Source organism: Aquiflexum lacus (assembly GCF_015476655.1).
Lineage (GTDB): Bacteria > Bacteroidota > Bacteroidia > Cytophagales > Cyclobacteriaceae > Aquiflexum > Aquiflexum lacus.
On the sequence record NZ_JABFHF010000010.1, the window covers coordinates 57672 to 115342 of the forward strand.

Here is a 57671-nt window from a genome sequence, read left to right on the forward strand (position 1 = left end):
ATGGATTACTTGAAAAGGTAAGTACAAAAAAGAGACCCGGAACCGTCGGCATCTGCGCGGCGATCATGAACAGGTTCCATGTGGAAGCAGTTCCCCACTTACTTTGTGGTGGGTTTACCAAAGAAGAAACTGAAAATGCCCTTATTGATCTCAATTTTATTGGTGTGCAGAATGTACTTGCGCTCAGAGGTGATGCACCAAAAAATGAAGGAAAGTTTGTAGCTGAACCCCAAGGACATGAGTTTACAAAAGATCTCGTGGCCCAAATTTACGGTATGAATCATGGGAAATATCTCCATGAAGAAACTGAAACAGGATTTCATACTGACTTTTGCGTTGGAGTAGGAGGCTATCCCGAGAAGCATTTCGAGGCTCCGAGTTTGAAGTTTGACTTGAAACACCTGAAAGAAAAAATTGATGCCGGTGCAGAGTACATCGTGACCCAGATGTTTTTTGACAACCAAAAATTCTTTGAGTTTGAGAGAAAGGTTAGAGAATTGGGGATAACTGTTCCGATTATTCCAGGACTTAAACCTATCACTACTTTGGGTCAAATTTCCATGCTGCCAAGGACATTCTTTCTAGATCTTCCTGACCCATTAATGGACGAACTTGAAAAATGTAAGACCAATGCAGATGTCAAACAAGTTGGTATAGAATGGGCGATTCAACAAAGTAAGGAGCTTGTTGCCAATGGAACCAAGGTTTTACATTATTATACCATGAGCAAGGCGGATGCGACTTATAGGATTGCGAAGGAGGTGTTTTGATTTAAAATTGGAAAATTGGAAAATTTTAAAATTAATCCGGATCCGAAAACTGGATTCTTGAAATAAATGGGGATTACCCCTGACAAAATATCTATGTTGGTTTAAATCAACAAATGCCCATTTGAATTCACATGTCATTTTTAGGACAATTAATCTTTCGTTCCTACGGAACTTCTGTTCGCTCTTTACCTTCAAATCCCAGGGTTGAAACCCTGGACTTTTGTATCGGACGCTCCCATAGAGCTAGTTTTGACCCCAATCTATAAGCGATAACTTGATGTCATTTCTTTTCTGAAATTTTTCCTAAAAAAAATGGGAAATCAGAATGACCAGGTTGACATTACCTTCGGACTTCATCTTCCGACTTCGGACTTCCAACTTCCCAAGGACACCCATTTTCGCCTTCAATTTGCTCCTTCAAAACCATATTCCTAATTTCAGGCCATGATTAAATTGATAGAATGTCCACGGGACGCTATGCAGGGGCGGAGTGAATTTATAGATACAGCCATTAAAGCTGCTTATATCAATCAACTTTTGCAGGTTGGGTTTGATACCATTGATTTTGGGTCCTTCGTAAGCCCAAAAGCAGTACCACAGATGCGCGATACGGAAGAGGTGTTGTCCCTGCTTGATTTGTTTGAGGCTAAATCCAAGCTTTTGGCTATCGTTGCCAATAGGAGAGGTGCTGAGGATGCACTACATTTTCAAGAGATAGATTATTTGGGTTTTCCGCTTTCGGTATCTGAGACTTTTCAGCAGAGAAATACCAATAAATCCATTAATGAAGCCTTGGATACTGTGGAGGAAATACAGAATCTGTGCGAAGTAAAGGGGAAAACGTTGGTAACCTATTTGAGTATGGGTTTTGGAAATCCATATGGAGATCCATTTTCATCGGATTTGGTTGCCCAATTTGTCCATCACTTGGATGAATTGGGGATTAAAATCATATCATTTGCCGATACCATTGGTTCTGCTACACCTGAGTTAATCTCAGAATTGTATAGTGTCAATGCGAAGGCTTTTCCGAAAGTTGAATTTGGCTTACACTTACATACCAACCCACAATTACTGGAACCAAAAATTGCAGCCGCAGTTAAAGTAGGCTGTAAGAGGTTTGATGGTGCTATAAAAGGATACGGAGGATGTCCTTTTGCTGAGGATGAATTGGTCGGGAATGTTGCTACTGAATCTTTGATCAAGATCTTGGAAAAACATGGTTTCGACCTCAATTTAAATCATATTGAATTTGCAGAGAGTATGAAACTTGCCAATGTGGTTTTTCACTGATCAACCTATGAATACCACCGCTAATAGGATTGTTTTTTTTTACCCTTCGAAATAGAAATATATTGCTCCTTAATAGCGAGTACATGATCAACATTTCCAAAACAGCCAGAAATACAAGGATTCACAGAAGGATACATAAAGTGGTTAGCATCACTTTTGTGTTTTTTTTATTGATCATAGGTATTACAGCAATTCTCCTGGCTTGGAAAAAGGAAATTAGACTAATCCCCAAAACACAAACCACAAAAGTAGAGAACCCGGGAAATTGGATCAGTTTGGAGGAGATGATCATTATAGGTCAAAATTTCATGAGGGACAGTATTGGCAAAAGTGAATTGATTGATAGGGTGGATGTACGTCCTGATAAAGGGATTGCGAAAATTGTTTTTAAAAAGCATTTTACAGAAATCCAGATAGATGGCTTCTCTGGAGACATACTGTCCATCAATCAGCGGAATTCTGATTTGGTAGAAAAAATTCATGATGGTAGTATATTGGATTTTTTAATGGATTCGGATTCAGAAAATTCGAAAATCATTTACAGTACATTGACTTCCATGGGATTGATTTTTCTGTGTATTACAGGGTTTTACCTTTGGTACAATCCTCGAAAAATGAAAAGATTTAAAAAGAAGCCTGAAATGTAATTCATTGTTTTCACCGAAAATTGTCTCAACTTTTTATATTTGTCTTGAAGGTATTGCTGTACTTCAATTCAGGATTAATTTTCAAGTATTCCATCCAACTCCATGGGGTAAATATTTATACATGCATAGATGGATTTGAAACATCAATCTTTTTGTCGGGTGCAAATACAGCGTCGTACAAATTGTGATTAACCCAACACCAATGATTCAAAATGAAATTTTTGATTTCTGGAAATTTTTGGCAGGGATTGGTTTATTCCTTTGGGGAATGCACCAATTGGAAACAGCTATCAAGGAACTTGGAGGCAAATCTTTCAGACATTTACTTCAAAGATTCACAGATACTGCCTGGAAAGGGATACTTGTTGGGACCCTCATCACAGCAATTTTACAGAGTAGTTCCTTAGTTACCTTGATGGTACTGGCATTTTTGGGTGCAGGGGTGATTAATTTGAAAAATGCCATTGGGGTTATTCTGGGAGCCAATTTAGGGACAACCGTTACTGCTTGGATTGTAGCGACCTTAGGTTTTAAGATGAGCGTGGCTGCTTTTTCTATGCCGTTTTTAGGCCTTGGCAGTCTTTTGTTCTTGTTTGCTTCAAGTAGGCCTTTGCTCAGGAATATTGGAGCTTTTTCAGTAGGATTCGGATTGTTGTTTTTGGGGTTGGATTTTATGAAAACCGCCATAGAAGCAGTAGCGGATCAAATTGATCTGAGTGAATTTCATGCCTATGGTCTTTGGATTTATCTTGTCATCGGACTTGTTATCACCGCTTTGATTCAATCAAGTTCGGCCATGGTAGTAATCATTTTGAGTGCCATGAGTGCGGGTGTTATCGAACTGACGGAAGGAGCAGTTTTGATTATTGGAGCGAATATTGGAACTACTGTCACTGTGGGAATTGGATCCCTGAACGGACCTGCCGATAAAAAAAGATTGGCATTGGCCCATTTTCTATTTAATGTGATTACAGGGTTACTGGTTTTTTCCGTTATCACACCATTGATTGATTTAACGATGTCTATTTTTTTTATTTCTGATCCGCTAATGGAGTTGGTTTTACTCAATACCATTATTAATCTTATTGGAATTATCTTGTTTTTCCCATTCATTCCAAGACTCGAAATATGGCTCAAAAAGAGGTTTGCTAAATTTGAGCCTAAAGGAATTTCTGTTTATACCAAAAACGTAAGTCCTCAGGTTCCCGAAGCTGCTATTGCTGCTTTGGAAAAAGACATCCACCTTGCATTTGAAAAGACTATTGAATTCATGATCAATGTTTGGAATGTGGGGGAGAGTGATAAAGAAAATATATCTATTTGGAGAAAAATACTGCAACAGCCCTATGACCTTGGAGGGCAATACAAAGAAATCAAATTACTGGAAGATGAACTGACCAAATACCATATTCTGGTTCAAGAAGAAAATCTAAGTATAGTAGAGGCACAAAAGCTAACTTCGCTGATGTTAGCTTTGAGAACAATGGTTTATGGAGCCAAAGATCTTAAAGATGTCATGCACAATATCAATGATATGGAGGATGAGGAAGACAAGCTTGTGAGGGAATTCTACAATGAACTGAAGGGCTTTACTTTTGATTTTTTGAAGAAAATCAGGGAATATATCCTTCAGGAAAAATTTCCTCAAGAGATTCCGGACTGGATCGGTGAAAATGGAAAACATTATAAGAAATTCATTTCAGAATTGTACCAAAAAATCAAAGTTAAACCCATGGAATTTCCGGTATCTACTCTTACCAATGTGATCAAACAAGTAGTTTCCGGTATGGATAATTTGGGAAGTGCAGTGATTCATTGGAAGCACCAGAAAAAGGATGTGATTGATATTGGTTAGTAATTAATCTCTCTCTGGACCATAGATTTTTTTGTAAATGTTGGGTAGTCCAAAGTATTTTAACAAAGCTTTTTGGGTGAGTATCCCTTCAAAAATCCGAAACAATAAGAGCGGAGTGAATCACTCCGCCCATTTAATGAATTTCACTGGCAAAGAAGTGAATAACCATATTATTTAATCCATTTTGACACTTAATACAGGTATATCTGATTTAAATAAAACTGTATCTGTTGTACCGATCTGATAGGTGGATTTGGCTTTTCTGTTATTGGATGCGATACCAATAAATCCAATTTTGTTTTTCTTGGCAAATTCTACTATGCCATTTTCCGGTTCATTGTGGCTGTAAACGTGTTTGTGGATAATTAAGTCTTCCAATCCCTTGGCATAGACATTCATTTTCATTTCAGCTTCTCCGGAATTGATAAAATCGGACGGTGTGCTGACATAGAGAAAATGAACAGAAGTCTGAAAATCCTTCAAGATTGGCTTCATTTTCATAAAGGCGGGTCTTGAATCTTCATTGAATTTGGAAGCAAAAACCATTTTTCGGAGATCATTTCCATTCATAGCCTTTTTTACTGCCAAAACAGGGCAATCTGCATTCCTCAGTACTTTTTGTAGATTGGAGCCCACAAATTTCTCTTGGGTATAACCCATTCCATATGCTCCAATCACAATTAAATTGGCAGCATGCTCATTTGCGACATTTACTATTTCCTGATGGGGAACCCCCACCTCAACAACAGCTTCAACAGGTACGGTATTCAGCTTATGGTCCATGATAAATGCCCTCAGTTTATCCTTAGCCTCAGCCTCCATATCCAGTATAGTTTGGTTTTGATTTTTTTTCTCTCTGGAAAGGTTTTTCCAGTCCAATTCAGTACTCACTACATTAATCAATGTGATACTGCTGTTTGATTTCTGAGCAATTTTCAGCGCACTCAAAAATGCATTATTGGAATAAGAGGAAAAATCAATAGGGACGATTATTCTTTTCATAGCTTAATTGATTTTGTTTACTGATGTTTAAAATTATATAAATATTTCTTTAAAAATCATGATGAAAGTCATTTAATATCCTGATTGTTTTTGGGTAAAATGTTTAGTCGTGTGGGTAACTTTGGTAAACTTAAAAAAACATAATACATCATGACTCTCAAAGGAAAATCGGCAATAATTACAGGCGGAGCAGGTGGGATTGGGATGGCTACTGCCAAAATGTATTTGGACGAAGGCGTCACTGGGGTGCTCCTTATTGATCTGAATGAAGAAGCCCTATTGGAGGCGAAAAAGACATTGAACAACGATAAAGTTCATGTGTTTACCGCAGATGTCAGCAAAGCTGACCAGGTAAAAGCTTATACGGATAAAGCAGCCGAACTCTTCGGTCAGCTTGATATTGTATTTTTGAATGCGGGGTTTGAAGGCGAGGTTAAACCACTCACTGAATACCCTGAAACTATATTTGATAAGGTACTTTCTGTCAATGTCAAGGGAGTTTGGCTTGGAATGAAATATGCATTCCCTTATTTGCAGAAATCGGGAGGAGGATCAATCATCATTACATCCTCTGTAGCAGGGATGAAGGGTACAGCACAGATGGTAGCATATACAGCCAGTAAACACGCTGTAAATGGTGTGATGAGGGTAGCTGCCTTAGAAGGTGCGCCACACCAAATCAGAGTCAATACCATTCATCCTGGGCCAGTCGATAACAGAATGATGCGCTCTTTGGAAGATGGATTTGCCCCAGGTGGTGGCGAGCAGGTTAAAAAAGGATTTGAAGGGATGATTCCATTGGGAAGGTATGCTTCCAACGAAGATATAGCAAATCTCGCTACTTTTTTGGCAGACGAAAAAAGTAAATATATCACCGGAGCCACATATTTAATTGATGGTGGTTTTACAATATAATAGTTGATAGGTTTTGAGTGTTCCAAAAGAGCTGGTTGTTTCTTCCAGCTCTTTTTTTATGTGACTAATATCACTAAATTGACTTTTATAAACCTGCTATTTTTAAAAAATTTAGAAAATGGAATTAGAAGAGCTTAAGGAAAAATTACCGAATCTAACCGATCCCAATCTTTTGGAGGCGATGTTGAAATATGGGACGGTACATGTCTTTCAAGATGGAAAGACTATAACAGAACCAGGACAATTTATCAAAATGGTTCCGGTTATTCTGGAAGGTGCCATCAAAATAATGCGTATGGATGAGGATGGGAAAGAACTTTTTCTTTATTATTTGGAGCCAGGCGAGACTTGTGCCTTGTCTTTGACTTGTTGTTCGGCTTCCAAGCCCAGTGAAATCAAAGCTGTGGCTGAAGAAAAGACGACATTGATAGGTATTCCTATCCAAAAGCATGAAGAATGGACTGATAAATTCAAACAATGGAAGGAGTTTGTCGCCATGACTTATCAGACCAGATTTATGGAGATGCTAGTGGCATTGGATGCAGTAGCATTCAAAAGAATGGATGAAAGACTGATGCGCTACATTGTTACCAAAATGAAGCAGCAAAAAACCAATGAACTTCATACCACCCACCAAGAGATAGCCAATGAATTGGGGACTTCAAGGGAGGTGATATCAAGACTTCTCAAACAGTTAGAAAAGAAAAAATGGATAGAGTTGGGAAGAAATATCATCTATATCAGAGATGACTTTGAGGAATTGATCAGTATTTAGGTCATTACTGGTTGAATATTGTATTTCTTCCTGAGATCATGAACTAATCCTGTCGAAAAATCAAAAACCCAGGCATGTAATTTGATTTTTAGACCATTGTCAACCGCATCTTTATAGATTGAGGTCTGTTTGATATTTTCGATTTGTTCAAGAACATTCAGTTCAACCAGTTTGTCCAACCTCTCATTTTCATTAGCTATTTCCAAAAGCTCCGATTTATGGTGACGGACGACATCTTTGATATTGGCAAGCCAATTGTCAATCAATCCATTGCTTTTATTTTCATAAGCAGCTCTGACTCCCCCACAACCATAATGGCCATATACAATGATATCCCGCACTTTCAAACTTTCGACGGCATATTGCATGACCGAAAGAAAATTGAGGTCAGAGTGAGAAACAACATTGGCAATATTCCTATGAATAAAGAGTTCTCCCAGCCCCGTTCCGAGTACTGTGGCAGGAGAGACTCTACTATCAGAACATCCCAATAGCAATGCTTTTGGCTGTTGTCCTTCTTTGATATCTTGGAAATAGTCCTTATTTCCAGCCAATACTGTCTTTGCCCAATCACGATTATTGGCAAAATACTGTTCAAAATCAAGATTACACATTATTTGAAATTGGTTTGGGTGGCATAGGGAGAATATTTTTCTAGTAGTTCTTCATCAATAGCTTGGTCAAATGAAGATACTGCGGTACTGTCATCGAGGAATATGTGGTCAGCACCTACACACTCTAAAATGGCCCATCGATTCAGCACATCTCTGACAGGGCCTTTGATGCTTGTCATGCAGACATCTATTCCTGATTTTCTCCATGAAAGAATCCATTCATTCAATTCATGTGCTCCAGTACTGTCAATATTTGTAACACTTTCCATGTTGAATACAATCATATTTACTTTTTCATTCTTGTCAATGATCCATTTTTCCAATTTTTCTTTTATAAACTCCACATTCGCAAAATAAATAGGTCCATCGATCCTAACCATTAGGAGGTGATCTTTGATTTCGAGATTTTGAAACCGATTGATGTTCCTGAAAATATTAGTGCCAGGAACCCTGCCCAGTTGAGCCATGTGCGGTCTGGAAGCCCTATAGATTACAACTAACAAGGAAAGAACCATGCCTGATATGATTCCTGTTTCAATCCCTAAGGTCAGCGTTATTATGAATGTTGCTATTAGCATAGAAAAATCAGCCTTGTCTTTGTGCCATAGATGTACGGGCTCCTTGAAATCAATCAAACCTGAAACAGCAACCAAAACTACAGCAGCTAAGATGGCGCTTGGAAGATTATAAAACAATCCAGTGAAAAACAACAAGGTGAGTACGATTAGGATTGCACTGATGATTGAAGCCATAGTAGTTTTTGCACCTGCATCGTTGTTGACAGCAGTTCGTGAAAACCCACCCGTCACTGGATATCCTTTGAAGAAGGCTGCTCCAAAATTGGCCATTCCAAGACCAATCAATTCTTGATTCGAATCCAGTTTGTAGTTTTTATGCTTTGCATGAATGGTCTTAGCCACCGCAAAACTCTCAGCAAATCCAACCAAAGATATCGTCAGCGCTATTGGAAAAAGTGTCTTCCATGTAGCCAGGTCAAAAGAAGGACTTGAAAAAGAAGGTAGCCCACTAGGAACGTCTCCAACGATTTTAACTCCTTGGCCAGTTAAATCAAAACCTGATACCAATGCAATACCCACAATAACTGCAACCAATGGAGCTGGGAAACTTTTATGGATTTTTTTACCGTATTTGATAATTATAATTCCGATCACACCTATCCCGAACGTAATCCAGTGAATATCTCCTATATTCTGGAAAATGGCTACTGCCATTTCCTGGATATGTTCTGAATTGGGAAGGTTAATCCGGAACAGGTGTTTGATCTGACTGAGGCCAATGATAATAGCAGCAGCAGAGGTAAAACCATTGATAACGGGATGAGAAAGAAAATTAACCACAAATCCCAATTTTAAAACCCCCATTCCAAATTGGATCAAACCTACTAAAAAAGCCAAGGTTAAAGCATAAATCAAATATTGTTCTGGAGAACTGGCATTCAGCGTAGCAATTCCGGCTGCAGTCAAGAGAGAAACCATTGCTACCGGCCCCACTGCCAATTGACGTGAAGTCCCAAAAATAGCGTATAGCAATAACGGTACTGTAACTGCGTACAGCCCGTGAATGGGTTCCAATCCAGCAAGCATGGCGTAGGCCATTCCTTGAGGGATCAACATAATACCCACAGTCAACCCAGCAGTTAGGTCACCCTGTAGATCAGTTTTTTGATATTTTGGTAGCCAATCTAAAATGGGAAGGTATCTTTTGGCTATTTCAGGAAATGTATTTTTCATTGAAGGTTTGATATCATAATGTTTATAAATTTCGGATCATGCTAATCTATGATCTGAATCATTCCACAAAATTCATTAATTCTGTTTTTTTTGACAGTGATGTTTGTTACATGATGTTGGTGTTTTTGAAAGAGATTTTTTTTGATTTTGAGAAAAATAAAAAAACCACCCTTTTGAGGTGGTTTTTTATCGGTAATCAGTGGTCAATTAATTTAAGAACTCGTCAAATGTGAGCGATACAAAGTACATTGTTCCTACAGTTGGGTTACCCCAAGCCTGACGATATCCGCTGCTGTTGAAAAGGTTGGATCCACCAATTTTGATGATGGATTTAAGACTTTTCAGTTTATAACTTACCTGTGCATCAAATGTGCTGAATGCCGGCATGACGGAAAGTCCCTGTGTAGAAACCAATGGACCAACAAAAGAAGACTGCCATACAAACTCATCCTGCCATCTCCAAGCCATAGCAAAACCGATGTTTTTGTAACCGATATTTCTGTTAGCAAAAGTGAAGTTGGTCCTGTACTCAGGGGTGTTGAACGACGGCTGGAAACCTCCTAAATCTTCAATATTGGCTAGTTTGTTGAAGGAAACGTTACCGCCGATGGTGTAATTCTTAGGTAACTGATAATCCATGCCTAGAGCCCAACCATACGATTTGATGATTTCCTGACGGTTTACAGGCATGGAGAATACATTTCTTGTATTGGCACTCAAAAGGTTTAAACCAAGAGCAGAAGCAGGCCCGGGTCCTGGATTACGATCCTGAACAAGTACTTGTCCACCGATAAAGTTCTCGAACCTGTTATAGTAATAGTAACCATCAATCATCAACTTATCCCCTGCAATTAAACTTTTGTATCCAATTTCAAAAGATCTAACCACTTCTGGTTTAAATTCCGTCAATTGGTAAGGTTGTTTCAAGTCTTGGTTATTTGCTGCAGCATTTACAGGAACTAGTTGTGGTACTAATGCTGCAATGACAGCAGGCACTTGTTCAGGGGTAATTAAACCTGACTCTACCTGTCCTAGAGCTATTTGTGTTGCCTGATCAATGGATTGGTTAATAATGACCGGGTTTTGTGTATCGGCCAATACAGCACCACCAAACTGGGTTACTGTGGCCAAAGAATAGACAGGGTTGGTATTGAAATTATATCTATCCCTGAATAATGGCAGACCACCGATCAATCTGGCCTGTGGAGTCATCAGATCAATAAACTGATCCTGAGTCGTGGGTATTCTGAAACCTGTCTGGTAAGAAGCTCTGAAATTGTGCTGACCTGCTGTATATACGGCTGATACCCTTGGGGACCATTGCCCTGCAAAATTCTCGTTTTTATCATAACGCACCGAAGCAGTAAGCTTCAGGTTATCGTTGATTAATTTTTTGGAACCTTGAAAGTAACCACCATATTCGTTGATCGTAAATTCATCTCCATTTTCTTGAGTGGCAAACAACGTACCCTCTGAATTTAATGAATAAAGTCTGTAATTGGCACCCATCACAAAATCTGCCCAAGTTACATCCTTAAATGTGTAGGAACCTTCTAAATGATAAAGGTTGGTTTTATCGACAAATCTAGCACCGACTCCTTGTTCATTTCCAGGAATTGGTCTGGACCTCACATCTGCTAAAGCCTGATTGAATTGTGGGGAACCTGGTGCAAATCTCCCCTGATCTGCAAATGCCCTTGCCGCTGAATGGGCAGTATTGGCATCAGCACCTTGACCGGCAGCTTGTGCATAAGCACCTACATATTCACCAAACCATTGCTGACTTGTTTTCCATGCTTCGTTGATGCCTTGTGCTGCAATACCTACCGCATAAGAATCCCCGGATCTTTCCTGCGTGGTATAGGCTCGTACAAACCAATTAGCACCTTTCAATTCCGCTTTATATTGTCCAATATTGAATCCTGTGATGGAATATCTGTCCGCGCCAGTATACACTGTAGTACCTGCGCCATAATTTCCCTGAAAAATGGCTTCCACCCTATCATTTAATCTCCAATGAAGGGCAGCGTTTAATTTTAAGGATTTGGTACCATAGTCAGCCAAATCTCTTTCCAAATAACCGGTTCTTGAAACTGAAGTTTGTGGAATAATCCCTAAAGCGGCCTCAGGTAACAAACCTGCTCCGACTAAGGACTGTGCAACGCTAAACATATTTACACTAGTTTCATCACCGTAAATGTTCACCCCATTGTATCCTGGATTATTTTCTCTTGTTCCTCCGGCAATGGTGGAACCGTTTAACAAAGATTGATCTCTAAAATCATTGGCCTGCCAATCATCAGCTCTCAGGTAATTCACATTGACTTTTAAAGCAAGTTTATCATTGAAGGCGGTTGCATATCTTGCTGCAAAATCATAGAATCCGGTTGTAGGATTGCTTCTTTGACCTTCGTCCATAACTCCGGTTTTAATCTGGGCAGAAAATCCCTGATATTGGAATGGATTTTTACTGTTCATCAAAAGTATTCCATTGATGGCATTTGGGCCGTATAGGGCGGAGGACGCGCCTGGCAGTAATTCCAAGCTTTCAAGATCCAATTCCGATATACCTGCAATATTACCTACTGAAAAGTTAAGACCAGGAGCCTGATTGTCCATTCCATCTATAAGTTGGACTGTCCTAACATTACCATTGGCATTGAACCCTCTTGTATTGAAAGACTTGAAAGTCAGTGATTGGGTACTCATTTCTACCCCTTTCATATTGTTCAATGCATCATAAAAATTCGCCTGAGGAGCTTCTCTAATAGATATAATATCCATCCTTTCTACGGTCACAGCGGATTGAAGGACATTTTCTTCGATTCTCGAGGCCGAAACAATTACTTCTTGTCCAAGGATGGAAGCTTCAGCCAAGCTTACCTGAAGGTTGGTAACATTGGAATCGGTTATTTCAACTTCCTGACTTGAAAACCCTACCATTGAAAAGATCAATGTCAATGGGGGCGCCTCGTTGACACGTAAAGTGAAATTACCATTCAGATCAGAAATGGTACCTACAACTCTACCTTTTACGACAATGTTGACACCGACTAGTGTCTCTTTCGTTCCCACTTCTGTTACTTGCCCGGAAATTGTAGTAGTCTGGGCAAAAACCTCAGTGATGTTGAGGGAAACTGTTACAAGAAGTAGGAATACTCCCTGATAGAAACTTTTTGTAAAATTTTGCATAAGGTATATTGGGTTAATTGTTAATTTGGTAATTGCCAAATATTAAGCTGTTAATTTTGGGGAAATTTAAATTAAAATACCAATTATCAATATCATTACCCAAAAAAATTTTAACAATTATTAAGAGAAAAATGATTTTTGTGGAAACTCACTCATTTTCAAAGGGAAAAATGCAAACTCAGAATTAGGTTTTGGCAAAAATTAATAGGGTTGACCTCTTTTTAAAAATTAAATATTCTACTTCTGGAGGAGGTAGGAAGTTAACAGGAACAGAATTATACTAAATAAAACAGTCAAAAAAACTAAAAAAAAAGACCCTGAGTGGGGTTCAGGGTCGATTTGTTATTTTGAAGTCTTTTTATTTTCCTCATTGACATGCTTGACTAGTTTGTCACAGAGTGATTTTATTTCTTCGGAGATAAATTCATCTCCTGTGCTGTTCAGGATCGTCTGTGCCATTCCACCCAATACATCAATGTAAAATCTTTTCATTTCAACCACAGACATATCTTCTGTCCATAGGTCAATTCTTAGTGTACTTTGATTAAGGTTATCCCAAACATTGAGGCTGATACTTTTAGTGGATTCTGCACCTTCCTCTTCTTTGTCTGAAGCATCCCATTGAATTTTTTTTGGAAGGTTTTTTTCATCGAGCTCAATCGAAAATTTTATTTCTGAGTTTTTCATTTTTGGATTGGTGATTTCTTTATAAAATTAAATTAGACAAACAAGTCAACAAAGATAAAGTTCCGTCATTCGACAAAAGGTATAAAACTGCCCTCAATTCAGATTCATTTCAGGAATGTCCCCTTCAATTACCAATCTCCCTTCTGTTTTTTCTATGATTTCATCCACACTTACCCCTGGTGCCCTTTCCAATAATTTAAACCCCCCTTCGGGAAGGATATCGAGAACAGCAAGGTCAGTTATTATTTTTTTGACACAGCGAATACCTGTTATTGGAAGCGTACATTCCTTCAAGAGTTTGGATTGTCCGTCTTTGCTGCAATGCTGCATGGCTACGATTATATTTTCTGCAGAAGCTACCAAGTCCATTGCACCACCCATTCCTTTTACCATTTTACCTGGAATTTTCCAGTTGGCAATGTCCCCGTTTTCTGAAACTTCCATAGCTCCCAAAATGGTCAACTGCACATGTCCACCCCGGATCATGGCAAAAGATTCGGCAGAATTGAACAACGCAGAACCTTTTGCCATAGTGATAGTCTGTTTGCCGGCATTGATCAAATCCGGATCTATATTTTCTTCAGTAGGGAAGGGGCCTATTCCCAAAAGCCCATTTTCAGATTGGAGTACCACTTCAAGGTGGTCAGGGATATAATTGGCCACCAAAGTCGGAATACCAATTCCCAAGTTGATATACTGTCCGTTTTTGACTTCTTTGGCTATTCTTTGGGCTATTTGGGTTTTGTTGAGCATGGCTTTTGGTATTTAATTTCTTTTAACGGATTGGGGATTTATGGAAATAGGATTGAAATAAGATTTACATTTTTTATTTTTTAGTTTCAATTTTCAGTTACCAGTTACAGTTTACAGTCTCAGTTACCGGTTTCAGTCCACTGCCCACTGCCCACTGTTCACTGAACACTGCCTACTTCCCCGAAACCGTCCTCTGCTCAATTCTCTTTTCATACCCTTCTCCCTGAAAAATTCTTTGAACATAAATTCCGGGGGTATGGATTTGGTTGGGATCAAGTTCACCTGCGGGAACTAGTTCTTCGACTTCTGCGATGGTGATTTTTCCGGCTGCAGCCATCATCGGATTGAAATTTCTTGCAGTACCTTTAAATATTAGGTTTCCAGCAGTATCTCCTTTCCATGCTTTGACAAAGGCAAAGTCAGCTTTGATCCATCTTTCCAATAAATAGAGTTTGCCGTCAAATTCCCTGAGTTCTTTCCCATGCGCTACTTCAGTACCGACACCTGCGGGGGTGAAGAATGCAGGTATTCCAGCACCACCTGCCCTGATTCTTTCTGCCAATGTGCCTTGGGGAAGGAGCTCTACTTCCAATTCTCCGCTGAGCAATTGTCTCTCAAATTCTGCATTTTCGCCAACGTAACTGGATATCATTTTTTTGACCATGTGCTTTTTCAGCATCAGCCCTATCCCAAAATCGTCCACTCCGGCATTGTTAGAAATACAGGTCAGGCCATTCAGGTCTTTTTCCAAAAGTGCCCGGATGGAATTTTCAGGAATGCCAGAGAGGCCAAAACCTCCAAACATCAATACTGAATCAGAAAAGACATCCTTCACAGCTTCTCTTGCATTGGCTATGGTTTTATTGATCATTGAAAAGATTATTTAGGGGTTATACTTGGTTCAATATTCGTTTTGCATCTTCTTTGTCCTTAGCCAACTGATTTTGAAGGGATTCAAGCCCGGAAAACTTAATTTCGGGTCTCAAATAGGATCTGAGGTAAACACTTATTCTTTTATCATACAAGTCTCCATTGAAATCAAACAAATGGACCTCGATAGTCTGACTACTTCCATTTACGGTTGGTCGGTTGCCTATGTTGAGCATTCCATTATAAGTTTCACCTTCGATTTCCACTTTTACCGCATAGGCACCATCACAAGGTATGAGTTTGTAATCATGTGTGATGTGAACATTAGCTGTGGGAAATCCAATCGATCTGCCTAATTGTTGGCCTTTAATGATGATACCATTGAGTTCATAATCCCTGCCAAGGTATTCGTTGGCAATATTCACTTTTCCTTCCTCCAAGGCCTTTCGGATTTTGGTACTTGAAACCCCCACATTGTCCACATCTTCCCTTGAGATTTCCTCCAAGTCAAAATTGTATTGTTCGATATTGGATTTGAGGTATTCAAAACTTCCTTCCCTGTTTTTCCCGAACCTATGGTCATACCCTATGACTAATTTACGGGTTTGAATGCTATCTATCAGGATATTTCTGATAAATTGTTCCGAACTCAGTTCTGAAAATTCTTTTGTAAATGGGATTGTTAATAAATGGTCAATTCCCAGATTTCTGAGAAGCTTGGTTTTTTCTTCAAAAGTAGTCAACAAACGGAGCTTGTGTTCATTGGGATATAGGACCAATCGGGGATGTGGCCAAAATGAAATCAATACAGTCTCACCGTTGATACTATCAGCCAATTGCCTGATTCTGCTCAATATCTTTTGATGCCCGAGATGGACTCCGTCAAAAGTACCACTTGTGACAACAGGGTTTTTTACCTGATCAAAATGTTCTATGCCTTCATAGATTTTCATTCTGTCTATTTTTGATTTTTTCTACCAGATTCATCAATTCAAAAGCATCTTCCAACTTAAATTCTCCTATCCTTGTCCTTGTCAAAGATGACATATATGCTCCGGTTTTCAATATTCCACCCAAATCCCTCGCAAGACTTCTAATATAGGTACCTTTGGAACAAACGATCCTAAAATGAACTTCCGGATTTTCAAATTTGACCACCTCAAATTCTGAGACAGTGACAGGCCTTGGATCCATTTTCACTTCCTCTCCTCTACGAGCCGATTCATATACACGTTTGCCGTCCACTTTTATCGCCGAATGCATAGGCGGAATTTGAAGAATATTACCTGTTAGTTGCTTTATGGCTGATTCCACATCTTCTAAATTTAGATGAGAGGGATCAGCTACTTCGATGATTTCTTTTTCAAGGTCAAAACTTTCCGTGGTTTTTCCCAAAATAAAAACTCCTGTGTATTCTTTTTCTTGAGCCATGTAAGACTCTATAGATTTTGTTTTTTTACCTGCACAGACTATCAAAAGGCCGGTTGCCAAAGGATCTAAAGTACCAGCATGACCGACTTTTTTGATCTTGAGTGCGTTCCTGACTTTTTTGACCACGTCAAAAGAGGTCCATTGATAAGGCTTGTTGATGAGAAAAACTTCTCCGTAAGGTTCTTCCTGCATGTTAAATGTATAATCCAGCAAAGATGGCTATCAGACCAACAATGGTGCAATAGATTGCAAAATAGGTCAATTTACTTTTTCTTACCAGTTGGATCATCCAGGTACATGCAAAAATACCGGCTATAAAAGCAGCTATAAAACCTGCAGAGAGGTACCCGAAACTTGCTTCATTATAAGTCAGTGCACCGTCAAGTATATCTTTTGCAATTTTTCCAATGATCAAAGGGACAACCATCAAAAATGAAAACCTGGCTGCTTTGTTTTTATCTATTCCCAAGAGTACCGAAGTGGAAATTGTAGCTCCTGATCTTGAAATTCCTGGCAACATAGCGACAGCTTGAGCAAGTCCTACCAATAAAGAGTGACCGAAACCTACTGGTTTTCCTGTGTGCTTTGCACGGTCTGCCAAGAATAATAATAAGGCTGTAACCAACAACATGAAGCCAACAAATACAATTTTTCCACCAAAAAACTGCTCCAACTCTTCTTCTAAGAACAATCCGATGAATACGGCAGGAATCATAGATAAAACAATTTTGACCGTAAATTGGCTTTCTTCATTCCATTGAAATTTGAGCAGACCTGTAATCAGTTCAACAACATCTTTCCTAAAGACCACCAATGTGGCCAAGGCAGTTGCAAAATGCAGTACTACTGTGAACATGAGACTTTCTTCGGGGATTTTGTCGTCACCCAAAATAGCAGAACCCAATTCCAAGTGCCCACTGGAGGAAACGGGCAAAAACTCTGTCAATCCCTGAATAATTCCAAGGATGATGGCATCAATGATTTCCATGGAAAATTATTTCTTTTCTGAACGGTAAAAAATTGCATAGAATTCGAAAATGAATCCTGCCAAAGTAATGATAGGGCCTAAGGTAAGTCCCAAAAAGCCAAATCCATGCGGTGCACTGTCCATCCCAATGATGATAAATCCCAAAGTAATGATTCCGATGCCTATCAGCATGAGGATATAGTTTTTTTTGGTAAATGCGAATTGTGGGTTGTTCATATTAGTAAAGTTCGTCCAAAGACATATTTAAATATTTGTTTACTGCCTGTAAAGTGCTGAATACTGAAAGTAGGATACCGATCAAAATCAAAGCTCCAAAAAGGCCATACAATAAGTTATAATTTTGAAGCAATGCAAATCCATCTATGTTGGCCTTGGTGTATTCAATAATGCCAAACAAAAGTATAGAAGCAATCAGGCCTGCAAGTAAGCCAAAAACAAATGCTCTTCCCAAAAATGGTCTTCTGATAAATCCTCTTGTGGCACCTACCAGTTGCATACTTCGGATCAGGAAGCGCTGTGAGAACAATGCCAATCTGATGGTATTGTTGATCAACATGACTACGGTGAAAACCAAAATAAGTATAAACCCTCCCATGACCAACGCTACTTTGAACAGGTTTTGGTTGATGGATTCTACCAAATCAGACATGTAGGTCACCTCAAAAACGCCATCCATTGATTCTATTTCATTGACAATTTCTTCAATCATTTCTGCTGTCTGAAATTCCTCTGCGATGGAGATTGTATAACTATCCCTTAGTGGGTTATCGTCCAGAAATTTGGTAAAATCTTCTCCGGTGCTTTCCAAAAATGATTGGGCTGCTTCTTCTTGGGAGATAAAGGAAATACCTGATTTACCCTCTTTTTGAAGAATGTATGGCTTAGACTCCAATGAAACCCCAATGTTGGTTTTGTCTGTATCTGCAATGTTTTTATTGAGAAAAACCTGTATTTCGATATTTTCCCGAATAATACTTGTCAGGGTTTTTGCCTGAATAACGATCACTCCAAAAAGACCTAAGATAAATAGGGAAAGGGTAGTGCTGAAAAGTACTGAAATAAACTTAAATCTTCCCAGCTTGGTTTTTTTTCTTGGATTTACCCTCATGTTGTGAATTAGAATTGTGTCAAAATTAAACAGCTTGGGTTATTAAACCAATCTTAATCAATGAAATTGACAGGAATGACTTTTTTTTCTGCAATTACAAAGGCATTGTCATTTTTGCCGCATTTCATGGTGTATAATCCGGTAAATCTTCCAAATGCAGGTAAAATGATCTGATTTGGAGTGACAAAGAAGCATGGAAGGGTAAGTTTTTGCCTTCCTGTTCCATAAAGAGATATTCCAGGGTGGATATGTCCACACAAATTGATCCCTTCCAAAGGGATATTTGTCATCGGTTCATGAGATAAAATCAAATTTCCAATAATCAATGGTTCTAGATGGACCTTCCATATATCCGAACGGTAAACTGCCTCAGGAAGTATATCATGGTTTCCTTTGATAAGGTGAAAGTTTGTACCGGGATGATATTCTGCAAAGGTTTCAAGATCATTCCATGCGATATTCAAATCACTGTGGAATAGATCTCCTAAAAAATATAGATGTTCCGGGTTATAGGTTTGTATCAATTTTTGAATGACCATCAAATCCCCAATATGTAATTTTTCAGAAACTGGGATTCCGGCTTTTCTGAAATGTGCTGCCTTTCCAAAATGTGGGTCAGCAATCAAAAGTGAGCGGAGCTTTTCGATATAAACCGCCTTTTCAGGAAGTAGTTGTAATTTAAGTTCCTCCCATTGCAATATATACCCTGCCGCTTTTTTCAAATCATTCATTTGCTTTCAATGTAAATGGCCTCATATCCATTGCTTTAAAATTTTCACCAAACATTTGAGCCAAATTTCGTGTATAATATCTATAATTTCTGTTTAATTAATAGACAAATTAAAACCAAAATGGATATGAAAAGATATATTTTGATTTTCATTTTTATGTTTTTTTCAGGACTAACCATGACGGTATTTTCACAAACTGCTGATGCCATTGTAGGAAAGTGGTACAATACTGAAAAGGACGCGCAAATTGAAATATTTAAAGTAGAGAATAAGTTTTTCGGAAAAATCATTTGGCTCCAAGATCCAAAAGATGATACCGGTAAGCCTAAGGTAGATTTGAACAACTCAGATGTTTCAAAACAGCAAAGACCTATCATAGGATTGAAAATCCTTGATAATTTCAAATTTAATGGAGGTACTTGGGAAGACGGGACTATTTACGACCCGAAAAACGGAAAAACCTATTCCTGCATTATCAAGGAAAAAGACAATAACACCCTGGAAGTTCGGGGATACATAGGTATATCCCTAATCGGAAGAACGGTTGAGTGGACTAAAGCGGAGTAAATAGATTTTAGTTTTAAGATTTATCATAAATCAGGCAAGAAAATAATCAACTCCGAATCCCAACGGGCACAATTTCAAGCACATTCCCAAAAGGATCTTCGAAATAAAAGCTTGTCTGATTGTTACGCCACTCTTGTTCATGGGTAATTGTGATGCCTTTTTCCAATAAAAGGGATTTGGTTTTCAGATAATCTTTTTTGCCTACTTCGAAAGCAACATGCTGCTTGCCAACCGCATAATGGGGGGGGAGGTTTTCTTCTTCTTTGGTGACCTCAGGGATAAAGCATAACAAAACTGATGTGCCACACCTGAAAAAAATATGACGATGCTCCACTTTAGAAATAATAGGCATTTCTAAAATCTCACCATAAAAATTTTCTGCCAAATCAAGGTCAGAAATATATAGACAGGTTTCTTTGATTTGGGTATATTTCATAATAAGATTAGTGGTTATCTGCTTCTTTGCGAGTAACGTAATATTCAATTACAAACAGGTCGCCTGAATGTCTGTTAGGTAGGGAAGACCGAAGTCGGATATCCCCTGTCTGCCGACAGACAGGGATGGGGCGGGCATTTTAGTTTCCCACCGAGAATTATATTGAATTATCATCTTAAGGGCATCAATACATACATTCAATTAAAAATTACTAAATATTATTTCCTTGTCCAATGTGTATGTGGGGTACAGCAATATGTTGTTTTAATGTTATGATTTGTTAGCTTGAACGGCAAACACTTTTAAAACGAGATTATTAATTTCATTTATTTCACTTATATTGTAGTTTGTAAAAAACATGAGATACAAACTTTACCTTTCAGCACTTTCTTTTTTGTCCTTATTGGCTTTATCCTTCTGTAAAGACAAACCACAAGAATCAGGTAATTCTAATAAAAAATTTGTTGTGAGCGACAAAATTAAATCATTTGAGTTGCCTTCCGAAATAGGCCATTTCAATATGCAGTCTTTTCAGGATGAGAGTTCCTTCATTTATTTTTTTGATTATAAGACCAACGGGCTATTGATTTACTCTTTGGAAAATGATCAACTGGAAAAGCACTTGGTTTTTGAAATGGAGGGCCCCAATGGACTTGGTGGAAACGTTCTTGCTTTTTATGCAGAAAGTCCAGAAGAACTATATTTCTCTACGGGTGCCAACACTATTTTAAGGTATGATGGAAAGGGAAACTTTAAGGAAAAACTTTCTTTGGATACCAAATCACTTGAAGAGGATGGTGTTAGTCTGTTTTCGAATATTTTTATCAAAAATGGAAATGATTTTTACTTCGCTGCACTCCCGATGGTTTTTGAATGGACTACAATTAGTCCTGAGGAATTGACCAAAATGCCCAATCTTGTGAAATACAATTTGGATGAGAAACAATTTCTTCCATTGAGCTATTTTCCTGGGGAGTTTGTAGGTACTAATCTCAACAAATCTATTTTTCCGCTTTTGAGTAAAGGTCCCGATGGTTCTCCAGTTATCAATATGAATTTCAGAAATATTTACCATTTTAAGGATGGGGAGATCATTTCAACCATAGCTGCACATTCCAAGTTTCCTCATGAACCACCATTGTCTTCCAGTCCAAATATGTTTGATGATATGTCTGAAATCATGAGAATGATAAGTTATACAGACATTTATACAGAATTGATTTATCTGAAAGAATTAGGTCTAATTGTAAGAGTGGCAAAATATGAAGATATACCTGAAGATGAGTTTGGACCAGAAACCCATATAGCTTCCAAGTGGGGCTTGGTTTTTTTGGATTCGGATTTTAATAAAATAGGGGAATTGGACCTAGAGGAAAACCAATTCAATGGCACCTATATTTTCGGTAATCAGGAAGGGATTTGGATTTCCACAGATCACCCTGATAATCCTGAGCTCTCAGAGGATTTTTTAAAGTTTAGGTTGATTGAGGTAGGGGAGTTATGAATTTTTGACTCAATTATATAACTTTCGAATTCGGAATCTATACACCTGATATTTATGGATATTGGATATTCGTGGATATTGGATTGCAGGATAAGCGATCAAAGGGTTAGCTTGATGCTAGTTTGATCAAATGAAATTTCTTCCGAATGACTGTAGAAAGGCAGGTACCGCATGTAGTTATCACTTTCAAGCCTCTATTTGACCAGGATCTATCGCTCGTTCCATGCCTCCGGCAGGAAATCATACAGTATTTTTACGCTAAATCCTTACTGTATCTTATCAAATATCTCACATCTCTTATCTCCCGTCTCGGCTCTCACATCTTGTTTCTTACCTCTCATTATATTCGTAGAAGGCTATGGTTCTTGATTCTTACGCCTAATCAGATGTGTCTCCCGCACAGCTGTGTGGAGAGACATGACAAGGAGAAGTCTCTTGCATTCTTTTAACTTTTCTGAATACTAATAGCTTAATGGGTGTTTGTTTTTCTTGACTCCCCGATACTCGGGACAGGCTTTGATTCTTGTTTCTAAAATTCTCATCTCGCCTCTTGATTCTTGGTTCTCGTCTCTCGCCTCTACTACCCATTCCCCTCCAAATAAAACCCCTGTAAAATATATTGCAGCTGTCCGTATTCAATCAGGAAAGCATCATGACCGTAGGATGAATGGATTTCATGGTAGGATCCTCTTTGGACATGTTTGGCTATAAACTGAGATTCTTCTTTAAGAAACAATAGGTCGCGGTCCACACCGATAGCCAACACCTTTGAAGGTATTTCTGATAAAGCTTTTTCCATTCCTCCTCTTCCTCTACCAATATCGTGGCTGTCCATGGCTTTGCTCAACACCCAATAGGAAAAGGCATTGAAACGATTTGCCAGTTTATGTCCCTGATACCTCAAGTAGGATGAAATCCGGAAATTATCCAGTTTCTCGTCTTTATCTGATTGTTTCATTGCAAAATTCTCAGGATGCCTATAGGAAAGCATAGCGATTGCTCTGGCTGCTTCCAATCCTTTTTTTCCGGCATCAGGATGATTTTGGCCCCAAGTACTGTCAGCTTCAATGGACATCCTTTGGGTTTCATTGAATCCTATGGTCCAAGGGGAAGTTTTTGGATTGGAGGCAAGGATGATGGTGTTCTTAACTTTGTTTTGAAGTAAATACGCCCATTCCAAAGCTACTTGACCACCTAGAGAGCCACCGATGACAGTGTTGATCTGAGAAATGCCCAAATGTTCCCGCACTTTGTCCAAAGAGGCTGCAAGGTCTCTAGTACTGAGGTTTGGGAAATCGTAGTAGAAAGGTTTACCTGTTTTAGGATTAATGGAAAGCGGATTGGTAGAACCGTAACAGGAACCCAACAGATTGGCGCAAACGATAAAGTATTTGGTGGGATCATAGAATTTGTCTTCTCCTACGATTCCGTTCCACCATTCCTGTACATTGGCATCACCTGTAAGCGCATGGATGACCCAAACCACATTGTCTTTTGAAGTAGTCAAATGCCCTTGCGTGGTATAGGCAATTTCAAATCCTGGGAGTGACTCCCCCGATTCTAATTTAAATTCACCTTCATGCCTGTAGGTTTCCTGCGCCATATCTATAATCAGGTAATTACTTTCTAAATTCATTGTACTTAACTAATGGGTATTGAAACCTGTCAGGTATTGAAGACCTGACAGGTTTTTTTTTAAGTTTTAAGCAATGCTATCAAAAGCCTGCTGTAAATCTGCTTTGATGTCTTCTAAGTGTTCGATTCCAAGGGAAATCCTCAATTGGGTAGGGGTGACACCTGCTGCAATCTGCTCTTTCTCGCTCAGTTGTTGGTGGGTAGTAGCCGATGGTTGTATGATGAGCGTTTTCGCATCGCCAACATTCGCCAAATGAGAAATCAATTTGAGATTATTGATGAAATTGGAAGCACTTTCTTTACTGCCCTTCAATTCAAAACTCAAAACCCCACCAAAACCATTTGGAAGGTATTTCAAAGCCAATGCATGGTAAGGAGAAGATTTTAAGCCAGGGTAATTTACTTTTTGAACCTGAGGATGTTTTTCCAACCATTCGGCGATTGCCAAAGCATTATCTACAGTTCTTTGAACCCGAAGTGAAAGTGTTTCCAAACCCTGTAATAAAAGGAAGGAATTGAATGGACTCAATGCAGGGCCGAAATCCCTCAACCCTTCAACCCTAGCCCTGATGGCAAAAGCGACATTTGGTAATCCTAATGGATTGTTGTCTCCAAATACCTCCCAAAATTTAAGACCATGGTATCCTTCAGATGGTTCAGTGAACTGTGGAAATTTTCCATTTCCCCAATTGTAATTTCCTCCATCTACGATGATTCCACCTATAGAGGTGCCATGTCCACCGATCCATTTGGTGGCTGAAGCGGTCACGATGTTTGCCCCGTGTTTTAATGGTTGGCAAAGATAGCCGCCTGCCCCAAAAGTGTTGTCCACAATCAAAGGGAGATCATGTTTTTTTGCCAATGCAGCAATAGATTCAAAATCAGGAATATTGAATTCAGGATTGCCTATGGTTTCCAAATAAATGGCTTTGGTCTTGTCATCGATGAGTTCTTCAAAATCCTTTGCATGGTTTCCTTTCGCAAATCTTGCTTCGATGCCTATTCTTTTGAAAGCGACTTTAAATTGATTGTAAGTGCCACCATACAAAAAGGAAGTGGACACAAAATTTTCTCCTGCTTGAAGGATATTGTTCAAGGCCAAAAACTGTGCAGCCTGTCCCGAAGCTGTAGCCAAAGCGGCAACGCCACCTTCCAAGGCGGCCATTCTCTGTTCGAAAACATCTGTGGTCGGATTCATGATCCGGGTGTAAATATTCCCAAATTCTTTTAGTGCAAATAAGTTGGCACCGTGTTCGGATGAGTTGAACACATAGGAGGTCGTTTGATAAATGGGTACAGCCCTCGAATTTGTGGTTGGATCGGGTGCCTGTCCGGCATGCAATTGAAGAGTTTCGAATCTGTAATTTGACATAATTGATATGGTTTAATTGTTAAGAGTAAATTGAGGATACAAATTAGTAAATCCCATAGGATAAATAGGGTAGTGGCAAGATTAAATTTTTACCAACGCATATAACTGCCAAACCTACAACATCGGTAAAATGGAGTTGTGAATTGGCGGAAAACTTTGAAACTTGGATTTGATTTTTTCTTATTCATTATGTCTGGAATTTATAGTTCCAAATGGAATTACGCCCATTTGGCAGGAATTGGCACCTTTTCAACGAATCGAATGGTTGCCAGAGGGTCATCGAGCCTGTCTCTCACCTCTTCTGTATAAATCCCAACACTTGATAAAAAGTGAAAGGATGTCACAAATTAAAATCCGAAAGCTTGGATATGCAAGGGATTGGAGGTTTTATTTTCTAAACCAAAGCAGGATTGTGTATTTAGATTTTGTGTTTAAAAAAATTATAGAAAGAAACCTTAGGGTTGTATGTAATTGAGGGCGAAAAAATCATCTGGCGGAGCAGGTATTCAGGCTTTAAAGGTCTAAATGAAGTTGGTTATTGGTAAACCAAGGAAATTATTCCAATTGCCATTTGGAAATAATAGAAGGGGCTTTTTCACTCAGGGACAAACTGCAGGAGTTCGGCCAGTTCTTTATCAGTAAGGTTTTCCTTGTCGGACTTGTCGTAAATGGAGAGTAAGTAAACGGTATCATTGGCCACCACGAAGTTGGTGATTACCCTTGCCCCACCCGATTTGCCCTTGCCTTTAGACTTGATGGCCAATCGTATTTTGTAGCAGTTTCTGCCTATGGCAGTACCCTGATCCGGGTTCTCCTTCAGCACTTTAACCAGTGTTAACAGCTCGAATTTTAGGGAAGGATATTTTTTGACAAGCTTTTTAGCTTGACGCTCAAAAACCTCAATAGACTTTACACTATAGCTCATTGAGGAAATCTTCTGCGTCCCGGGCATGTTTTTTACCTGCCCGGATTTGCTTCATCTCTTCCACAGCTTCCCTGATCTCGCTCATAAGCTGCGCTTTGGCATCGGTAAGCTGTTTGGTTTTTACATACGGAAGTCCTTTGAGCACTTCCAGTAAGTGTAGGGCTTTGCTGTCTTTTATGTCGAGTAGTACCTTCATAATCAAAATGAATTACAAATATACGGGAATTTGTTACCTTAAAAAACTTAAATGTTCTTAACCATTTTGGGAATAAAATCTACTTCTATGTCATATCGTTATTTACAATTTTTTTACCAAAGGGATCATTTACTTAAAACAAGCAACAAATAGGTCACATAGATTAATCAATATTAAGAATTTACTTAATATTGACTTAGTCATAATAAATCCAAACACAAATACAATTCAAAGTGATTGTCAGAATAACCGATGGTATTCTTAACCAAACAGCTGATCCTGTATCCCTACAAATGAATCTTTTCAATCTTCACCGCTGTCCCGGAAGAAGTCACCATCAGCATGCCATCCCGGATGGTTTCATAGTCTAGGTCAATTCCAACAATGGCATTTGCGCCAAAAGCTTTTGCCTGCATTTCCATTTCGGACATTGCCGTAGCCTTGGCTTCACGCAATACGCGTTCGTATGCACCGGACCGCCCGCCCACTATGTCTGTGATGCTGGCAAAAAAATCTTTGAATACATTTGCTCCGATAATGGTCTCACCTGATACTACTCCTAGGTATGCAGTGATTTTGTAGCCTTCTAAACTTGGTGTTGTGCTTACGATCATGGTTTATGGATTTAAAGTGGGAAAATTCATCATTGTTTCAACTTCTTTGATATTTGGGGTGAGATGGCCAATGACCCTTTTGGTTCTCAGGTATCTGTTCATTTCATATTCGTCATAATTAGGACTATCTTGGTCAAAGCTACTGATTCTTACCCTGCCACGTGAGTGGATAAAGGAATTGTCGCCGATCCACATCCCTACATGCACTACCTTTTCTTTTTTGTCTCCGGTTGCTTTTTCACCAAAAAACAACAAATCTCCCACTTCAAGGTTTTCCCAATTTTTATCCTCATCCACTTCTTCACCTTCCCAAATTTGTTGGGATGCATCCCTTGGGATGACCTGACCATTTAGGAAAAATATGGTTTTGGTAAATCCACTGCAATCAACTCCCTTGAAGGAGGTACCGCCCCAAAGATAGGGAACTCCCATCATGGCTTTGGCAGTTTGGATCAGGTTTTCAGGACTGAGTTGTCTGCTTTCGTTCCATGATTCAAATGGCATCAATTGGTTTTTTTTCACAAAACCAACCCTGCCATCGGGAAGTAGTATTTCCTGATGATTAGTTTCAGTCCACTCAAGGGAAATAATATTCCCTGCAACCAAATCACTGATGACTTCCTTTTCATCGCTATCTGCATAGGCAAAACCACTGTAATCTGTAAAGACTGCTTTTGGAAGTTGGTTCCATTCTGATAGTTCTTTCTCATTCATGACATGAATTCCACCCGAATCTACCCAGGAGATATATTGATCCGGCGTTTGTATGAGATACCAAGAGCCTTCTTTTTTCAATACTTTAAGCGGAGTGCCCAATAATGCCTGGGTGGCCAGTTCCGCGGAGTGTTTAGGTGCACTTCTGATATTTGCAACTGAAATAGTCACCACTGCAAATTCCTTTCCCTCTACAGATTGATCAGGCAAAGTTGAAATTTGGTCTTCGTATTTGATATCCAGTTTATCCAATTTTCCTCTGAAGATTTGCAAGGCTTCAGTCTGATCGGTTTCTCCTGAAAGTATACCATTTGACCATTCTATTTCCCAGATGGCAACCCGCTTGTCAGGGGCATATTCGGATTTGAATTCAGAGATCAATTGTTCTACTAGCCCACTTTTTTCATCTTGGCAGGAAAGTAAAACAATTCCTAAAGCCAGTGAAAGAAACTTTGAAATGTACTTGGTCAAGGAATTTTGGTTTTGAGTTGGTAATAAAAAAACCGTGGTAGCTATTACCACGGTTTAAACTTAAATCAGTTTCCATTTTTTTCCAAACCGGGAGATCTTTCCAAGAACTCCTGATAGAGTTTGATATGCCTGTTGCTCATGGGGACACGATAGCCATCAATAAACACATGGCTGATCTGTGTTTTGGTTTCAAAAGGATCTCCTGTCGATACAAACAAGGTAGCATCTTTACCTGTCTCAATTGAGCCTAACCTGTCAGCTACGCCAAATACCTCGGCGGCATTGATGGTTACGGATTTGAGTGCTTCTTCTTTACCCATTCCGTAAGCTGCGGCGAATCCCGCATTAAAAGGGAGATTTCTGGTATTTTCGGCATCATTGCTTCTGATTACTACTTTTACACCTGCTTTGGCCATTTTTCCTGGGTTTGTATAGGCTGCATCATATCTGTCAGATTGACGGGTAGGTATAGAAAGCATGGGACCTGCTACTACGGGAAGTTTGGCTTCTGCGATTTTATCGGCTACTCTCCAACCTTCGGCGACTCCTGTCAGTATGGCTTTTACATTTTTGGATTGAATCCAGTCAATGGCAGCAACAATATCAGAGGCAGCATTGACCTCTACCAACAAGGGCAATTCTCCTGCAATCACTTTGGCAAGTTGTTCCATTTCAGGATAAAACTGAAGTTCTGCATTCGCCTCTTTAAGTTGGTGGTAAGTTATTGCCCTTTCCCAGATTTCATTTAAGGTTTTCTGAGCCTTTTCAGATTCTTTCTTGATATCCTCATCAGATCTTCTATCCCATGTACTTCTTCTTGCAGAAGAGGGGAAATTCAAAACCACACCTTTGAAACCAGCATACATCTGATCAGGTGTGTAACCATTCAGGTTGATCAAAGCAGCAGTTCCAGGGAATAAACCACCTGAAGGAACTGCAAGGGTAGTGGTCACCCCGCTCACTCTTGTGACCGGTATTGCTATTGAATTTGGATTGACTGCGACCAATGCCTGCATATTTGGCGTAACTTGACCAATCTCTGCAAAATCCTGAGTTTCTGGTAAAGAGTTGACTTCAACAAGACCCAATCTGCTTCCACCGTCCATCAAGCCAGGATAGATAAATTGTCCCGTACAATCAATTACTTCTGCATCTCCTGCCAAAAGGTTTTTGCCAACTGCTTCTATTTTGCCATTGACAATCAGCACACTGCCATTTTCGATGATGCCATTGGTGACAGTTTGAATGGTGGCATTTTGCAGGAGAAATTTCCCGTTTCTGGGCTTGATGAATTCTCCGTCAAACTGGGCTTTTGCCATGAATGGAATCATGAGCAGGCAGAATATATAAAGGATGTTTTTTAAATTTTTCATTTTCTTTTTGATTAAATCCTTGGGAAATTAATGGCCATGTTCAAATAGATTTCTCCCAAAATTGGTAAAGAAAAAGTCTACACCGTGCATACACTTATGGTCATGTTCTTTGAGGAATATGGGCTCAATGATATCTGTAGCACTAACCCTAAGTCTCTTGTCATTATCGTCTTCATTGATGTCAAAATATTTTACCCCATCCACAAAGGTCATCTGAGGAATAGCATATACTGAAAGCGGATGTCCTTCAAAGATTACAAGATCTGCCTGTTTGCCTTCTTCAATGGAACCGACTTTGTCAGCGATACCCAATTGCTTGGCCGGATTGATCGTGATCAAAGCCAATGTCTGTTCATCATCCAATTGACCATATCTTTGAGCTTTACCGGCTTCATGATATAAGTGTCTGATCAATTCACCGGAATCAGAATTAATGGAGGTGATCACACCGTTTTCGGTAAGGATGGCAGCATTGTAGGCCGTTGAATAATATACCTCAAACTTGTAAGCCCACCAATCTGCAAAAACCGAAGCTCCCATTGTATAGGCAGCCAATTCCGGCGCAACTTTAAAGCCTTCGTTGACATGGGAAAAAACAATGTTTGTAATTCCAAAATCCCTACAGGTATTGATCAGTGCATATATCTCATCCGCCCGGTAAGAGTGACAGTGAATAATGACTTTTCCATCCAGTATATCCACAAGAGTCTGTAGTCTGGTATCATATTTTGGAGGAACAGGCGTTGCTCCTTTTTGTTTTAAGGCTGCATTGTAGGTATCCCAAGTTTTTTTGTATTGAATGGCTTCATTAAATCCATTCCGGATAACGGCCTCTACACCCATTCTTGATCTGGGTTGATTACCATTTCCCCTACCATGAACTCTAGTCGGGTTTTCACCCAAGGCAAACTTGATGGTTCTTGGTGCTTCTTTCATGAATAGGTCTTCTGGATTTCCTGATCCGTATCGATGTTTCAGGGTAATATTTTGACCTCCAATGGCATTTGCTGAACCATGCATGGCGTGTGAGATGGTAACTCCCCCGGCCAAAGCTCGGTAAAGTCCGATATCATAGGGATCAACTACATCGGCCATTCTTACCTCAGAGGTGATAGGAGCAGTGGCTTCATTAACCGCATCCAAGGCGACATGGGAGTGGGCATCAATAATCCCCGGCATCAGGTATTTTCCTTTTGCATCTATGGTTTGCACATTTGCAGCTGTAAGGTTTTTTCCGATACTTTTAATGACACCATTTTCTACCAATACATCAGTTTCTTCCAAAGTTCCATTGGTGATGGTCAGCACGGTGGCGTTTTTGATCAGCACAGAGCCTTTTGGTGTCTGCGCTTTGGCAAACAGAACAGCCAACATCAAAAAGGATATGAGTATATATTTTAATTTTTTCATCTTATCTATTGATTAACGCGTACTTTGATTTGGTTTTTTTGTGGCATTTAGGGGGTAACTCCCAAAATCTGCCAAGGACATGTTTCCGGAAAACTGATTGTCATTGATATCACCGGATACGGTTACTTCAAGGGACATCCCTCCTGCTGCGACATCAAATGTAAAGGTGAGGTAATTGCCGGAGATACTGATGTTATTCATTTCTGAAGTAGCTGTTCCGCTGCCGGCAGGATTTGCATAGGTGATGGTTCCTTTGTAGGATTCCCCCTCTTTTTTGATTGTCATTATTCCGCCTGAGCTGCCTGCAGGAGTATCTGATGTATATTCCCAATCACCGGCAATGTTGGCTGTTCCGTTTTCTCCATTACCATTGCCATTTGCAGCTTTCTTGGTTTTGATTTCATAATCAAATATATAGCCATCAGCTACCACATGCCTTACTTGTGCATCTTCACTGAGCATTGGTCCTGTAAAAATGACCATGTTGGCCAGTTTTCCCTTTTCTATTGTTCCTGCAAATTTTGAGATTCCAAGGATATTTGCAGGATTGATTGTCAAAGCTGCTAATGCCCCATTTTCGCTAAGACCATTTTCCACCATCATTTTGAGGTTTTTCATAAGGTCTGAACTTTTCCCACCCACTGAGGTGAAACCAAAAGGTATTTCAGCTTTTTCTAATATACCTGCCTGTTTCAAATTATTTTCGTAGGCATCTTGGGCTCTTTTTGTTCTTGCCTTAATCTCATCGGAAAGATCATCCATTTTTGCTTTGGTGATTTTATCATCAGGCAGTTTCATGCTCATTAAGACCTGTGCATTGGCGGCTTTGATTTCATTGACAACCATGTCTGCTTCAGTAACCCCGACCAGAACAAGTCTAAAACCATTTTCTTTTTGTAGCGAAAGTGCTCTCCTTATTTCAAGGTCATTCGAAACTTCAAACATGATCGGAATCCGCTTATCAATTACAGGGTAAAAAGCCTCAAGGGTTTTATTAACCTCAGGTCTGTTCAGACCACTGTTTGAAGCAAAAAGCCTTTGATGCTGAGCTGAATATTCTGCATTTTTATACAGGTCTCTGAATTTAGCCATGATACCCAACTGAGTTCCCGGATAGGAACCTCTACCACCTCCTACTCCTCTGAATTTGGCGCCTAGGGATGTGTTCTGGGCAAGGATATTGGTTGAGGAATTTCCTCCTAAAACCACGATGGCTGCTTTTCCTGGTAACATACCACCATCTGGAATCACTTGGGCAATAGTAAATCCACTTTTTCTCCAATCACTGATCTGATTGTTTTTGAAATCGAAATGATCGAGTACATTCCTCCAAGGAGTTATACCTGCATTTTCGTCAGGAGGATTTGAGGGGTCAAAATTGGATGGTCTTTCCGGATCAGTGGGTTTTGTAACACCTGCACTGCTAGCGCCATCTATAAAACCTGGATAAATGAATAAGGAGTCTCCATCTATCACTTGGGCTTCATTCGGAATACGGACATTTGTACCAACAGCCTCAATCAACCCATTTTTGATCAAAATTGTGGCGCCGGAAACTGTCTTGCCTGGTGCTGTGGTAATGGTAGCATTTTTAATTGCGTAGGTTCCTGTAACTCTTCTTTCCCCTGTGGGATCACTTTGGGCCCAAAGTGGATTGTAAGAAAGAAAAAAGCAGATAAACAATAAGCTACTGAATACTTTTAACTTGGGGTGCATATTCATAGAAATAGTCTAAAATTGATTTATTTAACGAGTTGTAAGCTAGCAAAAGAAAATTTTTCAAAAAAAGTTATTTTTTTTAATAAGCAATATAGGTTAAGAACGGCAAAAAGATTTCTGCATAATGCATTTTAGTCCTTTTGTATTTTTTGATAAAAATTTTAAAATATTTCGGGTCTTAAACACCTTGTTTTTTTACTTTTTTTAAAACTATCTTTATTCCACTAAGTCACCCAAAATTCTTTAAAATGAAAAATGTTTTGATTATCGAAGACGATAAACTGATATCTAGTTTGGTACGGTTTAAGTTGAAAAAAGAAGGCTATAACGTCACGATTACTGAAGATGGAATCGCAGGTATTGATGCTATCAATCTTATGGAAACAGACCTGATTATAACAGATGTTATGATTCCTTTCAAAAATGGGATTGAAATCATCAATCATGCCAAGAAGGTTAGCCCAAAAGTCCCCATTATAGTTCTCAGTTCGTTGGGAGAAGAAGAAGGTACAGTCATGGAAGCGTTCAATCTTGGCGTGTCTGATTTTGTACCAAAACCTTTCAATCCTAATGAACTTGCTATGCGGGTAAGAAGATTGATCAATAATTGATAAATGGTAAAAGAAGCTGGACTAAGAAAAATAGAAAAACTGATATTCACCCTTGTTTTTTTACACCTTTTTTTGTCCGGAAATCTTGTAGCACAGGACAGCAGTATCACTGTTTCTGGTTTGCAATCTGTTTTGGAAAATGTTGATGAAGTTCCTGGTTTGGAGTTTATCGTATATTTCAGAACACCCAATGATACAACTGATCTAACTCTTCTGAATTTAAGTCAGCACGCTGACTCTATTAATTTTTGGTTTTCTGATACCATTCTTCTTTACAATGAAGCTAAAGAATTGAATGCTGATCTGTCCCTCTTGAACAAAGGTTCGGGGTCGATCAATTATTTATTGTTCAAAAGAGAAGTCAGTGAATCCGGTGTAGTGGAATATTTGGATAATCTGATGAGGAATGAACTCTTTGATCCAAAAAGCATTGTCGATAATTCTTTTGGCAATGAAGGTGAACTGGTGTTGCTGGGTACCAATACCCCTTTCCGGCCATTTTATAAATTGAAGGTAAAGATCCTGAGTGATGTCAAGATGCTATTGCTATTGGCTTGTCTGAGCATGTTTCTCATAGCCTCTTTAATTATGGTCTTGGTGATGTTTGTTATCAAATCCAAAAAAAGGCGAAAAGAAGTCCTGACACTGAGGTTTAAGAATTTATGCTACGGACCGATATCAGACCTTCTTTTTGACGATGAGCCGGAGAGGCTGAATCAGTTGAAGAAGGAAGATATGGTTGCACTGTTTCCAAAAGGTCATCTTGATATTGATTTGTTCAAAGATGTGATGATTCAGGAGATTATCAGTCTCAACAAAAACATGAAAGGGGATTTTAAATCCCGTTTAAAACTTATTTACAGGAAACTGGAATTGGACAGGCATTCCATAAAAAAATTATCCTTAAAAAGGTGGGACGCGGTAACAGCCGGGATTGTTGAAATCAACGAAATGGATGTCATTGAGGCAGTACATATAGTAGGAAAATTCACCTCCCACGAAAACTTTTATATCAGGTCCAATGCTGTTGCTACCATGTTGAACATTTCAAATGATATGTCATTGAAGGTTTTGGCGGATCAACGCTATCCTTTGTCCAAGTGGCAACAGATGAAATACTACAGAATTATAAAGTACATCAACAACAAGGGAATCCTCAAATTCCATTTACTTTTTGAATCAGAAAATGAATCTGTCAGGGTTTTTGGGATAAAATTGGTCAGACACCTTGGTTTAGTAGACAAGCTTTCGATACTTCAGCAAATGTATGGGACAGCTTCTATCAATGAGAAAATAGAAATTTTGAAATGCTATGACAACTTTAATCATGTCGATGGTTTGGAAGATGTCTATAAAGACCTTAATACTTCTGACAAGGCACTTTTTTTGAATATTGTTAAAGTATTGAAAAATTTAGGCTCTGAAGTATCCCAAATTATTTTGATGGAATGGTTTAAGAAAACCAAGGATTTTGAATGCCGACTGAAAATATTGGATGCGGTAAATTCCCTTAATCCTGATTTGATTGCAATACTCGATGAAACAAAGGGTGACGATCAAGTCAAACAGATTTTAGCACACCTTAAAGACCCTATTCTCAGTCATGTATAGTATTTTATTCAACATATTGATTGAAATAATGGGTATACTCTTTTTGGTGTATAGCTTCGCCATTATTTCCATTTACCTAGTGATGGCGGCTTTGTCTGCTCTTGAGATGAGAGACCACCTCAGGAAAAATAAATTTGCTGATTATAATGATGTCATCACCAGTCCTATTTCTCCCGGTATTTCCATTATAGCGCCAGCCTTTAATGAGGGAAAAAACATCGTTCAGAATGCCAAAAGTCTCTTGACGCTTCATTACAGCAGGTATGAAGTGATTATCGTAAATGATGGCTCAAAAGATGACAGCTTGGAGCGAATGGTAGAAAGTTTTGATTTGGTAAAAACGGATTACGCTTACAATTATCAGATTGAATGTAAAAATATCAGAGGTGTATATAAATCTACCAACAGGTCTTTTTCGAAACTAACCTTTGTCGATAAAGAAAATGGCGGGAAAGCAGATGCTTTAAATGCAGGTATCAATGTGGCACAGAACGAGATTTTGGCCTGTATTGATGTCGATTGTATTCTTTCAAGTGATTCTTTGACTAGAATGGTCCGTCCTTTTATGGAGGAGACCAATAGAAAAGTGATTGCTGTGGGTGGAGTCATCGGCGTGGCCAATAACTGTGATGTAAAGGATGGAACAGTTACCAAGTACCGGGTTCCTGATACTTTGCTTGGAAGGTTTCAGGTGATAGAATATTTCAGGGCTTTCTTGATGGGCAGAATGGCATGGACAAGGATCAATGGTCTGATGTTGATATCAGGAGCATTTGGTTTTTTTAAAAGAGATTTGGTTTTGAAGGTCGGAGGATATTTTCCCAAGACAGTAGGAGAGGATATGGAACTTGTAGTCAGGATGAGGCGATATATGAATGAAGAAGGAATTGCACATAAAGTTGGTTTTGTTCCGGATCCCTTGTGCTGGACTGAGGTTCCTGAAACTAAAGGTGTCCTTTCCAAACAAAGAAATAGGTGGATGAGGGGAACTATAGAGACCTTACAGCTTCACCAAAATATCAGTATGAATCCCAAACATGGTGTCTTGGGTATGATATCTTACCCTTTCTGGTCAATTTTTGAAAAGTGGGCACCGATTCTTGAGTTTATGGGGATTATCTATACCATGGTAATGGTCTTCACAGGAGATATAAGTGCATTGTATTTTATAGCGCTATTTGTTCTTATTTACTGTTTTTCCATTCTGATTTCCTCATTCAGTATTTTGTACGAAGAGGTTGCTTATAATAATTACAAGGATAAAACAGACCTGAAGAAATTGATCAAAACTATTATTTTGGAGCCATTTCTGATTCACCCGCGATTGGTTTGGTGGGGATTGAAAGGACATTGGCACTTTATCAAAGGAAAAGGTGGCTGGGGCGAAATGATCAGGACAGGCTTCAAAAAAGCCACTGATAAGCAAAAGGTAAGTTCTGTGACCCCATAACGAAACGTGAAGATGAACCGACAGATAATTTTATTTTCCCTTTTTTTGCTGGTATTTCAGGGGTATTTACCTACATCTTTAATTGCCCAAGAAAGCTTTGATCCAGATGAATTATATTTTGAAGCAAGGAAATTGATTTTAGACGGAAAAAGAGAAGAAGGAAGAGAAATCCTGAGAAAAGTACTCTCCAAATATCCCGGTTATGCAGATGTGCTGGTTTTGATGGGAAGGTCTTTTAGTTGGGATGGACAGTATGATTCTGCAGGCAGGTATTATGAAAGGGCCTTGTTGGCAAGTCCTGAATATGAGGATGTATATGTAGCTTACATCGATAATTTATTTTGGAGTGGAAATTACGATAAGGCTTCTGAGGTTCTTGATACCGGCTTAGAAAAAATTGGTGCGACCTCTACAGCGCTGAAATACCGAAAGTCAAGATTATATTATTATCGAGAGTCTTACAAGGAGGCACTTGAGCTTGCCAATGAGGTTTTTGCCAAAGCTCCAAAAACTGAGGGGATTTTAGGATATATACAAACATTGAGACGACTTACCCGAATCAATGCAGTCGGTACAACCTATGACTATGATTCCTTTGCAGGTTCTATCAGTCCTTGGAACACCTATTCAATTTATGGCAGGACAAGGACCGATCTGACCGGTTCCCTGATTGCTAGGGTCACCCACTCCCAGCGGTTTGATGATAGAGGTACTCAGTTTGAGTTGGATGCATATCCTTCTCTGGGTAAAAATTCCTATGGCTATTTCAATGTCGGTTTTTCGGAAGCCTTTTTCTTTCCCAAATTCAGGTTTGGAACCAGTGTGTTTTGGAATTTACCAAAAGCTTATGAAGTAGAAGCGGGATATAGATATCTTCAATTTTCGGAAGTTACCCATATCATTACCTCTTCTTTTGGGAAATACATCAGCAATTGGTGGATCAATCTAAGACTGAATTTCATTCCTGGAACGGAAGGTTCATCGAGTAGCGGCAACCTGCAGGTTAGGTACTATTTCAGTGGTCCTGAGGATTTTTTCAGTTTACAAGCCTCAACAGGTGTTTCACCGGATGAGGAGAACAGAGACTTTCAATCCCAATTGTTGAATTCTTACAGGATTAGAGCAGGTTACCAACATCTGTGGACTTCAAGATGGATGGGATTTGGTTTTGTGGGATATTCCAGAGATGAGATTTCCAAAACCAATTTCAGAAATAACCTCAACATTTCAGTAGGTACCGAATTTAGATTCTGATGAAAAAATTCTGGTCAAAATATTTCCCTGCAGAATTAAGGCTTTTGTCTTTTTGGTTTTTTTTGGCGCTATTGTTTTTTGTAGTGACCCCGATTTTGAGTTTCGGGATCTGGTACCTGACTCCGTCCAGTCCATTTGGGGTATTGTTGGTCAATAAAACTGTTCCCAACCAGGCGTATCAAGAGCATCAATCGGTTCATTGGCTGCTCAATCACTTTAAATATACCAAGCTGAACGGCGGCTTTTATGATAAATCAAAAGACTATTTCGGATTTTTTCCTGGCAATACTTTAGAAGAATCAAGTATCAATGATCTCTCGTCTTTATCATCAAGTGAAATAGATAATCTGCTAAATAAGAATGAATTGATATATTATGCAGATACTTATGGGGTGTATGAAAATGACTTCAATGGACCGATATTGGAAAGTCCCTCCAAGAAGATTTATGGAGGAATGGATCAATCTGATATGAAATTGTTGAAAGCAGCATTTGCAAAAGAAGTTGATATCATTGCCGAGTTCAATACCATTGCAAGTCCAACGGGAAAGGCGGTAAGGATGGAATTTGAAAATCTTGCTGAAATTAAGTGGACGGGATGGATTACAAGGTATTTCGATGAATTAGATACCTTGCTGAACAATGATTTACCGAGATGGCTGATTAAAGGATATGTCAATCAACATGATGGTGTATGGGGATTGGCTGGTCCGGGAATGGTTTTTGTCCATGAAAACGGTTCCTTGGAAATATTACAGTTTGGAAAGGATTTTTTGAATAATGTCCCCAATATTATTTCCACTTCCAAAAACCAAAAAAAATACGAGATACCTGAAATTGTTAAATATCCCTATTGGATTGACGTGATTTTGGTAAGCAGGGACTTTGAAGTCATTTCTTATTATGACTTACTTCCCACTGAAGAAGGTTTAGATAAACTTAGGGAAATGGGTGTGCCCAGGTATTTTCCAGCAGCTGTAGTCAAAGAAAATGGTCAGGGTAAGTTTTACTATTTCTGTGGAGATTTTGCAGACAATCCAGTCAGCGGAAGTTCTTATAAGTTTTTTGGAATTTCTAAGTTATGGAGAATGTTTTTACAAGCTGAAGATTATTCCCAGCGAAACAGTTTTTTTTGGAATTATTATTATCCTTTGATGAAAAACATCTTGAAGGATTCCGAAGCCAGGCAAAAGCATGATTGAATAAATTATTTCAATGGCAAGTAAACTTTTAAGGAATCAGGAACAATACGGTTGTTTTCAGTGGCATATCTGTTTGAGTTCCGGTAATTTTCAAACTCCCGAGCCAGTTTTTCCTTCAGTTTGATGTCTGTAATCGGTTCCATGTCCATGTTGTCATAAATCCTGTAAAGTTGGTTGTCAGATAGGACATATTCATTGCTGAGGTAATCAAGGAGTTGGTTTTTATTTCGCATCAAAGGATTAGTGACATTTGACTGAAATACAGCAGAGGTATCCATTACATAACCTTTCCAGGCTGTCAATGATGGCAAATCCAATTCATAATTGCTTTCCAGAAATCCTAATAGGGTAGGGGCGATTTCAAAATGGGTGGTGATTCCATGCATTCTTTTTGGTCTCTGTAGTTTCTCAGAAAAGATCATAATAGGGACATGAAACCTGTCCATAGTAGTTGCAAGCGGGATTTCCGGTAGTCTATGGTCACCCGTTATAATGAATATGGTGTTTTCATATTTAGGCATGTATTTATAAGCATCAAAAAACTCTTTGATAGCTTCATCCACATAAAGAATACTGGCATACATGCTTTGGTAATTCCTATAATTGTTTGCCTGCACAGGATTGGCACGCAAGGTATTGGTGATATAGGTTTCAAAAAGATCGAAATATTTTTGTTCATCCGGAATTAAAAATGGGTCATGAGATGTTTGAGTCTGAAAAACAGACAGTTGTGGTTGGCTGAGTTCCCTTGGGATTTTTCTCATGCCGTTTTCAAACATGGCTTTGTCAGGGTAACCCCAGGAAAACCCTGATTTTGATGGAGTTTCTTCAAAATCTGCATCAAAGGAAGACATATCCAGAATTCTATCCACCTTTTGGTATTCCAAAAACGATCCAACGTTGTCAAAATTTTTATCTGCGCCGATATGGTAATTGGTGAAATAGCCGTTTTTTTTCAAAATGGAGAATAAGGATAAATGAAGAGGAAATTCAGGTGCTTGTTCCATAAAGCCATTTTGCGCAAATGGAAGAGAACCAAAGATTCCTGTGAGCACACCAAAAGTTCTTCCGGTAGTAGACAATCCATTTTTCCAGTACAGTGAATGATTGCTGAGTGAATCCAAAAATGGCGTAAAACTTCCTAAGTAGGCAGCTTCACCTGAATAGGCTTTTCCTAAGCCCTCGACAATGATAAATACCAAGTCTGGTATCGTGTCAAATTCGGAGAAATATGGGCTTAAAACATCCGGATAATTGTTCTCGTGAAGGAATGGATAATTTGGTTCTGTAAAAACTTTTTCTACTAATGAATTTGCTTTGGTAGGAGGGGACAAATAAAAGTCAAAAAACAAATATTCTCTATTGGTGAAGTAATTGAATGACTGATCGTAAAAATATTGGGATTTATTGACCATCAAGTTTTTTTCTATTTCGCCCAAATCCTGTGTTTTTGCCAAAGGCAAATAGTTCGAAGTTAAAATAAATCCATAGCAAATTATTGTAAAAGACACTGCTGCATGGTAATTCATGGGTAACCATTTGCCAATGCTGATGACTCCATAAATCAGTCCAAAAGCAAATACCGCGGCACTAAGGTTTAACAAGTTGAATTCTCCCGAGGCTTTGACCGTCGCTATGACATCACTCACCGAATAGGCATAAAGATCTTCACCTAAAGGCAAAAGCATTTTTGTAAAATAAAAAATTAGACCTGCCTGAAGCAGAATTAAAATTGTGGCTGAGGACTTAACTATTATTTTCCCAAATTTTGGGAAGGTCAGTTCCAATACCAAGTAGATGATCAATAAAAAACCCAATACATAAAACCCCCACAAAAGGTCATGGACAAATCCCGACAATAGAATAGATTTCTTTTCGAAAGCCAAATTATGGATACCAAAAACAACCTTTGTCTCAAAAATTCTGAACAACAGAAAGACCAATAAAAAAGGTATTCCGATTTTCCAGAAATTGACAAAAGAAATTTTGAGATTGGATATTAAATTAGAGCTAATTTGTGTTTGGGTAGTCATTGGGTGAAAACATATAAATAACTCAAGTAACAATACAAACGATTTTTTTTTAAAATTCCTATCTTGCGGGATTATTAGAAATATATGAAAAATAAAAGTGTCTTATTGAAGGAGCTATGTAAGAATATCTCTACTACTGGAGCTATCACTTTCAGCTCTCTTTCTTTGGTCAACAAAATGCTTTCCTATGCTGATTTTAAAGGGGCAAAATTGATAGTAGAACTTGGAGGAGGTGATGGGAGCATTACCAAAGGTATTGTGGATAGAATGGAAAAGAATACGGTTCTGTTGGTGTTTGAAATCAGTAAAGCTTTCTGTGATAACCTTGAAAGGGAATTTCCGCAGGAAAACGTTAAAATAATTTGTGATTCTGCCGAAAATATTGACCATTACCTCAATGGTGAGAAAGCGGATTTAATATTGTCATCCCTTCCCCTGAGTCTTATTAACAAAGAATCCCGGGATGAAATCTATAAAAAAAGCAAAGCTGCCATAAACGGTGAAGGAAAATTTATCCAAATCTGTTATTCCTATTTATTGAAATATCAGTTTGCTAATTATTTTACTGATATAAAAAGCCATTTGACCCTTAAGAATTTTCCGCCTACATTTATTTTGGTTTGTCATTGACCATTATCCATGCCATGACGTCGAGTCATGGCATGATTTAGAATCAAAGTCATGGCATGAATAGTCGAAGTCACGGCATGAATTCGCATGTTAGAAAAACACCTTTATATAGAGCCCAACATTCTAGAAATAGCCATATTGGAAATGTGTAGGCTAAAGAAAGAAGATAGTTTTTCTCCTACTGATGTTGTTAAATGGCTTTATCCCCAACATTGGATTTATTTTATTTCAGAGGCTGAAGAGGCTATGATGAAACTGCACAGATCGGGAAAAATCATTGTCCTGGAAAATAATGAACCTGATATCCCCACCAAAATGCCTGAGCTTTCATTCAGGATAAAAGCAAAACCCAAAACTTCTTGAGTATCGAAAGTGTTATGCATTAAATTAGATTAGTATGAAATCAATACAATTTATGATGGGGATGCTTTTCCTTGCCACCATGGCATGTGCACAACAGTCTCCATCCCAAAAACAAAAAGATATGAAGGACTTACCAAAAACATCCGTACAAATTCCAGAGGGTTTAGAAGTGGCTACACTTGGAGGTGGCTGTTTCTGGTGTACAGAAGCGATTTATCAGGATTTGAGAGGAGTGGAAAGTGTTCTGTCCGGATATAGTGGAGGTCATGTGGATATGCCTACCTACAAACAGGTGACTTCAGCCACTACTGGCCATGCAGAAGTTATTCAGGTTTTTTTCGACCCAACTGTTATAACTTTCGGTGAAATCCTTGAGGTTTTCTGGTCAACTCATGACCCAACTACTTTAAATAGACAAGGCAACGATGTGGGTCCTCAATATAGATCAGCCGTTTTTTTTCATTCTGAAGATCAAAAAAAAGAGGCTGAATTCTACAAAAATAGACTTACAGAATCGGGTGCATTCAATAGACCTATCGTAACTGAAATTACCCCATTTAGCAATTTCTATGTTGCAGAAAATTACCATCAGAATTATTTCAATGATAACGGAATGCAGCCCTATTGTCAATTTGTGATCAGGCCAAAAGTCGAGAAATTCAAGAAGGCGTTTGCTGAGAAACTTAAGTAAGTTTTATCCAAGTTTTGGATTACACCTTACCAATATTTAGTTTTGATCTATTAAATCTAAACCTTATGAAAAAGAACATTTTCTATGCCTTTGTTGCCCTTATCCTATTATGGTCTTGTCAGCCACAGTCTGTTGAAAAAGTAAATGAGGAAGTTGATGTTGAAACACCCACGGGTTACTTTGGTGAAGAGATCAACGATTCGGGTGTTGTTTCCTTATCCCAATTGGTGAGCGAACTTCACTCGAATGATGAATTTGAGGGAAAAGTAGTTGGAGAGATCAAAGAAGTATGTGCCATGAAGGGTTGTTGGATGACAATAGATCTTCCAAACGGTCAGACCATGAGAGTAACTTTCAAGGATTATGGTTTTTTTGTCCCTAAAAATTCAAAGGGATATCCTGTTGTGATTGAAGGTGTAGCAAGTAAAAAAGAAACTGATGTAGCTACTTTAAGACATTATGCTGAGGATGCCGGCAAGTCCAAGGAAGAAATTGAATCAATTACTGAGCCTAAACAAGAATATGCATTTGAAGCTGTTGGAGTGATTATTCGTGATGATGCATAAGATTACAGAGTTACTTTTTTCTTTCTCTGTATATCATTTTTCTCGTGCCAGCAAATAGAGGAAGTAAAATCAATTTTGGTAAGTTTATGTTCAGGTTGTCATCTACAGCACTGGCTTAGTCCCGTCAAAAGAATAAATAAGTAAATTTTAGAATAATATGGCGATTGCTTTGGATAATCTTAGGGTAGGAAGAGTTTACGAATTTACCAATATGGGAGAAAAGCGCAAGCTTGAAATTTTAGCCAGGTTATCGGGAGAAAATTTTAAAGTCAAAGACCTTGAAACTACCGAGATCTATACCATAGAGGAACTTTTACGATGGGGAAAAGGGAAAGATTATGAATTGGACGAGGTGATAGGAGATGATTTCCGAGGACTGGTTCCGAAAAAATTTTAAAAAGAAAAAGCCCTAAGAATTCTAGGGCTTTTTTTTAATCTAATATCTGCCCCTTCATCCCTCTGCGTTCCCTTTGGAGATTATTCACTTCGCTGAAGGGTTTTTGGTGAATTAAGGTTACCTAAGCTCGTTCAATATGACGCTGACTCCTACCAACCTCCCTCAATTCCTTCTCAAATCTAAAATCTACAATTCCTTCATCCTTCATCCTTCTCAATTTTCCCGCTACCCTCATCCCCTAATGAAAGGTCTTAAAACCAGGTTCATAGATGATTCTGATGAATGAACTGAGACCCTCTTGATCTCGATTGATGGGGATACCGGTAACAATACCAATCATTAAATTTTCCGCAAGCCCAACTCTCATTTGTGGCCTAAGTACTGTTTCCATTTTTCCGTTGTGAATTTCTTTATTGACTTCAATTCCAATAAAATTTCTGGTTCCGGCAATCATGTAATGTAGATTGGTATGGATTTCATAACTGAATTCGCTGCTTTGGTTAAATCCTTTTTCAATTCTGGGGCCTGTATAGATCAATGTATGATAATTTCTCCCCCATCTTTTTGCAGCAATGAAGAAGGGATTGAAAACATTACCCTTGAACAAATCACCCTGCCCAATTTTGTTTAAATCAACCATCTCAAATTCATGAATGTACCCAAGTGCCAAACTGGTTTTAGCTTTTTCTGAGACAAGGAAAGACCATTGTGTGGCAAGCTTTAAAGATTCAATTCTATTTGCAGGCTTTGAAATGTCTGTAGGCAGATCCCCTCGTTTGGAAAATAAGGTAACAGGAAGTTCAACTTCGAATCCCAACCTATCGATGGGCGCCCACTCATATTCTACCAACAACTCATATTCATCAAAACTCCGTTTATCTGACATTCCCATTCCGACGTTCCATTCTTTTTCTCCTTTTCGTGCTCCTAAGTCACGAATCAAATCAATATAGAGGGGTTCTGCGTGAAGAACTTTCGGTTTTTGATCCAGTTTTGAATCTTCAAACTCTGCCAAAAAAATACTATCCAAAATAATTCTTTCCAATTTGATACTATCAATCTGAGCATCTTGTGCTACAATTTGCCCGCAGCTCAATAATATGACTGCCAGCAATATATTTATCCTTTTCATTTTTAAGATTTGAAGGTTTTGTATTGTTATTAATATTTAAGAATCCCAAGTTTTGAACAAGGGATATTGAAAAATCAAGCAATTAATTTGGGTGGAGGGGAGGATTGGTCCAAATCAATTTCTTTAAAAATACCTTCGTAATAAAAAGTCTTTGTGCTGCTTTTGATGTTGGTGGTTTGAAGTTGATAGGAGAATTCCTTATCAATGATTATTTTAACATCAATTAGCTTTCTTTTTTCATGAGGAACTTCAGTATCAGGAATGGTTTCATCATCCATTTCCATAACATATTCCAATACCAATTCGGTGAGGGAATCGATGGGGTCATAATTTTCAAAAACTGAAGAATCCATGACCGATGCATGGTAAAAATTTGCTGAAAGATTGATGAAATTGATCAATAGCAAGTAATTGATCCATTTCACCAAGTGATATCTTTTCATTGCCAACAGCATGCTGCAAATATAGTTAAATATTGAGAGAATGGGCTTTTGTTGAACTTTACATATTCTGGAAGTGACCTAGATCACTTTTATGTATTTGATATTGGCTATATTTGCCGCAATTAAGTTTAGATTATGAAAGTAAGATCTTTAGGGGCAGCGATGCTTCAGGGTAAGTGTCCAAAGTGCAGGGAAGGTAATATTTTCCCCAATTCAATGTTTAGTTATAGGAAATTGACAGTGGTCAATGAGCGATGCCCCAATTGTGGCGCGGTACTGATTCCCGAACCTGATTTTTTTTACGGAGCCATGTATATCAGTTATGCTTTTTCTGTGGCCTTGGTGATCAATGTAATGATCATTCTCAATTGGTTTTTTGATGACCCTGAAGTGATGACCTATATTATAACCGTACTTATTGCAAATATTATTCTATTGCCACTCATGTTGCGATATTCAAAGATTCTTTATTTGTATTTGGTCGGCAAACTGAAATACACACCATTGAAAGAAGAATAAGAGTTTTTCAAAGATGCTTACTGCTTTTATACCCACAAATCCTTGTGGACTCCGCTAGCTTTCAGCATAAAGTCGTGCAGTTCATAATTCTTTACAAAGCCCGGTAGATTCTCAGATCCTGGGCCGTACATGGCTAATTCAACATAGTCACCTGAATGATTGTTGCCTGCCCATTGAACAGAATTATGCGAAGACTGCATGGATGCCAATGCCATAAATGGCAGGTTATTTGGATTATAAAGACCATCCGCATCTCTTACATAATTCTTCAATAGTATTTGGGCATCCTCGGGTTTAAAGTTGATTTGTTGATACTCCATGAATAGGTCAATGACCTGTTGTGTACTGTAATCAGGATTGATCTGATTCAAAACCCATTCATTGGAAGCAGTGGTAGTATACAGCTTTTCGAAATTTTTTTCGGTTAGGCCACTGGGAAAAAGTCCCGGGTTACTATTTCCATGATCCGTAGTAATGATCACCAATGTTTCTTTGTCTTTTTCTGCAAAATCCATAGCCACCGCAACTGCATCATCAAAATCAACTTGGTCATAAAGCAAGGCAGGAGCATCATTCCCATGGGCAGCCCAATCTACTTTACCTCCTTCTACCTGCATTACAAATCCATTTTTGTTTTTACTCAAAACCTCAATGGCTTTTTTGGTCATATCTGCAAGACTGGGAACAGATGCATTCAATTTTTCATCATTGATACGGTCCACCGCATAAGGTAATCCGTCATCAGCAAAGACCCCCAGGATAGGTTTGTCTCCTTTTAAATCCATCATTTCAGATTTATTTCTAGCAACCTCAAAACCGCTTTGACGGTATTCCCCAAATAAATCCTTCTGATCTGACCTTTTTTCCGAGCTAAAGAAATTGCCTCCTCCTCCCATCATTACATCAAACTTTAATTCCCGATAATCTTCGGCAATTTCTGCCATGGCATTTCTGCTACTCTTGTTGACACAGAAAGAAGCAGGAGTAGCATGGGTAATCTGAACAGTAGTTACACAACCTACAGCCTTACCCTGTGATTTGAATTTTTGAAGGATTGGAACAGGTTTTTCACCATTGGGACCGATATTAAGCGCGCCGTTTTTGACCCTTATTCCTCCCCCCCAGGCAGAACCTGCTGCAGCAGAATCTGTCACAAAAGAACTCGCGGAAGTAGTATCCATCAAAGACCTCTTCACAGTGCTACTTTCATATAAACTGATCCATTTTGATGGTCTACCTTCTTTATGCCTTAACAGGATATCCGCCATATTCAATGTACCCGTACTCATGCCGTCGCTTACCAGAAATATGATGTTTTTTGCCTGACCTTTTTTCAATTCATTGCCGTTGGCCAATACAGGATAAGAACCTATAGCTCCTAACCCTAAGGTTGTCAAAAATCCATTTTTAAAGAAATCCCGTCTTTTCATATATTTATGTAATTAGGTTTTATTGATTATCCGAAATGATACAAGTAAATCTGAAAACCGAATGGATATTTTGCTAAACGCCAAATTTACGTTTACTTCCGACTTCGGTCTTCTAGCCATTTTATAGAAAACTTCCTCAGCTTGCATTTAGGCGGATATTCATTTTAGGTTTATATCAATTTAATTTATTCAACCATAAATATGGTTTTTCTGGATTTATAGAATGGAAGTTAAGGGTTAGCTTTTTGTTATTAAATAGTAAACTGATTCAATGGTAAAATTTTAGTTTTAAAGTTTTAAAAATTAATTTTTTCAAAATCACCTGCACCCAAAACATTTCAGGTTATTTCTTCGTCAAGTTGAAAACGATAAATTCAAGGATTATGTGAAAACAATAGTTAAAAGTTTAAATATAATTTTAGTTTTGTGCTTTGATTTAAATATAATGATTTAAAATATGCGTTGGATTAAACTATTGGTAGTATCGTTTTCCTCAATTTTACTTTCCCCTCTTCAGAGTTTTGCACAGTATTCACCACCTACACAATCGGTTTTTGTTGAATTAGGGGGCCCTGGTTTGGTTTATTCCTTTAATTATGATTTCAGATTTGACAAGGATAGAATAGATTCCTGGGGCCTGCGAGTAGGTGCCGGTGGTTACTCGAGAATTGATACTTGGGGCGGTACTAGGGATGGTAATAGTCTGTTGACTATTCCCGTACAGGCAACTAAATTATTTGGAAGATCTGTCCACTTTTTTGAAGTTGGGGGTGGTGCAACTTTCATCCATTATAGAAATTCATATTCAGGCTGGGGAAATTCCGGCAGTCAGGTTAGAAAAGATTTCGACTTCATTTTGAATTCAGGGGATACCCCGGCTTTGATGGGAACATTAAATTTCGGTTATAGAAAAATCCCTGTTGATGGAGGTTTTACATTTAGGGCCAATTTGATTCCGATTTTCAATCAAAATGGATTTTGGCCAATCTGGGCCGGTGTTGGTTTTGGATATGCATTTCATTGATAAACATTGAAAAATAAATTATGAAAAATTTACTTTTAATCTTCTTGCTAGCAGCTTTGCCTTTCACAGTATTTGGCCAAGAAAAGCCTATCACACAATCAATCTACCTTGAATTAGGCGGAGCGGGTTTACCCTATTCCTTTAATTATGATTTCAGGTTTGACAAAGATAAAATTGATTCTTGGGGAATGCGGGTAGGAGCAGGGGGATATGCTTTTTCAGGTGGGGATTCGTTTTTTTCAGCACCCATTCAGATCAATAAATTATTTGGCAAAAACGGTCATTATTTTGAAGTCGGAGGTGGTGCCACATTTATGGCATTTAATAGTGCGACCTTTTCCTATTGTCAAAATGGTAGCTATGATCCTGTTACGGGAATTTGGGTCTGTTCCGAAACTTATACTTCCCGTGATGATTTCACCGAGTTTATATTAGAAATTGATGGTTCACCCAATGTCATGGGAACCTTGAATTTTGGTTATAGGAGAGTACCAGCAGATGGAGGATTTATGTGGAAAGTCAATCTCAACCCAATTTTCAACAATAGAGGTTTCTGGCCCCTTTGGGTAGGTGTTGGATTTGGGTATGCTTTTTAAAGACAGAAGCTGGAAGTCGGAAGACCGAAGACATAGTTAGCTAGTCGCAGTTTTCAGTAGGCCGTCGCAGGGTGTAGTTTTCAGTAAACAGTTTGCAGTACAAAAATCTTAGGTGACAGTCGCTATAATATTTTTAAGCAGCTTTTAAATCAGTTTGCAATTTTTATTGATAGAATAAGAATATAAACAAAAGAGAAATGGACTTTTAAGGGCTATCTAATCTGTCCGTTTCCTTTTATGATCCATTTATAGCTAGTCAGCTCATTTAGGGCCATTGGGCCTCTTGCGTGAAGTTTTTGGGTGCTGATTCCGATCTCAGCGCCAAGTCCAAACTGGTTGCCGTCCGTAAAGGCAGTTGAAGCATTGGCATATACTGCTGCTGCATCGACCATCTTGAGAAATTGGTCAATGTTGGCCTGATTCTCAGAAATGATGGCCTCACTGTGTTTGGAACTATATTCCGATATATGATACAAGGCTTCATCCAAATCTGTTACCGTCTTGATGGACATCTGTAGCGATAAAAACTCAGTTCCAAAATGTTCGTCTTTTGCTTTTTCAACTGCAGGTTTCCCTTCAAGTTTTTCAAATGACTTTTCATCTGCAAATATTCTCACCCCAGAATCCATAATTGGTTTCAAGAGTTCTGAAAGGTCATTGGTTCGGCTCTCATGGATAATTAAACAATCCAAACTATTGCAGACACTTGGCCGTCTTGTTTTGGCATTGTGTATAATTGCCTTTCCTTTGGTAAGGTCACCTGTTTCATCGAAGTAGGTATGAACAATTCCGGCCCCTGTCTCTATGACAGGTACTTTTGCATTTTGTCTTACGAAGTCAATCAAGCCTTGACTTCCACGAGGAATGATAATGTCCACATACCCGACAGCTTCCAAAAGTGCTTTGGTTGCCACTCTTTCCACTGGCAGTAATTGGTAGGCATCTTTTGGAATATTGTGCAATTCAAGAGCTTGGTGGATTAAGGAAATAATAGCCTTGTTGGAATGCTCAGCATCAGCGCTTCCTTTCAGCACAAGACCATTTCCTGATTTGAGGGCCAGACTAAATACATCAAAAGTTACATTGGGTCTCGCCTCGTATATGATGCCCAATACTCCTAAAGGAACAGAGATTTTTTGAAGTGCTAGACCATTTTCTAAAATTTTGCTTTCCAAGATCCTATTCAGGGGAGAGGGCAAGGATTCAACTTGGGTAATTTCATTACAGATATTTTTAATTCGCCCTTCAGTAAGCAATAGACGGTCATATTTTGGATCATTGGCATCCATTTTGGCCAAGTCTAGTCGGTTTGCCTTTAAGATTAGATTTACATTGTCAAGAGTTATTTCTCTGAGAGACCTTAGGGTCAGGAGAATATCTTCCTCAGTGAGTAATGGTAATTTTCTTGAGGCGAATTGTATAGACTCGAATATCCTTTTAAAATCAGTCATGATGGAATAAGTAGAGATAGTCATAGTGAATAAAAGGTTTTTGGTTCTTTAGTCCCAATACCTGCGAAGCTGTAGTAGAATTATATTCAGATTTTCCAAGGCCGATTTTCTCACCTTTTTCATCTATGATCCGAATAATATCCCCTTTCGAAAATTCCCCTGAGGTTGAGACAATACCTACGGGAAGGAGACTGATGATTTTTTCGGAAGTCAAAGCTGATTTTGCACCTTCATTGATCACTACCTCACCTTTATAATATTGTTCGCCATGCGCCAGCCATTTTTTTTGATTTTGTTTGAAGGGTTTTGGTTCAAAATAAGAATAGGTGACTTTATTCTCTAAAATACCTTGCAGTATATGGTCTTTTTTACCATTGGTTATGATTACCTGAATTCCAAGATCAGCTGATTTTCTGGCCATGGTAAGCTTGGTCAGCATGCCACCTCTTCCGAATGAGGATTTGGTAGGACTTATTACAGACTTGAGTTCCGGAAGCTTGTTTCCAATAATAGGGATCAATTTCGAAGCAGGGTCGGAGGGAGGCCCATCATAAATCCCATCTACATTGGTCATTAACATCAAAGTATCAGCATTGACCATAGCTGCTGTCAAAGATGCCAATTCATCATTGTCTGTAAACATCAATTCTGTAATGGCCACAGTATCATTTTCATTGAGGATAGGAACTATACCTTGGGATAATAAGCCAAGGATACAGTTGCGCATATTTAGGTAATGCTTCCTGTCGCGAAAATCTTCCTTGGTGACAAGAATTTGAGCTACCTGATGTCCATTTTGAGCAAAAAGGTCATTGTATTTTCGTATCAGGGCAATCTGCCCCACAGATGCCCAAATTTGTTTTTTGAGAACAGGGTTTAGTTTTTCCTGAAGGACTATTTCTTTTCTCCCGAAGGCTACGGCACCAGAGGAAACCAAAAGGACCTTCACACCTTTTTCTTTTAGATTAGACACCTGATCTACCAAATGTTTCATACGGATTTCATCAGGCTGTCCTGAATCAGAAGTAATCACATTTGAACCTATTTTGATAATTGTTAAATGAATCGGAAGCATGGAAAATTATGGAATTGACACAATATTAGGTCATTAAATAAAAAAATACTAAAATAGATCGAATATGATTATGAAATGATTTGATGTCCAAATGCCTCATAGTTATAAAATCAACCTTTAGATTTATAGTGTTTAGGTATTTGAGGTTGTTATTGACACATCCTTTATTTAATTTAAAGGCTTATCTATTCGTATAAATTGGTATGGCAAGTAATGTATTTGGAGAAGAGTTGATGGTTTGTAGTTCTGAACCTATGACAGGGTATTATAGAAATGGATGTTGTGAGACAGGAGCTGATGATTTGGGAACACATACTGTTTGTGCGGTGATGTCAGATGAATTTCTTCAATTCAGTTTTAAAAAGGGAAATGACCTGATCACTCCTAGACCTGAGTGGTCTTTTCCAGGTTTGAAAGCAGGTGATAGATGGTGTCTTTGTGCCAGTAGATGGATGGAAGCATACCGGTCGGGTTGTGCTCCAAAAGTAATATTGGAGGCCTGTAATGAAAAAACATTGCAATATATTTCTTTAGAAGAGTTGGTGGTTTTTTCTTTTCCTTGAAAAGCATTAGTGAAGGATTATTTTTTTAGTTTCAACTTGATGGTTATTGTAGATTTTAATCAAATAAATACCTTTTTTCAATCCAATCAGGTCAAATTCAAATAATCTTCCTGATTGGTTTGGCAAAGTGAAGACTAAACTCCCCTGCACATCATAAAGTGAAATGATTGCATTCTCCAGATTTTGGTTTTCTGATAAAATATTAACTTTACCTTGTGTGGGGTTAGGGTAAGCTTTTACAGTCAACTTTTCTTGGATCTCTCCCGATAAGGTTACCCCCACTACTTTGAATGTCTCTGAAGTACCATCAAAATCTGTTTGTGTCAATCTGTAAAATTGTCTTCCAAAGATTGCGTCTTCGTCAATGAATTCATAATTCAAGATGATGTCCGAATTTCCTGCTCCTGCTGTTATGCCAATTGGAAACCAATTTTGGCCATCCAAAGATTTCATGATTGTAAAAAAGGCATTATCCTTTTCAGATACTGTTGCCCATGAAACCTTGATCTGCCTATTGCTGATCGGAGTTGCTGAAAAAGCTAACAGTTCAATGGGTAATATCCTGAAGGATTGTCCCAAAGTAAAAATACCTGAAGACCAATTGGAAACTGCAGTTTGATTTCTGACGGTACCAGAAGTTTCATTACCCCCTAACCCATCCTGCCCCAAATCAATCCATTCAGATCCGTTCCACTGGGTCACTATGAATTCAGAAAAATCTACAATTGGGCAAGTGCGGTCTTCAGACCAGGATAAGGTAACCGTGGGATTTGCCGTGCCATTTGTTCTTTCAAATTCCCAATATTCGCATTCATTGACTACTCCTATACTGCTTTCTCTGCTTTCCCGATCATAAGGAACCAAATCAGGATTGGTATGAAAGTACCTTCCCGTAAAATGAAAAGCCCCAGCCCCTCCACCTCCAAAACCAGAGGAAGTCAGTGGAGCATAATATCCTCCGTTGCCAAAGGGATAGGTGAAAACAGTATTCCCAACTTTTCTGATCCTACCATCGATATGACTCGCATTTGATCCTCCTGATACTGATGATCCAGCAATAAAGGTTAACAATTCTTCATCATTATTGATAATGCCATTGGTCAATGTCACTAAGTTGCCGATAGTAAGTGGAACCCGAACCTCCAAAGTACCTGATGTATTCATCGTCAATCGATTGATTCTTGGTGGATTGGCAGCGTCACCAAGAAGTTCTTGTGAGATGTTTCCAGCTATTTGTGCAAAGCCATTCCCAGCTCCGAAAGTTATAGCATTTGCCGAACCAACGGTAGAGATATTTCCTAAGAATATACTTGTGTTATTACGTGCGGGTTCTAAAAGTCCTCCTCCGTTTTGGTTAAATATTACATTACCCCTGTATTCGTCTCCTGCTATAGAATTTGCTAATCGAATCCGTCCTGTTCCATTGGTAGTTAAATTAAAATTTCCGAAAACATGACCACCCTGCCAATCATTATTCCCAGCTCCATTTTTAGTCATATTTGTAGTAGTGCCTGCAACCAAACTGAATCTGTTGCCACCAATCATTTCTATTCCTCCTGCGGAGGTGAATGAATTATTTCCTGCAAATCGGCTGTTGTTCTGAAACCGCAAACTATTTGTTCCTGTATCTGAAGTACTCACAAAGAAATTCCCCAGAAAGGAAACATTATTAGATAAAAAAGTTGCAGGTTGAAAGTTGCCGTTGGGTGTGGCAGTGGATTGGAAAAAGTTTCTGACAACAAGGCTACCACTGTTGTAACTGGTGGTTTGTAAACTTCCTGCAGATAATAAGCTGGTTCCGCCGGTATTTCCAAATGAAATTTGACCAGTGCTGGAATTGTTGATTGTGATAGTTGTGGCAAAAGTATTTGTCCCATTTCTGGCAATATCAAATTCACCTGTATTATTATTTGAAAAAACAGAAGTTGACGTAAAAGTATCGCCAATACCATTATTGGTCATGCGAATATAGTTGGGAGTATTTTTAACAAATTCAACTGTTCCAAAAGTATTTCCGCCATTCCAAGCCACATTGCCTCCACCATTTTTTTCAAAATAACTATTTGTACTTCCATTAGTACTGAACTGCGAGTTTCCTCCCAAAGAAAGCTGGCCATTGGATATGAAGTTGTTATTAGATGCAAACCTGACATCTGCCTGTAAATTCATATCGCCTGATGTGGTCACATTGAAATCCCCTTCAAAGGAACTGCTTCCTACAGTAAAGGTTATTGGCGAAAATGTACCATTAGGAATGTCTTGATCCTGAGTAAAGTTTTGGATATATAGTATTCCGGTATCAAATCCTGTGGTGCTAAGACTTCCATTTGACAGGGTACTGATTCCATTATTCGCTCCAAAGCGAATACTTCCACCTGCATTATTATTATTTATTTCTATCTGATCAGAAAAAGTATTTGTGCCATTTCTGGCAATATCAAATTCACCTGTATTATTATTTGAAAAAACAGAAGTTGACGTAAATGTATCACCAATACCATTATTGGTCATGCGAATGTAGTTGGGAGTATTTTTGACAAATTCAACTATTCCAAAAGTATTTCCGCCATTCCAAGCCACATTGCCACCACCGTTTTTTTCAAAATAAGTGCTTGTTCCGCCATTGGTGCTGAATTGCGAATTTCCTCCCAAAGTGAGCTGCCCATTGGATATGAACCGGTTATTTGATGCAAATCTGACATCTGCCTGTAGTATCATATTTCCAGAGGTGGTCACCTCAAAATCTCCTTCAAAAGAACTGTTCTCCGCTGTAAATGTATTTGGTTCGAAAGGGCCGTTTGCGAAATTTGCAACTTGGGTAAAGTTTTGAATGTTCAAATCTCCTTCAGAAAAATCTGTAGTAGTCAAAGCACCATTTTGCTGCCCATTCGTACCGCCATTTAAACCAAACCTTATGCTTCCACCAGCATTCGAATTGTTGATGGTGATTTGATCCATATAAATATTGGTACCACTTCGTCCTATTTCCAAAATACTCGAACCGTTATTGATAAAAATGCTTGTACCCATGTATTCATCACCATCGGTATTTGCAAGTCTTAACAGGTTATTGCTATTGTTAGTAATACTGACATTTCCATTGAAAGTATTTCCACCTTGCCAGGTAAGATTGGAAGTGGTATTTTCTTCCAAAATAAAATTGCCTGTACTGTTTCCTCCTCCCCAAGTGACGTTTCCGCCACCGTTTCGGATGATGGTGGTTGTGTTGCCAGGATCACTAAAAGTGTTTCCTCCTACAACCATAACAATATTTCCATTCGCTGTAAAAGAGTTGTTTCCACCGAAATTACTACTCCCTGTAAATGTAATTTGTCCGATAGTGGATATTAAAAAATCGCCAACGAAAGTGCTATTGTCCACTTCAAAATTCAATGGGTTGAACGGACCATTTGCAAAATTATCAATTTGAGTAAACCTTCTGATGGTAAGTGTACCGTTTGTCAGGTCATTGGTATTGATACCCCCATTATTTTGCAGACTTGTTCCTGTTTGGGCTGCTGTTCCTCCAAACCTGATATTTCCGGCGCCATTGTTATCAATTGTAATTTGATCGGCAAATGTCGTATTTCCATTAAATGCGATGTCCATTGTGCTTGTACCATTGTTGATAAAATGGACTGTTCCATTAAAGATATCGCCATCTGTATTTGCAATTCGGAAAATATTATTTGAATTATTTGTAATTGACACATTTCCATTGAAGGTGTTGTTTCCTTCCCAGGTCATGTTGCTGTTAGCATTATCTGTAAAATTTAAGGAACCAAATGAATTGCCAGGTCCCCAGGTTACTGCTCCACCACCGTTTCTTGTTATGGTTGTAGACCCTGTGATGCTGTTGAATGTATTGCCTCCGTCAGGTAATGCAAATTGATTTCCTGAAATAAGCTGGTTGTCCGAGGCAAAAGTATTGGCTCCAGCTAATGTCAATACTCCAGAAGTTGAAACTGAAAAATCTCCCAAAAAAGTTGAATTTGAAACCGTAAAGGTATTTGGATTAAAAACGCTGTTTGATGCTGTATTAAGTTGGGTGAAATTATTGATGATCAAAATACCTGTATTGAAGTCTGTTGTGATCAATCCCCCATTAATCAAAGAAGATGTCCCACCACCTTGGCCAATATTGAACTGATTGTTTGCTGTTGAGTTATTTATAGTTACTTCTTGATGAAAGGTATTTGTTCCAGCGTAAGCTATTTCCAAACTTCCTGTGCCAACTTTATTGAAAACTGATGTGGAGTGAAAAGTGTCACCAGTAGTGGATGCCAATCTTAATCTACTGTTATTTTGGTTGGTGATGACAGTGGGCCCATTAAATACGTTTCCACCTGAAAGGTCATTATTTCCTCCTCCGTTTTTAATGATCGTCATATTTCCATCAAAAACCATGTTTTGTATCTCAGTGATATTTTGGGAAGTTTCAATTACACCATTGATAATTTGACCTCCGGTAAGGTTCAGATTTCTAACATTCAATTCGAAGCCACTTAAATTAAGGGTCCCATCTGACATGCTTAAATCTCTTACCGCAATGTTTGAAGGCAAGACAGGTTGATGAGGTGCCGCAGCATTATTGATGATAACATCACTGCCAGCTCCTGGGACCATAGCAGGAATCCAATTCCCGGGAGTGTTCCAGTTATCGCTTAAATTTCCGGTCCAAGTTTGGGTAAAACCAAAATGGAACAGGGAAAAATACAGAAATAAAAAAACAGCAATCTTTTTCATCGTGGGTGATCGGTGAAGAAGCAAATTAGGCGGATAAAGGCCCTTTAAATGGGTAATTTTTTTTAAATACAGATTTTATCATTTTGAAAAACACTAATTGTATTTAAAAAAACAGTATAATCTGATGCTGAAAAGTATAAATAAATATTTAAATAAAGATATAAAATATGAAAAAAAATATATTCTAACTAAAACCAATGCTTTCTTTTGAAGTACCGAATCATAATAAATGTAGAAACAAGGAAAAAAGCCCAGATAAATATGTAACCATACTTCCATTGTAGTTCCGGCATAAATTCAAAGTTCATACCATATACCCCTGCTATAAAAGTCAGTGGTATAAATATAGTAGCGATGATGGTTAGGGTTTTCATCACCTCATTTTGCTTGAGACTGATATTTGACATGAATATTTCTACAAGGGTGGTAATGCTTTCTCTTTGCATTTCAAGATTCTCCATGATCTCCACGGTATGTTCGTAGATGTCATTGATAAACGGATTGGTTTTTCTTTTGATCAAAGGACTTTCTGACTTTCTCCAAGCCGCAATCAATTCTCTTGTTGGCCAGATGATTTTTTTGATTTCCTGAAGGGCTTTTCTTTTGAGATAGACATCACCCAATTTTGTTTTCTGCGAATCATTGATGATCTCATCTTCTATTTCCTCTATAGTAGCATCCATCATTTCAAGAATCACATAATATTGGTCGATGATAGCATCCAATAAGGTATAGGCAAAATAATCTGTTCCCATTTTTCTCATTCTGCCTTGAGGGTTTTCTAATCTGACCCGAATCGGATCGAAAATGTCATAGCTATTTTCCTGAAATGATATGATAAAATTTTTGCCAAAAACAAAGCTGACCTGTTCAATTTCCAAAGCAGTAATATCATTTTTGGTATAGATCATTTTCGAAACCAAAAAGATAAAATGGTCAAACTCCTCCAATTTTGGTCTTTGTTGGTTGTTTTTGATGTCTTCAAGGGCAATCACGTGTATATCAAACAATTCTGCAATATCTTTTAGTAAGCTATCGTCGTGCAGGCCGCAGATGTTAAGCCAGAATTTTTTATCGGATTCCAAAAATGGTTTGATTTGGCCAACAGAAGTCAGGTGGTGCTTATCAAAAAGATTTTCCCCAAAAGCATACAGTTCCATACTGATTTGTTGGCTTTGAGGATTTTTTGATTCCATCTTAAATAATGCTTTTGATTTTTTCCGGAGTTAATGGCTTCTCAATAAAACCTTCCACACAACCAAATTCTTTTGCTTTTTGCCTATCCTGAAAATCAATTGAGCTTGATAAAACAACAATTTTGTCTTTCCTGTCTTTAAACTCGATTAAGTATTGGTTCAAAAAATCCCAGCCATTCATAACAGGCATATTGATATCTAAAAAAATTAATATGTTTTGATCTGAACTTAATGTGCGGATTTTCTCAATTGCTCTTTCTGCTTCAAGATACTCTTCTATTTTAGGAGCGATACCCAATTTTGATACCAACCTTTTATTGATAAGGTTATTGATTGGATCATCATCTACTAAAATAATTGAATAAAATGA

At 38.5% G+C, this 57671-nt stretch carries 54 protein-coding genes and 1 riboswitch (2 of these 55 cut by a window edge); of the genes, 22 read left to right on the forward strand and 32 right to left on the reverse strand.

Annotated elements, in window-relative coordinates; genetic code table 11:
* From metF to HMJ38_RS10745, 4 genes are all read left to right on the forward strand, one after another.
* Positions 1-770 carry the 3' portion of a methylenetetrahydrofolate reductase [NAD(P)H] gene (gene metF / locus HMJ38_RS10730; protein WP_194974400.1) on the forward strand. Its footprint begins 184 nt before the window's first position, so 770 of the gene's 954 nt are visible here — the last part of the coding sequence; its start codon lies beyond the left edge, outside the window; it ends in the stop codon at positions 768-770.
* A 444-nt stretch (positions 771-1214) separates the two neighbouring features.
* Entirely contained in the window at positions 1215-2063 is an 849-nt protein-coding gene (locus HMJ38_RS10735) for a hydroxymethylglutaryl-CoA lyase (RefSeq protein ID WP_194974401.1), read from the forward strand.
* An 83-nt stretch (positions 2064-2146) separates the two neighbouring features.
* A complete protein-coding gene (locus HMJ38_RS10740) occupies positions 2147-2710 on the forward strand; it encodes a PepSY-associated TM helix domain-containing protein (protein WP_194974402.1) in 564 nt (187 codons plus the stop codon).
* A 202-nt stretch (positions 2711-2912) separates the two neighbouring features.
* Positions 2913-4565, forward strand: coding sequence for a Na/Pi cotransporter family protein (locus HMJ38_RS10745; RefSeq protein WP_228780004.1), 1653 nt, complete (start codon positions 2913-2915; stop codon positions 4563-4565).
* 174 nt (positions 4566-4739) lie between these two features.
* Here HMJ38_RS10745 and HMJ38_RS10750 read toward each other — a convergent pair whose 3' ends face one another.
* Complete coding sequence (locus HMJ38_RS10750; protein WP_194974403.1) at positions 4740-5567, reverse strand: universal stress protein; 828 nt, start codon at positions 5565-5567, stop codon at positions 4740-4742.
* Positions 5568-5717: 150 nt separating this feature from the next.
* Here HMJ38_RS10750 and HMJ38_RS10755 point away from each other — a divergent pair, with 150 nt between their 5' ends.
* Positions 5718-6482, forward strand: a complete 765-nt coding sequence (locus HMJ38_RS10755; RefSeq protein ID WP_194974404.1) for an SDR family NAD(P)-dependent oxidoreductase — start codon at positions 5718-5720, stop codon at positions 6480-6482.
* 118 nt (positions 6483-6600) lie between these two features.
* Positions 6601-7257 carry a Crp/Fnr family transcriptional regulator gene (locus HMJ38_RS10760; protein WP_194974405.1) on the forward strand — a complete coding sequence of 219 codons (657 nt, stop codon included), beginning with the start codon at positions 6601-6603 and terminating at the stop codon, positions 7255-7257.
* Here the strand turns inward: HMJ38_RS10760 and HMJ38_RS10765 are convergent.
* From HMJ38_RS10765 to pdeM, 12 genes are all read right to left on the reverse strand, one after another.
* Positions 7254-7871, reverse strand: coding sequence for a carbonic anhydrase (locus tag HMJ38_RS10765; protein WP_194974406.1), 618 nt, complete (start codon positions 7869-7871; stop codon positions 7254-7256). The two genes, HMJ38_RS10760 and HMJ38_RS10765, sit on opposite strands and share 4 nt — an antisense overlap.
* Positions 7871-9622 carry a SulP family inorganic anion transporter gene (locus tag HMJ38_RS10770; RefSeq protein ID WP_194974407.1) on the reverse strand — a complete coding sequence of 584 codons (1752 nt, stop codon included), beginning with the start codon at positions 9620-9622 and terminating at the stop codon, positions 7871-7873. Before HMJ38_RS10770 ends, HMJ38_RS10765 begins: the two co-directional genes overlap by 1 nt.
* Positions 9623-9829: 207 nt before the next feature.
* Complete coding sequence (locus tag HMJ38_RS10775) at positions 9830-12814, reverse strand: TonB-dependent receptor (protein WP_194974408.1); 2985 nt, start codon at positions 12812-12814, stop codon at positions 9830-9832.
* A 342-nt stretch (positions 12815-13156) separates the two neighbouring features.
* A complete protein-coding gene (gldC, locus tag HMJ38_RS10780) occupies positions 13157-13501 on the reverse strand; it encodes a gliding motility protein GldC (RefSeq protein ID WP_194974409.1) in 345 nt (114 codons plus the stop codon).
* Between the two features lie 93 nt (positions 13502-13594).
* The gene (locus HMJ38_RS10785; protein ID WP_194974410.1) at positions 13595-14254 is read right to left on the reverse strand and encodes a 3-oxoacid CoA-transferase subunit B; all 660 of its coding nucleotides are present in this window, start codon (positions 14252-14254) and stop codon (positions 13595-13597) included.
* 172 nt (positions 14255-14426) lie between these two features.
* A complete protein-coding gene (locus tag HMJ38_RS10790) occupies positions 14427-15125 on the reverse strand; it encodes a CoA transferase subunit A (protein WP_194974411.1) in 699 nt (232 codons plus the stop codon).
* A 19-nt stretch (positions 15126-15144) separates the two neighbouring features.
* Positions 15145-16077, reverse strand: coding sequence for a bifunctional riboflavin kinase/FAD synthetase (locus HMJ38_RS10795; protein ID WP_194974412.1), 933 nt, complete (start codon positions 16075-16077; stop codon positions 15145-15147).
* A complete protein-coding gene (truB, locus tag HMJ38_RS10800) occupies positions 16064-16747 on the reverse strand; it encodes a tRNA pseudouridine(55) synthase TruB (protein ID WP_194974413.1) in 684 nt (227 codons plus the stop codon). Before truB ends, HMJ38_RS10795 begins: the two co-directional genes overlap by 14 nt.
* A gap of 1 nt (position 16748) precedes the next feature.
* Positions 16749-17543 carry an undecaprenyl-diphosphate phosphatase gene (locus tag HMJ38_RS10805; protein ID WP_194974414.1) on the reverse strand — a complete coding sequence of 265 codons (795 nt, stop codon included), beginning with the start codon at positions 17541-17543 and terminating at the stop codon, positions 16749-16751.
* A gap of 6 nt (positions 17544-17549) precedes the next feature.
* Positions 17550-17759: a DUF3098 domain-containing protein gene (locus tag HMJ38_RS10810; RefSeq protein ID WP_194974415.1), complete on the reverse strand. Its 210-nt coding sequence runs from the start codon at positions 17757-17759 to the stop codon at positions 17550-17552.
* A gap of 1 nt (position 17760) precedes the next feature.
* Positions 17761-18651 carry a cell division protein FtsX gene (locus HMJ38_RS10815; RefSeq protein ID WP_194974416.1) on the reverse strand — a complete coding sequence of 297 codons (891 nt, stop codon included), beginning with the start codon at positions 18649-18651 and terminating at the stop codon, positions 17761-17763.
* Between the two features lie 53 nt (positions 18652-18704).
* Positions 18705-19382 (reverse strand): ligase-associated DNA damage response endonuclease PdeM, encoded by a 678-nt coding sequence (gene pdeM / locus HMJ38_RS10820; RefSeq protein WP_194974417.1) that lies wholly within the window; start codon positions 19380-19382, stop codon positions 18705-18707.
* A 126-nt stretch (positions 19383-19508) separates the two neighbouring features.
* Here pdeM and HMJ38_RS10825 point away from each other — a divergent pair, with 126 nt between their 5' ends.
* Entirely contained in the window at positions 19509-19949 is a 441-nt protein-coding gene (locus HMJ38_RS10825; RefSeq protein WP_194974418.1) for a DUF2147 domain-containing protein, read from the forward strand.
* Positions 19950-19995: 46 nt separating this feature from the next.
* Here the strand turns inward: HMJ38_RS10825 and HMJ38_RS10830 are convergent, their stop codons facing one another.
* Positions 19996-20385 carry a VOC family protein gene (locus HMJ38_RS10830; RefSeq protein ID WP_194974419.1) on the reverse strand — a complete coding sequence of 130 codons (390 nt, stop codon included), beginning with the start codon at positions 20383-20385 and terminating at the stop codon, positions 19996-19998.
* Positions 20386-20743: 358 nt separating this feature from the next.
* On the opposite strand from HMJ38_RS10830, the gene HMJ38_RS10835 reads away from it, so the two are divergent.
* A complete protein-coding gene (locus HMJ38_RS10835; RefSeq protein WP_194974420.1) occupies positions 20744-21889 on the forward strand; it encodes a DUF4221 family protein in 1146 nt (381 codons plus the stop codon).
* A gap of 580 nt (positions 21890-22469) precedes the next feature.
* Here the strand turns inward: HMJ38_RS10835 and HMJ38_RS10840 are convergent.
* From HMJ38_RS10840 to HMJ38_RS10880, 9 genes are all read right to left on the reverse strand, one after another.
* Positions 22470-23525 (reverse strand): homoserine O-acetyltransferase family protein, encoded by a 1056-nt coding sequence (locus tag HMJ38_RS10840; RefSeq protein ID WP_194974421.1) that lies wholly within the window; start codon positions 23523-23525, stop codon positions 22470-22472.
* A gap of 66 nt (positions 23526-23591) precedes the next feature.
* Positions 23592-24896, reverse strand: a complete 1305-nt coding sequence (locus HMJ38_RS10845) for an O-acetylhomoserine aminocarboxypropyltransferase/cysteine synthase family protein (protein ID WP_194974422.1) — start codon at positions 24894-24896, stop codon at positions 23592-23594.
* Between the two features lie 197 nt (positions 24897-25093).
* A riboswitch (SAM riboswitch) is annotated at positions 25094-25208 on the reverse strand.
* A gap of 283 nt (positions 25209-25491) precedes the next feature.
* The gene (locus HMJ38_RS10850) at positions 25492-25821 is read right to left on the reverse strand and encodes a type II toxin-antitoxin system RelE/ParE family toxin (RefSeq protein ID WP_194974423.1); all 330 of its coding nucleotides are present in this window, start codon (positions 25819-25821) and stop codon (positions 25492-25494) included.
* Complete coding sequence (locus HMJ38_RS10855) at positions 25811-26017, reverse strand: hypothetical protein (RefSeq protein WP_194974424.1); 207 nt, start codon at positions 26015-26017, stop codon at positions 25811-25813. The genes HMJ38_RS10850 and HMJ38_RS10855 overlap by 11 nt, the downstream gene beginning before the upstream one ends.
* Positions 26018-26304: 287 nt before the next feature.
* Positions 26305-26631 carry a YbjQ family protein gene (locus HMJ38_RS10860; protein WP_194974425.1) on the reverse strand — a complete coding sequence of 109 codons (327 nt, stop codon included), beginning with the start codon at positions 26629-26631 and terminating at the stop codon, positions 26305-26307.
* A gap of 3 nt (positions 26632-26634) precedes the next feature.
* Positions 26635-27816, reverse strand: a complete 1182-nt coding sequence (locus tag HMJ38_RS10865) for a C40 family peptidase (protein ID WP_228780005.1) — start codon at positions 27814-27816, stop codon at positions 26635-26637.
* Between the two features lie 65 nt (positions 27817-27881).
* Positions 27882-29189, reverse strand: coding sequence for an amidohydrolase family protein (locus HMJ38_RS10870; protein WP_194974426.1), 1308 nt, complete (start codon positions 29187-29189; stop codon positions 27882-27884).
* A 27-nt stretch (positions 29190-29216) separates the two neighbouring features.
* A complete protein-coding gene (locus HMJ38_RS10875; RefSeq protein ID WP_194974427.1) occupies positions 29217-30599 on the reverse strand; it encodes an amidohydrolase family protein in 1383 nt (460 codons plus the stop codon).
* 12 nt (positions 30600-30611) lie between these two features.
* Positions 30612-32321, reverse strand: coding sequence for an amidohydrolase family protein (locus tag HMJ38_RS10880; protein ID WP_194974428.1), 1710 nt, complete (start codon positions 32319-32321; stop codon positions 30612-30614).
* A gap of 245 nt (positions 32322-32566) precedes the next feature.
* On the opposite strand from HMJ38_RS10880, the gene HMJ38_RS10885 reads away from it, so the two are divergent.
* Genes HMJ38_RS10885 through HMJ38_RS10905 form a run of 5 tightly spaced genes read left to right on the forward strand, consistent with a single transcriptional unit; the run spans position 32567 to position 38446 of the window.
* Complete coding sequence (locus tag HMJ38_RS10885) at positions 32567-32929, forward strand: response regulator transcription factor (RefSeq protein ID WP_194974429.1); 363 nt, start codon at positions 32567-32569, stop codon at positions 32927-32929.
* Between the two features lie 3 nt (positions 32930-32932).
* On the forward strand, positions 32933-34540 hold the full coding sequence (locus HMJ38_RS10890) for a hypothetical protein (RefSeq protein ID WP_194974430.1): 1608 nt from the start codon (positions 32933-32935) through the stop codon (positions 34538-34540).
* Positions 34541-34568: 28 nt separating this feature from the next.
* Positions 34569-35990 carry a glycosyltransferase family 2 protein gene (locus HMJ38_RS10895; protein WP_228780006.1) on the forward strand — a complete coding sequence of 474 codons (1422 nt, stop codon included), beginning with the start codon at positions 34569-34571 and terminating at the stop codon, positions 35988-35990.
* 12 nt (positions 35991-36002) lie between these two features.
* Positions 36003-37244, forward strand: a complete 1242-nt coding sequence (locus tag HMJ38_RS10900; RefSeq protein ID WP_194974432.1) for a YaiO family outer membrane beta-barrel protein — start codon at positions 36003-36005, stop codon at positions 37242-37244.
* The gene (locus HMJ38_RS10905; RefSeq protein ID WP_194974433.1) at positions 37244-38446 is read left to right on the forward strand and encodes a hypothetical protein; all 1203 of its coding nucleotides are present in this window, start codon (positions 37244-37246) and stop codon (positions 38444-38446) included. Before HMJ38_RS10900 ends, HMJ38_RS10905 begins: the two co-directional genes overlap by 1 nt.
* A 5-nt stretch (positions 38447-38451) precedes the next feature.
* Here HMJ38_RS10905 and HMJ38_RS10910 read toward each other — a convergent pair whose 3' ends face one another.
* A complete protein-coding gene (locus HMJ38_RS10910) occupies positions 38452-40479 on the reverse strand; it encodes an LTA synthase family protein (RefSeq protein WP_194974434.1) in 2028 nt (675 codons plus the stop codon).
* Positions 40480-40563: 84 nt separating this feature from the next.
* On the opposite strand from HMJ38_RS10910, the gene HMJ38_RS10915 reads away from it, so the two are divergent.
* The 5 genes from HMJ38_RS10915 to HMJ38_RS10935 all read left to right on the forward strand — a co-directional run bounded on the left by HMJ38_RS10915 (position 40564) and on the right by HMJ38_RS10935 (position 43126).
* On the forward strand, positions 40564-41109 hold the full coding sequence (locus tag HMJ38_RS10915; protein ID WP_194974435.1) for a class I SAM-dependent methyltransferase: 546 nt from the start codon (positions 40564-40566) through the stop codon (positions 41107-41109).
* Positions 41110-41196: 87 nt separating this feature from the next.
* The gene (locus HMJ38_RS10920) at positions 41197-41472 is read left to right on the forward strand and encodes a DUF3253 domain-containing protein (RefSeq protein ID WP_194974436.1); all 276 of its coding nucleotides are present in this window, start codon (positions 41197-41199) and stop codon (positions 41470-41472) included.
* 121 nt (positions 41473-41593) lie between these two features.
* The gene (gene msrA / locus HMJ38_RS10925; protein ID WP_394355067.1) at positions 41594-42163 is read left to right on the forward strand and encodes a peptide-methionine (S)-S-oxide reductase MsrA; all 570 of its coding nucleotides are present in this window, start codon (positions 41594-41596) and stop codon (positions 42161-42163) included.
* A gap of 65 nt (positions 42164-42228) precedes the next feature.
* Positions 42229-42729, forward strand: coding sequence for a DUF4920 domain-containing protein (locus tag HMJ38_RS10930; protein WP_194974438.1), 501 nt, complete (start codon positions 42229-42231; stop codon positions 42727-42729).
* 157 nt (positions 42730-42886) lie between these two features.
* Positions 42887-43126, forward strand: coding sequence for a hypothetical protein (locus tag HMJ38_RS10935; protein ID WP_194974439.1), 240 nt, complete (start codon positions 42887-42889; stop codon positions 43124-43126).
* Positions 43127-43364: 238 nt separating this feature from the next.
* Here the strand turns inward: HMJ38_RS10935 and HMJ38_RS10940 are convergent, their stop codons facing one another.
* Together HMJ38_RS10940 and HMJ38_RS10945 are read right to left on the reverse strand one after the other, a co-directional pair.
* A complete protein-coding gene (locus tag HMJ38_RS10940) occupies positions 43365-44258 on the reverse strand; it encodes an HAEPLYID family protein (RefSeq protein ID WP_194974440.1) in 894 nt (297 codons plus the stop codon).
* Positions 44259-44332: 74 nt separating this feature from the next.
* Positions 44333-44701, reverse strand: a complete 369-nt coding sequence (locus HMJ38_RS10945) for a hypothetical protein (protein ID WP_194974441.1) — start codon at positions 44699-44701, stop codon at positions 44333-44335.
* A gap of 135 nt (positions 44702-44836) precedes the next feature.
* Here HMJ38_RS10945 and HMJ38_RS10950 point away from each other — a divergent pair, with 135 nt between their 5' ends.
* Positions 44837-45220, forward strand: a complete 384-nt coding sequence (locus HMJ38_RS10950; RefSeq protein ID WP_194974442.1) for a DUF983 domain-containing protein — start codon at positions 44837-44839, stop codon at positions 45218-45220.
* Between the two features lie 26 nt (positions 45221-45246).
* Here HMJ38_RS10950 and HMJ38_RS10955 read toward each other — a convergent pair whose 3' ends face one another.
* Complete coding sequence (locus HMJ38_RS10955; RefSeq protein ID WP_194974443.1) at positions 45247-46650, reverse strand: alkaline phosphatase; 1404 nt, start codon at positions 46648-46650, stop codon at positions 45247-45249.
* A gap of 457 nt (positions 46651-47107) precedes the next feature.
* Between HMJ38_RS10955 and HMJ38_RS10960 the strand changes: the two genes are divergently transcribed.
* Together HMJ38_RS10960 and HMJ38_RS10965 are read left to right on the forward strand one after the other, a co-directional pair.
* A complete protein-coding gene (locus tag HMJ38_RS10960) occupies positions 47108-47674 on the forward strand; it encodes a hypothetical protein (protein ID WP_228780007.1) in 567 nt (188 codons plus the stop codon).
* Positions 47675-47694: 20 nt separating this feature from the next.
* On the forward strand, positions 47695-48270 hold the full coding sequence (locus HMJ38_RS10965) for a hypothetical protein (protein WP_194974444.1): 576 nt from the start codon (positions 47695-47697) through the stop codon (positions 48268-48270).
* A gap of 212 nt (positions 48271-48482) precedes the next feature.
* Here HMJ38_RS10965 and HMJ38_RS10970 read toward each other — a convergent pair whose 3' ends face one another.
* Both HMJ38_RS10970 and proB read right to left on the reverse strand, forming a co-directional pair.
* Positions 48483-49721 carry a glutamate-5-semialdehyde dehydrogenase gene (locus tag HMJ38_RS10970; protein ID WP_194974445.1) on the reverse strand — a complete coding sequence of 413 codons (1239 nt, stop codon included), beginning with the start codon at positions 49719-49721 and terminating at the stop codon, positions 48483-48485.
* Positions 49714-50796, reverse strand: a complete 1083-nt coding sequence (gene proB, locus HMJ38_RS10975; RefSeq protein WP_194974446.1) for a glutamate 5-kinase — start codon at positions 50794-50796, stop codon at positions 49714-49716. Before proB ends, HMJ38_RS10970 begins: the two co-directional genes overlap by 8 nt.
* Before the next feature lie 203 nt (positions 50797-50999).
* Here proB and HMJ38_RS10980 point away from each other — a divergent pair, with 203 nt between their 5' ends.
* Positions 51000-51359 (forward strand): DUF2237 family protein, encoded by a 360-nt coding sequence (locus HMJ38_RS10980; protein ID WP_194974447.1) that lies wholly within the window; start codon positions 51000-51002, stop codon positions 51357-51359.
* Between the two features lie 6 nt (positions 51360-51365).
* Here HMJ38_RS10980 and HMJ38_RS10985 read toward each other — a convergent pair whose 3' ends face one another.
* From HMJ38_RS10985 to HMJ38_RS10995, 3 genes are all read right to left on the reverse strand, one after another.
* Positions 51366-56105, reverse strand: a complete 4740-nt coding sequence (locus tag HMJ38_RS10985) for a T9SS type A sorting domain-containing protein (RefSeq protein ID WP_194974448.1) — start codon at positions 56103-56105, stop codon at positions 51366-51368.
* A 188-nt stretch (positions 56106-56293) separates the two neighbouring features.
* Positions 56294-57301, reverse strand: a complete 1008-nt coding sequence (gene corA / locus HMJ38_RS10990) for a magnesium/cobalt transporter CorA (protein WP_228780008.1) — start codon at positions 57299-57301, stop codon at positions 56294-56296.
* A 1-nt stretch (position 57302) separates the two neighbouring features.
* Positions 57303-57671, reverse strand: the 3' portion of a protein-coding gene (locus HMJ38_RS10995; RefSeq protein WP_194974524.1) for a response regulator. Its footprint extends 6 nt past the window's final position; the window shows 369 of its 375 coding nt (coding positions 7-375); its start codon lies beyond the right edge, outside the window; the stop codon is at positions 57303-57305.

Excerpts from the sequence above, each read along its gene's own strand:
- HMJ38_RS10735 (WP_194974401.1), top strand. The coding sequence starts at position 1,215 with ATGATTAAATTGATAGAATGTCCACGGGACGCTATGCAGGGGCGGAGT.
- HMJ38_RS10740 (WP_194974402.1), top strand. The coding sequence starts at position 2,147 with ATGATCAACATTTCCAAAACAGCCAGAAATACAAGGATTCACAGAAGG.
- HMJ38_RS10745 (WP_228780004.1), top strand. The coding sequence starts at position 2,913 with ATGATTCAAAATGAAATTTTTGATTTCTGGAAATTTTTGGCAGGGATT.
- HMJ38_RS10750 (WP_194974403.1), bottom strand. The coding sequence starts at position 5,567 with ATGAAAAGAATAATCGTCCCTATTGATTTTTCCTCTTATTCCAATAAT.
- HMJ38_RS10755 (WP_194974404.1), top strand. The coding sequence starts at position 5,718 with ATGACTCTCAAAGGAAAATCGGCAATAATTACAGGCGGAGCAGGTGGG.
- HMJ38_RS10760 (WP_194974405.1), top strand. The coding sequence starts at position 6,601 with ATGGAATTAGAAGAGCTTAAGGAAAAATTACCGAATCTAACCGATCCC.
- HMJ38_RS10765 (WP_194974406.1), bottom strand. The coding sequence starts at position 7,871 with ATGTGTAATCTTGATTTTGAACAGTATTTTGCCAATAATCGTGATTGG.
- HMJ38_RS10770 (WP_194974407.1), bottom strand. The coding sequence starts at position 9,622 with ATGAAAAATACATTTCCTGAAATAGCCAAAAGATACCTTCCCATTTTA.
- HMJ38_RS10775 (WP_194974408.1), bottom strand. The coding sequence starts at position 12,814 with ATGCAAAATTTTACAAAAAGTTTCTATCAGGGAGTATTCCTACTTCTT.
- gldC (WP_194974409.1), bottom strand. The coding sequence starts at position 13,501 with ATGAAAAACTCAGAAATAAAATTTTCGATTGAGCTCGATGAAAAAAAC.
- HMJ38_RS10785 (WP_194974410.1), bottom strand. The coding sequence starts at position 14,254 with ATGCTCAACAAAACCCAAATAGCCCAAAGAATAGCCAAAGAAGTCAAA.
- HMJ38_RS10790 (WP_194974411.1), bottom strand. The coding sequence starts at position 15,125 with ATGATCAATAAAACCATAGCCAATGCAAGAGAAGCTGTGAAGGATGTC.
- HMJ38_RS10795 (WP_194974412.1), bottom strand. The coding sequence starts at position 16,077 with ATGAAAATCTATGAAGGCATAGAACATTTTGATCAGGTAAAAAACCCT.
- truB (WP_194974413.1), bottom strand. The coding sequence starts at position 16,747 with ATGCAGGAAGAACCTTACGGAGAAGTTTTTCTCATCAACAAGCCTTAT.
- HMJ38_RS10805 (WP_194974414.1), bottom strand. The coding sequence starts at position 17,543 with ATGGAAATCATTGATGCCATCATCCTTGGAATTATTCAGGGATTGACA.
- HMJ38_RS10810 (WP_194974415.1), bottom strand. The coding sequence starts at position 17,759 with ATGAACAACCCACAATTCGCATTTACCAAAAAAAACTATATCCTCATG.
- HMJ38_RS10815 (WP_194974416.1), bottom strand. The coding sequence starts at position 18,651 with ATGAGGGTAAATCCAAGAAAAAAAACCAAGCTGGGAAGATTTAAGTTT.
- pdeM (WP_194974417.1), bottom strand. The coding sequence starts at position 19,382 with ATGAATGATTTGAAAAAAGCGGCAGGGTATATATTGCAATGGGAGGAA.
- HMJ38_RS10825 (WP_194974418.1), top strand. The coding sequence starts at position 19,509 with ATGAAAAGATATATTTTGATTTTCATTTTTATGTTTTTTTCAGGACTA.
- HMJ38_RS10830 (WP_194974419.1), bottom strand. The coding sequence starts at position 20,385 with ATGAAATATACCCAAATCAAAGAAACCTGTCTATATATTTCTGACCTT.
- HMJ38_RS10835 (WP_194974420.1), top strand. The coding sequence starts at position 20,744 with ATGAGATACAAACTTTACCTTTCAGCACTTTCTTTTTTGTCCTTATTG.
- HMJ38_RS10840 (WP_194974421.1), bottom strand. The coding sequence starts at position 23,525 with ATGAATTTAGAAAGTAATTACCTGATTATAGATATGGCGCAGGAAACC.
- HMJ38_RS10845 (WP_194974422.1), bottom strand. The coding sequence starts at position 24,896 with ATGTCAAATTACAGATTCGAAACTCTTCAATTGCATGCCGGACAGGCA.
- HMJ38_RS10850 (WP_194974423.1), bottom strand. The coding sequence starts at position 25,821 with ATGAGCTATAGTGTAAAGTCTATTGAGGTTTTTGAGCGTCAAGCTAAA.
- HMJ38_RS10855 (WP_194974424.1), bottom strand. The coding sequence starts at position 26,017 with ATGAAGGTACTACTCGACATAAAAGACAGCAAAGCCCTACACTTACTG.
- HMJ38_RS10860 (WP_194974425.1), bottom strand. The coding sequence starts at position 26,631 with ATGATCGTAAGCACAACACCAAGTTTAGAAGGCTACAAAATCACTGCA.
- HMJ38_RS10870 (WP_194974426.1), bottom strand. The coding sequence starts at position 29,189 with ATGAAAAATTTAAAAAACATCCTTTATATATTCTGCCTGCTCATGATT.
- HMJ38_RS10875 (WP_194974427.1), bottom strand. The coding sequence starts at position 30,599 with ATGAAAAAATTAAAATATATACTCATATCCTTTTTGATGTTGGCTGTT.
- HMJ38_RS10880 (WP_194974428.1), bottom strand. The coding sequence starts at position 32,321 with ATGAATATGCACCCCAAGTTAAAAGTATTCAGTAGCTTATTGTTTATC.
- HMJ38_RS10885 (WP_194974429.1), top strand. The coding sequence starts at position 32,567 with ATGAAAAATGTTTTGATTATCGAAGACGATAAACTGATATCTAGTTTG.
- HMJ38_RS10890 (WP_194974430.1), top strand. The coding sequence starts at position 32,933 with ATGGTAAAAGAAGCTGGACTAAGAAAAATAGAAAAACTGATATTCACC.
- HMJ38_RS10895 (WP_228780006.1), top strand. The coding sequence starts at position 34,569 with ATGGGTATACTCTTTTTGGTGTATAGCTTCGCCATTATTTCCATTTAC.
- HMJ38_RS10900 (WP_194974432.1), top strand. The coding sequence starts at position 36,003 with ATGAACCGACAGATAATTTTATTTTCCCTTTTTTTGCTGGTATTTCAG.
- HMJ38_RS10905 (WP_194974433.1), top strand. The coding sequence starts at position 37,244 with ATGAAAAAATTCTGGTCAAAATATTTCCCTGCAGAATTAAGGCTTTTG.
- HMJ38_RS10910 (WP_194974434.1), bottom strand. The coding sequence starts at position 40,479 with ATGACTACCCAAACACAAATTAGCTCTAATTTAATATCCAATCTCAAA.
- HMJ38_RS10915 (WP_194974435.1), top strand. The coding sequence starts at position 40,564 with ATGAAAAATAAAAGTGTCTTATTGAAGGAGCTATGTAAGAATATCTCT.
- HMJ38_RS10920 (WP_194974436.1), top strand. The coding sequence starts at position 41,197 with ATGTTAGAAAAACACCTTTATATAGAGCCCAACATTCTAGAAATAGCC.
- msrA (WP_394355067.1), top strand. The coding sequence starts at position 41,594 with ATGAAGGACTTACCAAAAACATCCGTACAAATTCCAGAGGGTTTAGAA.
- HMJ38_RS10930 (WP_194974438.1), top strand. The coding sequence starts at position 42,229 with ATGAAAAAGAACATTTTCTATGCCTTTGTTGCCCTTATCCTATTATGG.
- HMJ38_RS10935 (WP_194974439.1), top strand. The coding sequence starts at position 42,887 with ATGGCGATTGCTTTGGATAATCTTAGGGTAGGAAGAGTTTACGAATTT.
- HMJ38_RS10940 (WP_194974440.1), bottom strand. The coding sequence starts at position 44,258 with ATGAAAAGGATAAATATATTGCTGGCAGTCATATTATTGAGCTGCGGG.
- HMJ38_RS10945 (WP_194974441.1), bottom strand. The coding sequence starts at position 44,701 with ATGAAAAGATATCACTTGGTGAAATGGATCAATTACTTGCTATTGATC.
- HMJ38_RS10950 (WP_194974442.1), top strand. The coding sequence starts at position 44,837 with ATGAAAGTAAGATCTTTAGGGGCAGCGATGCTTCAGGGTAAGTGTCCA.
- HMJ38_RS10955 (WP_194974443.1), bottom strand. The coding sequence starts at position 46,650 with ATGAAAAGACGGGATTTCTTTAAAAATGGATTTTTGACAACCTTAGGG.
- HMJ38_RS10960 (WP_228780007.1), top strand. The coding sequence starts at position 47,108 with ATGCGTTGGATTAAACTATTGGTAGTATCGTTTTCCTCAATTTTACTT.
- HMJ38_RS10965 (WP_194974444.1), top strand. The coding sequence starts at position 47,695 with ATGAAAAATTTACTTTTAATCTTCTTGCTAGCAGCTTTGCCTTTCACA.
- HMJ38_RS10970 (WP_194974445.1), bottom strand. The coding sequence starts at position 49,721 with ATGACTGATTTTAAAAGGATATTCGAGTCTATACAATTCGCCTCAAGA.
- proB (WP_194974446.1), bottom strand. The coding sequence starts at position 50,796 with ATGCTTCCGATTCATTTAACAATTATCAAAATAGGTTCAAATGTGATT.
- HMJ38_RS10980 (WP_194974447.1), top strand. The coding sequence starts at position 51,000 with ATGGCAAGTAATGTATTTGGAGAAGAGTTGATGGTTTGTAGTTCTGAA.
- HMJ38_RS10985 (WP_194974448.1), bottom strand. The coding sequence starts at position 56,105 with ATGAAAAAGATTGCTGTTTTTTTATTTCTGTATTTTTCCCTGTTCCAT.
- corA (WP_228780008.1), bottom strand. The coding sequence starts at position 57,301 with ATGGAATCAAAAAATCCTCAAAGCCAACAAATCAGTATGGAACTGTAT.